The 57,671-nt window shown below is 71.9% G+C and carries 42 protein-coding genes (1 of these 42 running past the window's edge); 16 read left to right on the top strand and 26 right to left on the bottom strand.

The annotated features are described in order from the left end of the window. Positions 1 to 449, top strand: the 3' portion of a protein-coding gene (locus ACIRL2_RS48245; protein WP_402241648.1) for a hypothetical protein. Its footprint begins 466 nt before the window's first position; 449 of the gene's 915 nt are visible here — the last part of the coding sequence; its start codon lies off the left edge, out of view; it ends in the stop codon at positions 447 to 449. Positions 450 to 654: 205 nt separating this feature from the next. Here the strand turns inward: ACIRL2_RS48245 and pucL are convergent, their stop codons facing one another. Then, positions 655 to 1,545, bottom strand: coding sequence for a factor-independent urate hydroxylase (pucL, locus tag ACIRL2_RS48240; protein ID WP_395874081.1), 891 nt, complete (start codon positions 1,543 to 1,545; stop codon positions 655 to 657). 309 nt (positions 1,546 to 1,854) lie between these two features. Here pucL and ACIRL2_RS48235 point away from each other — a divergent pair, with 309 nt between their 5' ends. Beyond that, positions 1,855 to 4,275 (top strand): protein kinase, encoded by a 2,421-nt coding sequence (locus tag ACIRL2_RS48235; protein WP_402241646.1) that lies wholly within the window; start codon positions 1,855 to 1,857, stop codon positions 4,273 to 4,275. A 270-nt stretch (positions 4,276 to 4,545) separates the two neighbouring features. On the opposite strand, the gene ACIRL2_RS48230 is transcribed toward ACIRL2_RS48235, so the two are convergent. Further along, on the bottom strand, positions 4,546 to 5,028 hold the full coding sequence (locus ACIRL2_RS48230; protein WP_402241643.1) for a hypothetical protein: 483 nt from the start codon (positions 5,026 to 5,028) through the stop codon (positions 4,546 to 4,548). Between the two features lie 194 nt (positions 5,029 to 5,222). Between ACIRL2_RS48230 and ACIRL2_RS48225 the strand changes: the two genes are divergently transcribed. Then, the gene (locus tag ACIRL2_RS48225; protein ID WP_402241640.1) at positions 5,223 to 6,221 is read left to right on the top strand and encodes a glutamate ABC transporter substrate-binding protein; all 999 of its coding nucleotides are present in this window, start codon (positions 5,223 to 5,225) and stop codon (positions 6,219 to 6,221) included. On the opposite strand, the gene ACIRL2_RS48220 is transcribed toward ACIRL2_RS48225, so the two are convergent. Beyond that, the gene (locus ACIRL2_RS48220) at positions 6,209 to 8,206 is read right to left on the bottom strand and encodes a propionyl-CoA synthetase (RefSeq protein WP_402241638.1); all 1,998 of its coding nucleotides are present in this window, start codon (positions 8,204 to 8,206) and stop codon (positions 6,209 to 6,211) included. The genes ACIRL2_RS48225 and ACIRL2_RS48220 overlap by 13 nt on opposite strands. Before the next feature lie 201 nt (positions 8,207 to 8,407). Continuing rightward, positions 8,408 to 8,863, bottom strand: a complete 456-nt coding sequence (locus tag ACIRL2_RS48215; protein ID WP_395874072.1) for a carboxymuconolactone decarboxylase family protein — start codon at positions 8,861 to 8,863, stop codon at positions 8,408 to 8,410. A 164-nt stretch (positions 8,864 to 9,027) separates the two neighbouring features. On the opposite strand from ACIRL2_RS48215, the gene ACIRL2_RS48210 reads away from it, so the two are divergent. After that, positions 9,028 to 9,444 (top strand): hypothetical protein, encoded by a 417-nt coding sequence (locus ACIRL2_RS48210; RefSeq protein WP_402241636.1) that lies wholly within the window; start codon positions 9,028 to 9,030, stop codon positions 9,442 to 9,444. A gap of 22 nt (positions 9,445 to 9,466) precedes the next feature. Here ACIRL2_RS48210 and ACIRL2_RS48205 read toward each other — a convergent pair whose 3' ends face one another. From ACIRL2_RS48205 to ACIRL2_RS48195, 3 genes are all read right to left on the bottom strand, one after another. After that, positions 9,467 to 10,144, bottom strand: coding sequence for a hypothetical protein (locus ACIRL2_RS48205; RefSeq protein ID WP_395874068.1), 678 nt, complete (start codon positions 10,142 to 10,144; stop codon positions 9,467 to 9,469). Positions 10,145 to 10,310: 166 nt separating this feature from the next. Next, complete coding sequence (locus tag ACIRL2_RS48200) at positions 10,311 to 11,165, bottom strand: NAD(P)H-binding protein (RefSeq protein ID WP_402241633.1); 855 nt, start codon at positions 11,163 to 11,165, stop codon at positions 10,311 to 10,313. 212 nt (positions 11,166 to 11,377) lie between these two features. Then, complete coding sequence (locus ACIRL2_RS48195) at positions 11,378 to 12,817, bottom strand: MFS transporter (RefSeq protein ID WP_402241631.1); 1,440 nt, start codon at positions 12,815 to 12,817, stop codon at positions 11,378 to 11,380. 138 nt (positions 12,818 to 12,955) lie between these two features. On the opposite strand from ACIRL2_RS48195, the gene ACIRL2_RS48190 reads away from it, so the two are divergent. Together ACIRL2_RS48190 and ACIRL2_RS48185 are read left to right on the top strand one after the other, a co-directional pair. Next, complete coding sequence (locus tag ACIRL2_RS48190; protein WP_402241628.1) at positions 12,956 to 13,756, top strand: TetR/AcrR family transcriptional regulator; 801 nt, start codon at positions 12,956 to 12,958, stop codon at positions 13,754 to 13,756. A 361-nt stretch (positions 13,757 to 14,117) separates the two neighbouring features. After that, on the top strand, positions 14,118 to 15,431 hold the full coding sequence (locus ACIRL2_RS48185; RefSeq protein ID WP_402241625.1) for a DUF445 domain-containing protein: 1,314 nt from the start codon (positions 14,118 to 14,120) through the stop codon (positions 15,429 to 15,431). Between the two features lie 138 nt (positions 15,432 to 15,569). Here ACIRL2_RS48185 and ACIRL2_RS48180 read toward each other — a convergent pair whose 3' ends face one another. From ACIRL2_RS48180 to ACIRL2_RS48155, 6 genes are all read right to left on the bottom strand, one after another. Further along, on the bottom strand, positions 15,570 to 17,174 hold the full coding sequence (locus tag ACIRL2_RS48180; protein WP_402241622.1) for an acyl-CoA synthetase: 1,605 nt from the start codon (positions 17,172 to 17,174) through the stop codon (positions 15,570 to 15,572). Positions 17,175 to 17,621: 447 nt separating this feature from the next. Beyond that, a complete protein-coding gene (locus ACIRL2_RS48175; RefSeq protein WP_395874056.1) occupies positions 17,622 to 18,422 on the bottom strand; it encodes a crotonase/enoyl-CoA hydratase family protein in 801 nt (266 codons plus the stop codon). Between the two features lie 75 nt (positions 18,423 to 18,497). Continuing rightward, positions 18,498 to 19,625, bottom strand: a complete 1,128-nt coding sequence (locus ACIRL2_RS48170; RefSeq protein ID WP_395874054.1) for an acyl-CoA dehydrogenase family protein — start codon at positions 19,623 to 19,625, stop codon at positions 18,498 to 18,500. Between the two features lie 33 nt (positions 19,626 to 19,658). Continuing rightward, on the bottom strand, positions 19,659 to 20,849 hold the full coding sequence (locus tag ACIRL2_RS48165) for an acyl-CoA dehydrogenase family protein (RefSeq protein WP_395874052.1): 1,191 nt from the start codon (positions 20,847 to 20,849) through the stop codon (positions 19,659 to 19,661). A 112-nt stretch (positions 20,850 to 20,961) separates the two neighbouring features. Further along, positions 20,962 to 23,190, bottom strand: coding sequence for an acyl-CoA dehydrogenase (locus tag ACIRL2_RS48160; protein WP_402241620.1), 2,229 nt, complete (start codon positions 23,188 to 23,190; stop codon positions 20,962 to 20,964). Between the two features lie 241 nt (positions 23,191 to 23,431). Beyond that, entirely contained in the window at positions 23,432 to 23,926 is a 495-nt protein-coding gene (locus ACIRL2_RS48155; RefSeq protein ID WP_395874048.1) for a pyridoxamine 5'-phosphate oxidase family protein, read from the bottom strand. Positions 23,927 to 24,080: 154 nt separating this feature from the next. On the opposite strand from ACIRL2_RS48155, the gene ACIRL2_RS48150 reads away from it, so the two are divergent. The 4 genes from ACIRL2_RS48150 (at position 24,081) to ACIRL2_RS48135 (ending at position 26,327) form a co-directional block, all read left to right on the top strand. Then, positions 24,081 to 24,896: an SDR family NAD(P)-dependent oxidoreductase gene (locus ACIRL2_RS48150; protein WP_395874046.1), complete on the top strand. Its 816-nt coding sequence runs from the start codon at positions 24,081 to 24,083 to the stop codon at positions 24,894 to 24,896. A gap of 102 nt (positions 24,897 to 24,998) precedes the next feature. Continuing rightward, positions 24,999 to 25,151, top strand: coding sequence for a hypothetical protein (locus ACIRL2_RS48145; RefSeq protein WP_402241616.1), 153 nt, complete (start codon positions 24,999 to 25,001; stop codon positions 25,149 to 25,151). Continuing rightward, positions 25,135 to 25,410 carry a hypothetical protein gene (locus ACIRL2_RS48140; protein ID WP_402241615.1) on the top strand — a complete coding sequence of 92 codons (276 nt, stop codon included), beginning with the start codon at positions 25,135 to 25,137 and terminating at the stop codon, positions 25,408 to 25,410. The genes ACIRL2_RS48145 and ACIRL2_RS48140 overlap by 17 nt, the downstream gene beginning before the upstream one ends. A 59-nt stretch (positions 25,411 to 25,469) precedes the next feature. Continuing rightward, positions 25,470 to 26,327, top strand: coding sequence for a 3-hydroxybutyryl-CoA dehydrogenase (locus ACIRL2_RS48135; protein ID WP_395874040.1), 858 nt, complete (start codon positions 25,470 to 25,472; stop codon positions 26,325 to 26,327). Positions 26,328 to 26,390: 63 nt separating this feature from the next. Here the strand turns inward: ACIRL2_RS48135 and ACIRL2_RS48130 are convergent, their stop codons facing one another. After that, on the bottom strand, positions 26,391 to 28,010 hold the full coding sequence (locus ACIRL2_RS48130) for an MDR family MFS transporter (RefSeq protein ID WP_395874038.1): 1,620 nt from the start codon (positions 28,008 to 28,010) through the stop codon (positions 26,391 to 26,393). Positions 28,011 to 28,182: 172 nt separating this feature from the next. Between ACIRL2_RS48130 and ACIRL2_RS48125 the strand changes: the two genes are divergently transcribed. Next, complete coding sequence (locus tag ACIRL2_RS48125; RefSeq protein ID WP_395874036.1) at positions 28,183 to 28,419, top strand: LapA family protein; 237 nt, start codon at positions 28,183 to 28,185, stop codon at positions 28,417 to 28,419. Between the two features lie 21 nt (positions 28,420 to 28,440). Then, complete coding sequence (locus ACIRL2_RS48120) at positions 28,441 to 29,565, top strand: hypothetical protein (RefSeq protein ID WP_402241610.1); 1,125 nt, start codon at positions 28,441 to 28,443, stop codon at positions 29,563 to 29,565. Positions 29,566 to 29,859: 294 nt separating this feature from the next. Here ACIRL2_RS48120 and ACIRL2_RS48115 read toward each other — a convergent pair whose 3' ends face one another. Together ACIRL2_RS48115 and ACIRL2_RS48110 are read right to left on the bottom strand one after the other, a co-directional pair. Beyond that, positions 29,860 to 31,746: an ABC transporter permease/substrate binding protein gene (locus ACIRL2_RS48115; protein WP_402241607.1), complete on the bottom strand. Its 1,887-nt coding sequence runs from the start codon at positions 31,744 to 31,746 to the stop codon at positions 29,860 to 29,862. Further along, positions 31,739 to 33,133: a glycine betaine/L-proline ABC transporter ATP-binding protein gene (locus ACIRL2_RS48110; protein WP_402241604.1), complete on the bottom strand. Its 1,395-nt coding sequence runs from the start codon at positions 33,131 to 33,133 to the stop codon at positions 31,739 to 31,741. The genes ACIRL2_RS48115 and ACIRL2_RS48110 overlap by 8 nt, the downstream gene beginning before the upstream one ends. Before the next feature lie 611 nt (positions 33,134 to 33,744). On the opposite strand from ACIRL2_RS48110, the gene ACIRL2_RS48105 reads away from it, so the two are divergent. From ACIRL2_RS48105 to ACIRL2_RS48095, 3 genes are all read left to right on the top strand, one after another. Then, positions 33,745 to 34,524, top strand: coding sequence for a hypothetical protein (locus ACIRL2_RS48105; protein ID WP_391586929.1), 780 nt, complete (start codon positions 33,745 to 33,747; stop codon positions 34,522 to 34,524). Between the two features lie 110 nt (positions 34,525 to 34,634). Further along, complete coding sequence (bioA, locus tag ACIRL2_RS48100) at positions 34,635 to 35,936, top strand: adenosylmethionine--8-amino-7-oxononanoate transaminase (protein WP_402241601.1); 1,302 nt, start codon at positions 34,635 to 34,637, stop codon at positions 35,934 to 35,936. A gap of 452 nt (positions 35,937 to 36,388) precedes the next feature. Then, positions 36,389 to 36,736 carry a hypothetical protein gene (locus ACIRL2_RS48095; RefSeq protein WP_402241599.1) on the top strand — a complete coding sequence of 116 codons (348 nt, stop codon included), beginning with the start codon at positions 36,389 to 36,391 and terminating at the stop codon, positions 36,734 to 36,736. Between the two features lie 96 nt (positions 36,737 to 36,832). On the opposite strand, the gene der is transcribed toward ACIRL2_RS48095, so the two are convergent. The 3 genes from der to cmk are packed head-to-tail and all read right to left on the bottom strand — an operon-like array spanning position 36,833 to position 39,695. Further along, entirely contained in the window at positions 36,833 to 38,302 is a 1,470-nt protein-coding gene (gene der / locus ACIRL2_RS48090) for a ribosome biogenesis GTPase Der (protein ID WP_395873806.1), read from the bottom strand. A 44-nt stretch (positions 38,303 to 38,346) separates the two neighbouring features. Then, the gene (locus tag ACIRL2_RS48085) at positions 38,347 to 39,012 is read right to left on the bottom strand and encodes a lysophospholipid acyltransferase family protein (RefSeq protein ID WP_395873805.1); all 666 of its coding nucleotides are present in this window, start codon (positions 39,010 to 39,012) and stop codon (positions 38,347 to 38,349) included. Beyond that, on the bottom strand, positions 39,009 to 39,695 hold the full coding sequence (cmk, locus tag ACIRL2_RS48080; RefSeq protein ID WP_395873804.1) for a (d)CMP kinase: 687 nt from the start codon (positions 39,693 to 39,695) through the stop codon (positions 39,009 to 39,011). Before cmk ends, ACIRL2_RS48085 begins: the two co-directional genes overlap by 4 nt. A 169-nt stretch (positions 39,696 to 39,864) precedes the next feature. Between cmk and ACIRL2_RS48075 the strand changes: the two genes are divergently transcribed. Next, a complete protein-coding gene (locus tag ACIRL2_RS48075; RefSeq protein ID WP_395873803.1) occupies positions 39,865 to 40,950 on the top strand; it encodes a prephenate dehydrogenase in 1,086 nt (361 codons plus the stop codon). 133 nt (positions 40,951 to 41,083) lie between these two features. On the opposite strand, the gene ACIRL2_RS48070 is transcribed toward ACIRL2_RS48075, so the two are convergent. The 7 genes from ACIRL2_RS48070 to ACIRL2_RS48040 form a co-directional block, all read right to left on the bottom strand. Then, positions 41,084 to 43,183: a hypothetical protein gene (locus ACIRL2_RS48070; protein ID WP_402241593.1), complete on the bottom strand. Its 2,100-nt coding sequence runs from the start codon at positions 43,181 to 43,183 to the stop codon at positions 41,084 to 41,086. Continuing rightward, positions 43,180 to 45,246 (bottom strand): hypothetical protein, encoded by a 2,067-nt coding sequence (locus tag ACIRL2_RS48065; protein WP_402241590.1) that lies wholly within the window; start codon positions 45,244 to 45,246, stop codon positions 43,180 to 43,182. The genes ACIRL2_RS48070 and ACIRL2_RS48065 overlap by 4 nt, the downstream gene beginning before the upstream one ends. A gap of 1 nt (position 45,247) precedes the next feature. Further along, positions 45,248 to 47,404 (bottom strand): hypothetical protein, encoded by a 2,157-nt coding sequence (locus ACIRL2_RS48060; RefSeq protein WP_402241588.1) that lies wholly within the window; start codon positions 47,402 to 47,404, stop codon positions 45,248 to 45,250. A 25-nt stretch (positions 47,405 to 47,429) separates the two neighbouring features. Next, complete coding sequence (locus tag ACIRL2_RS48055; protein ID WP_395873799.1) at positions 47,430 to 48,506, bottom strand: protein kinase domain-containing protein; 1,077 nt, start codon at positions 48,504 to 48,506, stop codon at positions 47,430 to 47,432. After that, complete coding sequence (locus ACIRL2_RS48050) at positions 48,503 to 50,947, bottom strand: hypothetical protein (protein WP_395873798.1); 2,445 nt, start codon at positions 50,945 to 50,947, stop codon at positions 48,503 to 48,505. The genes ACIRL2_RS48055 and ACIRL2_RS48050 overlap by 4 nt, the downstream gene beginning before the upstream one ends. Continuing rightward, positions 50,944 to 54,843 (bottom strand): tubulin-like doman-containing protein, encoded by a 3,900-nt coding sequence (locus ACIRL2_RS48045; protein ID WP_395873797.1) that lies wholly within the window; start codon positions 54,841 to 54,843, stop codon positions 50,944 to 50,946. The genes ACIRL2_RS48050 and ACIRL2_RS48045 overlap by 4 nt, the downstream gene beginning before the upstream one ends. A gap of 105 nt (positions 54,844 to 54,948) precedes the next feature. Further along, complete coding sequence (locus ACIRL2_RS48040; RefSeq protein WP_402241585.1) at positions 54,949 to 57,264, bottom strand: vWA domain-containing protein; 2,316 nt, start codon at positions 57,262 to 57,264, stop codon at positions 54,949 to 54,951. Positions 57,265 to 57,671 lie beyond the last annotated feature (407 nt).

Genomic DNA, 57,671 nt, shown 5'->3' with positions numbered 1-57,671 from the left:
TGGACAAGGGGCGGAAGCTCGCCGTCGAGGCGATGCAGTGGACGCAGGACTCGTCGAGCCTGACGATCGGCTCCGTCTCCGTGCTCGACAAGGAGAAGGGCACCGCCGGCATCGAGAACGGCGCGGAGAAGGACACCGACAAGGCCGGTTCCGAGAAGTACGCCGCCGACCTGCTCGCCAAGCTCAAGAGCACCACCCACGGCGGCCTGGTCACCAAGGTCCGGATCTCGAAGACCTATTCCGGCTACGACGTCGTGGTGCTCACCTCGCTGCCCGCCGAGGTCTCGCTCACGGAGAACCTCGCCGCCGAGAGCGCCCGGATGGACAAGGGCGGCAAGCTCGCCACCGAGGCGAAGCAGTGGGCCGAGAACAACACCACCCGCAAGGTCTCCTCCGTCGAGGTCCTCGACGTCGAGAAGGGCACGGCGGGGATCGAGAACCTGGGCTGACCGACGCGCGGTCCGGGACGGCGTCGGGGGGCGACGGCCGGGGGCGTCCGGGTCGGCATCCGGGAAACGACGAACACACCCGCGACGGAGATACGCGGACGACGAACTTTCATCCGGGGGGATGAGGGAGGGGGTCGCGGGGGCGGGGTGCCGTACGGCGCCTCGCCCCCGCGGTGTGTCCGGGTCCGGTCGGCGGCTTCCGGCGCTATCGCCAGGGGAGTTCGGCGAGCGCGGGCGCCGCGTCGTCGCGCAGCACGGTGCCCTCGATCACGCCGTACGGCCGATCCGTCACCTGGTACACCTCACCCGTGTTGTGCAGACCGAACGCGTCGAGGTCGACCGGGAGGTGGTGCCTGTTCGGCAGCGTCAGTCGCACCTCGACCAGGTCCTCCCGCTCGGTCAGCACCGCCTCGCCCATTGCGTACAGGGTCTGTTGCAGGGACAGGCTGTGCGTTTCGGCAAAGGTACGCAGCAGCGTGTCGCGAGCCGCGCAAAAGGACGAGTCCCAGTCCGTCGACGCGACGTCGGACCGCCGATGGCGCCAGCGCGCGTGCACGCTCGTGGCCAGGATCCGGTCCCGGGTCGGGGCCAGCGTCGTGTAACGGTCCGTCATGAAGCCGTGGAACTCCGACCCGGTGGACTTGAGCGCGGTCACGTCCTCCAGACCGGCGCAGACCTCGGTACCGGCCGGCCCGTGCAGCACGCCCGCGTATCGGGCCCCGGCCGCCCGGGTCCACGCGTGTGGGTGCGGCCCGTGCGTGCCGGGGATCCGGATCCAGGGGTATTCCAGGACGCGCACGCGCGCGGTATCGATCGGGGCGTACGCGTCGACGAAGTGCCGGGCCAGGCGCAGCCCGAACGCCTCGACCGCGGGCAGCGGTCGGTCCTGCGCGAACGCGTACACCACGGCGCGCATCGTGTCGGTCGGGATGACGTGGGCGTTGTCGCCGCGCAGATGGGTGGCCGCGAGGTCGCCGGACAGTGACACGGACACGTTCAGATCGCACAGTTCGTGCTCGGTCGCGGTGGTCCGGGTGACCCGGACCAGTCGTACCTCCGCCTTGCCGTATCGATTCGGCCCCAGAACGATCGCCATCGGTTCAGCTCCCTCGCCACGCGGGCTGATGTTGCCGGGTGTTGCCGGGTGTTGTCGCGAAGCTAGCGGCGCACGCGGAGCCCGGTCAAAGGCGCGAATCGGGACATGTCCTGGCGATTCGCTGCGGTTGCCGGGTCGGTGACGAGACGTTCACGAGTCGTCGACGAGCCGGTCCGGGTCCTCGGTGGGGCCTCGGCCCGGAGGGTAGGCTGCGGCAAAGTCCGCGGGGAGGCGAGACAGACAGGGCCGGAAAAAGCCCTGGGCCCCTCCCTGCCTTGGCGCAGCACGTACATAGAGGGGGCGGCAGTCATGGATCCGCTGAAGCCGGGCGATCCCGGGGTTGTCGGGCGGTACCGACTGTCGGCCCGATGGGGACAGGGCGGCCTGGGGACGGTCTTCCTCGGTCGCGCACCCGGCGGTGACCACGTCACGGTCAAGCTGGTGCGGCCCGACCTGGCGTCCGACAAGACGTTCCTCGAACGCTTCCGCAAGGACGTCACCACTGCCAGGGAGGTCGGCGGCACACACGTCGCGCACGTCCTGGACGCGGACCCGGACGGCACGCCGCCGTGGCTGGTCGTCGAGCACGTGGCGGGCCCGTCCCTGGAGTCGGCCGTCGGGGCGCACGGGCCGCTGCCCGAGCACTCGCTGCGTGCACTGGGCGCGGGATTGGCCGAGGGGCTCGCGGCCATCCACGAGGTCGATCTGACGCACCGTGACCTCAAGCCGGCCAACGTCCTGCTCGCGGCCGACGGGCCGCGCGTGGCGGACTACTCGCTGGCCCGGGCCCTCGGTTCGGCCGGGATGACCCGGACGGGTGTCGTGGACGTCCCGGGGCTGCCCGCACCGGAGCAGGTCACCGGCGGCTCCATAGGCCCGGCGATCGACGTGTTCGCGCTGGGCGGTGTGCTGTGCCACGCGGCCGGCGTGGCGCCGTTCGGCGCGGGGTCGGCCGCCGAGATCGCACAGCGGGTCGTGCGCGAGATGCCGGACCTGACGGAACTCCCGGACTGGCTCGGTGAGATCGTCGCCGACTGCCTGAAGAAGCGGCCCACCGCACGGCCCTCGGCGGCCGACTTGGTGGCACGCTTCGCCGCGGCCGAGCCGAGTGCGGACTGGCTTCCCGAGGAACTGAGGGCACTGGTCGCCGCGGCGACCGCGGCCGTGGGCGATGCCCCGCCCCCGAAGGACGCCGAGAGCGCGGACGGGGAAGAGGAAGAGCCGGAGACCACCGAGGTCCCGGCAGCCGCCGCACTCGCGACCGCGACACCGACCGACACGGACGAGACGCCCGTGGCGACTCCGGCGGTACGCGCGGGCAAGAAGGCCGCCGGCAAGCCCGCGACCGGTGCTGCTGCCGCCGCGAAGAAGGTCGCGAAGAACGGCGCGAAGCCGGCCGCGCAACCTGCCGAGGACGAGGCCGAGACCGACGCGACTCCGGTGGCAACGCCCGCCGTGCGACCCGGCAAGAAGGGCGCTGCGAAGCCCGCCGCCGAGCCGGATGCCACCGCGACGACCGACGCGGACGACGCGACTCCGGTGGCAACGCCCGCCGTACGGCCCGGCAAGAAGGGCGCTGCGAAGACGACCCGCGCTCCCGCCGCCGGCTCCGATGCCGACGAGGCGGGCGACGAGACTCCGGTGGCGACACCGGCATCGGCCGCGCCCGGGAAGATCGCGAAGCCGACCGCGCGAGCCGCCGAGACCGAAGCCGAGGACGAGGCCGAGGACGACGCGACCCCCGTGGCCACGCCCGCCGTACGCGCGGGCAAGAAGGGCGCGGGGAAGCCCGCCGCCGGTGGTGGCGCCGCGAAGAACGGCGCGGGCCGGGACCAGGGCGACGCCGACGCCGACGCCGACGCCGACGAGGTGAGCGACGACGAGGACGACGCGACTCCGGTGGCGTCGCCGGCGGTGCGGGCCGACCAAAACGGTGCCGGGAAGCCTGCCGCGGAAAAGCCCGACCCGGACTCCGACGCCACGACCCCCGTGGTGGCACCGGCCGTTCGCGTCGGCAAGGACGACGACGTCACCACTCCGATCGCGACCCCGGCGGCCCCCGCTCCCGAGGCGGACAAGCCGGCGGCCAAGGCGCCCTACGACGGTGGCGCGCCGGTCAAGGTGCCGGCCATCCGTCGGGGCACCGACGCCGAAACGGTCAAGGTCGCCCGGGACTCCGAGTCCCCCGCGCCCGCCGACGCCGGTGCCGAGACCGTCAAGGTCGCCCGGGACTCCGAGTCCCCCGCGCCCGCCGACGCCGGTGCCGAGACCGTCAAGGTCGCCCGGGACTCCGAGTCGGCGGCGCCGCCGCGACCGGACGCGCCGACCAGGGTGGTGCCCGCCCCGCCGTTCCCGACCGACGCGCCCGCCGCCGCGACCGAGGTGCCGCCCTTCCCGACCGGTTCGCCCTTCCCGCTCACACCCGCGCCGGCACGCGCCGCGCGGCCGGCCAATCCGGTGATCTGGCACGCGGTGATCGCGCTGCTCGGAGTGACCGCCGTCGGCATAGGGCTGTTCCGCATCACCGACTCCGCGTGGCGCGACGCGCAGAACGCCGTCATGGGTGTGGTCCTGCCCGGCATCTCGGTGCTGGCGGGCCTGGCCGGCCTGGTCACGCTGGCGCTGGCCGTGCTCGATTCGCGGCGCAAGGCCGCCGCCGGCCCGGCGTACCCGCCCGGCACCGCTCCCGTCGCCGAACCGAGGCCGACCGAGGCGGACTCGGCGCGGTAGCCGTACCCGAACACCCGCGACGGGCCCGCCGGTCGTCCCTCGACCACCGGCGGGCCCGATCGTCCTCCCGCGCCCGCACCCGCGCCGACCGGTGACGGCGTGTCAGTTGCTGCCGCCGCAGGACGAAGAGCAGCCGCCGTTGCTGTAACTCCAGCCCAATCGAGGGTTGTACGCCCCGCTCGGATCCCGGTCGAGCGCCGCCCTCGGCCCGAAATCATGGGCAACTCCCGCACCCGGCAGTGTCGTTGCGCGTCGCGTGACAGGTCGTGTTCAGCCGCGGGCAGCGCCTGGCGGCCACACCACGTGCACTCGTGTGCCCGCCGCGCGGGCCTTGGCGACCACCTCGGCGGTGCCGCCGCGTGCGCCGCCGGGTCGGCCGTCCCAGACCGCGAACACCACGTCCACCGCCGCGAGCAGCGCGTCGTTGGCCGCCGCGTACGCGTCCTCGGACGCCCGGCGGAACGGCATCACCCGGACCTCGTCGGCGCGCGCGATCAAGTCCTCGAAACCGGCGCGGTAGTTCGGACCGACCTTGGTCTCGCCGTAGTCGGCCGACGGCAGCAGTGCCACGAGCCGGCCGCCCAGGTCCAGGACGGCGCGCGCGAAGATCGCGTCCGCGCCTGCCGCGAGGCAGCTGTAGCCCACGAGCTCGTCCGGCGCGACCCGGGCGAGCAGCTCCCGAACGGCCCGATCGACCAGCGGCACGGTGTCGGGCGTCAGGTTGATGTGGCCGGTGATGCCGTAGCTCGTCACGCCTACTCCAGTCCTGGTCCACTCGGTTGAGGGAACCCCCCATTGTTTGGGCAAGCGACCGGGGAATCCGCACGAGCCGGTCGATAATCGGAGCAATTCGGCCGCGCAAGCCTCGACGCGAACGGGTCCCGGCCGGTTCGCCGACTCGCAGCGGCAACGACTCGCCGGTGCGCACACCGGCACCAGGGAGCGCCATGCATCGGAGAAAGCGTCGAATCGCGAACTCGGCCCCGGCAGTCGTGCTGGCCGCGACCCTCGCCGCGTGCTCCGCCTCCTCGGCCGATGGACCCGCCGACGTGCGGGTCGTCGACCCGGTGATCTCCGGGGCCCACCCGGCGACCCCGGAGGACTACCCCAAGCCCTCCGTCGCGCCGCCCTGCGACCCGCGCCAGAGCCTCACGCCGCCCGGGTCGCTGCCCACCCCCGGAGCGATGCCCGCCGGTTCCACGATGGAGCGCGTGCACCGACGCGGGTACCTGATCGTCGGTGTCGACCAGAACACCCGATTCTTCGGCGAGTTGGACCGACGCAGCGGGCTGATCAAGGGATTCGACATCGAGATGGCCAAGGCCCTCGCCCGGGCGATCTTCGCGGGTCCCGACGACCCCGAGCGGCTGCGCTACAAGGTGATCACCCAGGCCCAGCGCACCGACGTGCTCCGCAACGGGGATGTGGACGTGGTGATCGACACGATGACCATCACATGCGACCGCAAACTCCAGGTGGCCTTCAGCAGCGACTACTACACCGACGGCCAACGCGTCCTGGTGCGCACCGACTCGGGCGTGCGCTCCCTCGCGGATCTGCGCGGCAGGCGGGTGTGCACGGTCCGCGCCACCACGTCGATCGTGTTCCTGCGGGACGACCCGGCGGGCGTGCTGCCGTACGCCGTGGAGAACTGGACGGACTGCCTGGTCGCGTTGCAGCAGGGCGAGGTGGACGCGATCTCGACGACGTCGGCGCTGCTCAAAGGACTTCAGGCACAGGACTCCGACACCGAAGTGGTCGGTCCGACCTTCAGCGACGAACCGCACGGCATGGCGTTCCCGTTGGCACACCAGGACTTCGTGCGATTCGCCAACGGGCTGCTGGAGCGGATGAAGCGGGACGGCTCATGGCAGAAGTTGTACGACGCGTGGCTGGCCGGACCGCTGGGGCCGCAGTCCCCGCCGCGCGCCTCCTACGTCGGCTGAACGGTCCCGGTCGCCGGGTCCGGCCCGCCGCCGAGGCCGTCCGGGAAGTCCCGACGACTGCGCGAAGTTCCGCCGGGCGCGCCCTGGTCGGGACGCTCGCCGGTCAGGGTGGGTCGCAGTGTCTCGATGACGGTCGGGTCCTCGATGGTGGAGGGCAGTACGGGCCGTTTGCCGTCCGCGATGTCGCGCATCGTGCGGCGCAGGATCTTGCCCGAGCGGGTCTTGGGCAGCGCCGGGACCACGTCCACCCGGCGCAGGGCCGCGACCGCGCCGATCGTGTCCCGAACCAGGAGCACCAACTCGGCGGACACCTCGGCGGGTTCCCGATCGACACCGGCCTTGAGCACGACCAGACCGCGCGGCACCTGGCCCTTGAGCTCGTCGGCCACCCCGATCACCGCGCACTCGGCGACGTCCGGGTGCGCGGCCAGCACCTCCTCCATCGAGCCGGTGGACAGCCGGTGCCCGGCGACGTTGATCACGTCGTCGGTGCGGCCCATCACGTAGACGTAGCCGTCCTCGTCCTTGCGCCCGCCGTCGCCGCTGAGGTAATAGCCGGGAAACGCGGTCAGATAGGACGCCACGTAGCGCTCGTCGTCGCCCCACAGCGTGCTCAGCGTGCCGGGCGGCATGGGCAGTTTGAGCACCACCGCGCCGTCCACGCCGGGCGGCACCTCGACGCCCTGCGGGTCCAGGATCCGTACGTCGTAGCCGGGCACCGGCAGGGTCGGCGAACCGGGCTTGGTGGGATGCGGTTCCAGGCCCATCGGGTCGGCCACGATCGGCCAACCGGTCTCGGTCTGCCACCAGTTGTCCACCACGGGGATCCCGAGCAGGTCGCCCGCCCAGCGGTAGGTCTCCGGGTCGAGCCGCTCGCCCGCCAGGAACAGCGTGCGCAGCGCGGACAGATCGTGTCCGGCGAGCAGTTTCCCGTCCGGGTCCTCCTTCTTGATCGCCCTGAACGCGGTCGGCGCGGTGAACAGCATGGTGGCCCGGTGCTCGGCGGCCACCCGCCAGAACGCGCCCGCGTCCGGTGTGCCGACCGGCTTGCCCTCGTACAGCACGGAGGTGCAGCCGGTGAGCAGCGGCGCGTAGACGATGTACGAGTGGCCGACCACCCAGCCGACGTCGGACGCGGTCCAACTCACCTCGCCGGGGCGCACGCCGTACACGTTCTCCATCGACCACCGCAGCGCGACCGCGTGTCCGCCGTTGTCGCGCACGATGCCCTTGGGCGGCCCGGTGGTGCCGGAGGTGTAGAGGATGTACAGCGGGTCGCCGGCCGCGACGGGCACACACTCGACGGGTTCGGCCGTCGCCATCGCGGTGTCCCAGTCCAGGTCGCGTTCGGTCACATCGGCGGTGAGCTGGGGACGTTGCAGCAGCACCACCTTGTCGGGCCGGTGCGTCGCCTCGGCCAGCGCCGCGTCCACGAGCGGCTTGTAGGCGATCGTGCGGGTGGGCTCGATCCCACAGGACGCGGCCACCACGACCTTGGGCCGGGCGTCGTCGATCCGCACCGCCAACTCGTGTGCGGCGAAGCCGCCGAACACGACGGAGTGCACCGCGCCGAGTCGGGCGCAGGCCAGCATCGCCACCACGGCCTCGGGCACCATCGGCAGGTACAACACCACCCGATCGCCCCGGCCCACCCCCAGTCCGCGCAGCACGCCGGCGAATCGTGCGGTCAGATCGAGGAGTTCGGCGTAGCTCAGGGTGCGCCGCGTGCCGGTGACCGGCGAGTCGTACACGATCGCGGCCTGTTCGGCGCGCCCACCCGCGACATGCCGGTCCAGTGCGTTGAAGCACGTGTTCAACACGCCGTCCGGGAACCAGCGGTACAGCGGCGCGGCGGAGTCGTCCAGGGCCCGGCTGGGCGGCGTCACCCAGTCGATCGCGGCGGCGGCCTCCAGCCAGAAACCGTCCGGATCGCTCAGGCTGCGCCGATGGGCCGACTCGTACGCCCCGCCAGTGTCGCGGCTCATCCGCGGTTCCTCCCGGTAGTCCGGTCGCGGCACCGGGTGACCGTGCCGTCTCGCCGGCAGGATCCCGACGCGAGGGCCCGAAGTCAAGACGGACGTACTCGCGTTCGAGCACGTGGGCGGCGGGAGCCGTGCCGCGCACGCGGCCCGGAGGGCCGGGAGGTGCTCCCGGCTCCGGGTCCGCGACGTCTCGGCCGCGGTGTCCTACCAGGCGCCGCCCGCGACCTGACGGGTGGCGAGGTTGATTCGGTTCCAGACGTTGACCGAGGCGATGGACAGCAGGAGGCCGCCGAGTTCCTGCTCGTCGTAGTGCTTGGCGGCCTCGTCGTAGATCGCGTCCGGGATCGGGTCGCCGGCGTCGGCGACCCGGGTGACCGCCTCGGTCAGCGCGAGGGCCGCGCGCTCGGCGTCGGTGAAGTACGGGGCGTCCCGCCAACCGGCGACGGTGTCGATGCGCTCGTCCGCCTCGCCGGCCTTGCGCAGGTCGCGGGCGTGCATGTGCACACAGACGCTGCAGCCGTTGATCTGGCTCGCCCGCAGGTTTGCCAGTTCCAGGGTGACCTTGGGAACGCCGGTCTGTGCGGCGGCGGCACCGAGGGCCATCAGCGCCTTCATCGCGCCGGGAACGACCATCGCGGGGTTGCCCATACGTGCTTCCATGGCTGTGCTCCTCGAGAGGTGGTCTCACCGGAGGTTGTCTCCTCGCCTCCGGCTGCCGGCCGTTGCTTTTCGGTCCGACACAGCACTGACGGAGCCCGCCGGCAAAGTGTGACGCCCGAGGAGAGAAAAGTTTTCGCTCCGTGCCGAAGGGGAGGTAGCCCGCGATGGCAACGACCGCCGGTCATTCGGAATGGGCGTCCGACGCCGTCCTGGAGCCGTTGCGGCGCCATCTCAGGGACCCGTCCGCCGAGTTCTGGATCGGACCGGGGTGGTATCGGCTCGCGCTGCGCTGCCACGAGGCGGTGGCGGTGGAGTTCCCCGACTACGAACTCCTCGCCGTCAAGCAGAAGTGGGCGGCGCTCGCCTTCCAGGCCAACCCACACCCGTGGACCCCGAACGGCACCGCCTGGACCCGGGCCGAATCGACCCGCCTGCACGCCGTGACGGGGGAGTTCGACCGAATCTCCCGAACCGTCTGCGAGAGCTGCGGTCGCCCGGGCACCCTCCGCGGCATGCGCCGACTGCACCTGACCCTGTGCGACGCCTGCGAGACGACGGTGCCGGCCGGCGGGCTCCGGTAGCCCACCGGAGCCGGCTGCGCCGTTACAGGCGGTCGTACCAGCCGGGATGGCTGTTGTGCAGGGCCGCCAGGGCCAGGACTATGCGGGCGTCCACGTGGCCCGGGGGGAGTTCGTACGAGTCGGTGGTGCCGACGCTGCCCAGGTATTCGAAGACGCGGGTGCCGTCGTGGCGCCAGATCGTGCGCAGCGGCAACCTCGGTGCCTTGCCGCCGAGTACGGCCACGGCCATCATCAGGCCCCACAGCGGGCACAACGCCCACCACGCGATCCAACCGAACGTGGTGCCCTTCGCCGCGTGCAGCGTGGGGCCCTCCGCCGGGCGGATCGTCCAGGACGTGCGGCGCAGCCGGCGGATGCTGCCCTGTTCGCGATGCACCGTCGCCAAGTGCTCGCCGGCCGGTCCGGTGACGCTGTACACCGCGTAGTCGGCGGCGGCCGAGTACGTACCCACCGCCGCGATCCGCTGTCGGCGGGCCCGGTCCGCCCACAGGATCAGGTGTCGGGAGGGGGAGCTGCCCATTCCGTCGGTGGGCGCCGCGTCGATGTACGCGATGTCCTCGTAGTGCCGTGCGCCCTGCGGGCGGATCCGGACGATCGGGCCCACCCACGTGTGTTCGGGAACGTCCCTGGCTTCATCAGCCTGGAGCGCGCGGCGTACCTCGATTGCGGCACCCGCGACGGTGTGAAGCGCGACGGTCATGTGCGTCCAGAGTTCGGAAAACGGCCGGTCCGAACAGCAGCGTAGACAGCGCGACAACCCCTTGGGGAGCGAGGGAGCGAGAACTCCACCAAAGCATGGACCGGCCGGCCGGATTGTGCCGGTCCGGCCGGTCCGAAGTGCGGGTATCCGAGCGGTTGTCGGCGATTCAGCCGCGCTGCGGCACGCCGGTCGCGAAGTCCTCGCGGTGGTCGTGGGCCCATTCGCGGAAGGTGCGGCCCGGTCGGCCCGTGATCGCCTCGGTGGTGCCGGACACCGGTTCGGGCTCGACCGCCGACTCCCACAGGTCCAGCAGCGCGTTCGCGTAGCCGGGCGGCATGTGCCGGGTCAGGCCGGCGAGCGCCTCGTCCCGGGTGACCTCGGTGAACGGCAGTTCGCGGCCCAGGACATCGGCCAGGATCGCGATCTGCTCGACGAAGGACAACGATTCGGGGCCGTTGAGGTCGAGTGTCTCGCCGAGGTGGTCGCCGGCCACGAGCACGGCGGTCGCGACGTCGGCGATGTCGTCCTCGTGGATCGGGGCGACCTGGGCATTCGGGTACGGGAGTTGGATCTTGCCGGTGCCGAGAAGCTGGTACTTCCAGCCGATCGCGTTGCCGGCGAAGGCACCGGGACGGAGCACCGTGTACGGGATCCCGGACTCGGCGACCGCGACCTCGACCGCGTGGTGGCTCGCCGCGAGCGGGTTGCCGCTCGGGTCGGGCGCGGCCGTCGAGGCGGAGGACAGCAGCACGATGTGCCGGACGCCGGCGGCCCGCGCGGCGTCGACGAAGGCGGCGATGCCGGCTGCCTCGGCGTACAGGAAGACGCTGGTGACGTCGTGCAACACCGCGGCGGCGTTGTCGGGTTCACGGAGCGAGAGGCGGACGGCTTCGACGCCGGCGGGCGGTTCGAGGTCGGTCGGGTCGCTGCTCGCGATCCGGACGCTGTGGCCGGCGGCGACCAGGCGGGTGAGGACGCCGCGCGCGACACTGCCGCGGGCTCCGGTGACGAGGGTGGTCATGGTGACTCGTTTCCTTGCTGTACGGGTTCTTGGTGGACCGGGCGACGGGTCCTTCGTGGACTCGGCGGCCCACGACGGTTCTTCGTGGAACCGGCGGCCCACGACGGTTCTTCGTGGAACCGGCGGCCCGGGGTTCTTCACGGACCGGCCGGCCGTCGGACCGGACGGGCCGGCCGTCGGACCGCCGGGGAAAGGCAACTCGGGTCGAGGACCTAGCTCTCGTGCGGCCTGGCGTGCCTGGGGAGCAGGAACACCAGGCCGGCGGCAAGCAGGCCGAGGCCGGCCACCGCGAGTGCGCCGACGGCCATGGCGGTGGAGGCGCTGTGGTTTTCGGCGAGTTGGAGGAACAAGGTGGTGATGCCGGCCACGCCGAGTGCGCCGGCGAGTTGTTGCATCGCGGACAACGACCCGGAGGCGCTGCCCAGTTCGTGGTCGGCGACACCGGCCAGGATCACGTCGAACAGCGGGGCGAACACGGCGCCCATGCCGAGGCCGGCGACGAACAGCGGGGCGATCAGGTTCACGCCGGTCGTGTCCGAGCCGTAGTGGGTGACCACGGCGGCGAGGGCGATCAGGCCGCTCACGTTGACGCCGGCGCCGATCAGGAGCAGGTTGCGGCCGAGCCTGGGGATCAGTCGGAAGCCCGCGATCGAGGCGACCACGATGCCGACGGCGATCGGGGCGAGGGTGAGACCGGCGGCGAGCGGGCCGAAGTCCAGGTGCAGTTGCACGAACAGCGAGGTGATCAGCATGAAGCCCGCGGTGCCGGCGAAGAAGACGAGGCCGAACAGCATGCCGGAGGTGTAGGCCCGGTTGCGCAGCAGCGTGGCCTCGATCAGCGAGTGGGCGCTGCGGCGTTCGCGCAGGATGAAGCCGGCGAAGGCGGTCAGGCCGGCGCCGAGGCAGCCGAATGTCCAGGCGGGCCAGTCGGCTTCGGGGCCCTGGATGAGCGGGAGGATGACCAGCGTCGAGGCGACGGCCAAGAGCGCGGCGGCGAGCACGTCGATCCGCACGCCGGGGTTCGGGGCGTCCTTGGGGATGTAGCGGAGTCCGCCGAGCACGGCGGCGAGGCCGAGCGGGACGTTCATCAGGAAGATCAGCCGCCAGCCGGTGCCGAACAGGTCGAGGTGGATCAGCGCGCCGGCCAGAATCGGGCCGCCGACGGCGGACAGGCCCAGGATCGGACCGAACGCGGCGAACGCCTTGCCGGTCTCGGCGGGCGGGAAGACCGACTTGAGGATGCCGAAGCCCTGCGGGATGAGCAGGGCGCCGAAGGCACCCTGGGCGATGCGGGCGGCGACCAGCAGTTCCGGCGCCGGGGCCAGGGCGCACAACAGGGACGCCACGGCGAAGCCGCCGGCGCCCAGCAGGAACAATCGGCGTCGGCCCCAGCGGTCGCCGAGTCTGCCGCCGACGACGAGCAGCACGCCGAACGCGAGCGTGTAGCCGGAGGCGAGCCATTGCAACAGCGAAGCGCCGCCGCCGAGATCGTCGCGGACGGACGGGCCGGCGACGTTCGTCACGGTGCTGTCGAGCAGGTCCATCACCTCGGCGACGAGCACGATCGCCAGGATCCGCCACCGCCAGGCGTACGCGGCGGGCAGCGGGGGCTCGGTGACGGGGGCGGACGGGTCGACGGTGGTGGTGGTCATCGGTACTCCTCGAAGGGTGGGCGGCGCGGCTCACCGCCCTGCGAAGTGCCGCGCGACGAGCCATGTTCGTGACGAACGCTGTTCGCAACGAACAATGTACGTAGCGAACAGTGTTCCGTCAACGCGTATACTCGGGGCATGGCGAAATCCCCCGGCGAGTCGCGCCCATCCACCCCTGCCGCTCCGGTCAGCCGGCGCACCCGCCCGGCGAAGGCCGCGCTCAGTGCGGACGCGCTCGTGTCCGCCGCGCTCGCGATCCTGGACGCGGACGGCCTGGAGGCGGTGACGATGCGTCGGGTCGCGCAGGCGCTGGACACCGGCGCCGCGTCGCTGTACGTGTACGTGGCGAACCGGGACGAGCTGCTCGCGTTGGTCTACGACCGAGTGCTCGGCGAGATCCCACTGCCCGCCGTCGCGCCGGTCGGCGAGCCGTTCCCGCACTGGCGCGCGGAGTTGGGCACGCTGATCAGGGAGGCGATCACCGTGCTCGGCGCCCATCGCGGCATCGCGACCGTGGCCCTGGGGGACGTACCGACCGGCTCCAACGCGCTCGCGCTCGCCGAGGCGATCCTGGGTCTGCTGGCCGGCGCGGGCATCGACGACCTCACCCGCTCACTCGCGCTCGACCTGATCAACCTGCACATCACGGCCGCGGGGGCCGAGGAGTCGGCGTACGTCGACAAGGGCGCCGAGGGGCAGACCGAGGAGAGCGCGGTCGCCGCGATGGACGAGGCGTTCGGCCGACTCTCCGCGACGGACTACCCCCACCTGGTCGCCATGCGCAAATCCCTCACCCAGGTCTCCGGCGACGACCGCGACACGTGGGCGATCGAGGTCCTGTTGAACGGCATCCTCGCCACCCCGGCCCCCGACCGACCGACCACCTCGTCCGACGGGTCGCTCGCGGCGCGCCGACCCCGCGCCGCGAGCGACCGGTGAACTGCCCGACCCCTGCGAGCGCTCCGTGGTGTCCTCATACGCGCCCGCACGGCTCGGCTCGACACCGGATTCGCCGGGAGCGGCCCGGGGCCGCTGCGTCGATCGAACGCTCAGGCCACGTGAAAGGACATGTCGCCGATGTTCACGGTCACGTCGAGGCGACCGCCAGCACGGCCGCATAGGAGCGCAGCGTCTCCAGCTGCACGAGAAGGCAGATCTCCCATGACACCCACCGAATATAATCTTTGGCCCACATTTGTGAGGCCGGTGCGCACACATGACCGTGAGTCGAGTCGCGCGGGACGGCGCGGATCGGTGTCGAAGGGCCCGGGGGCGCGGGCAGATGATCACAATGGGCGTCATGGTTGATCTCGCCGAGTCCTCGTCGCCCGCTCCACGCCGTCCGGATCCGGGCGGCGTGGTTCGTACCGCGTCGGAGCTGGAGAAGCTCCGGGGTGTGCGCCGGATGAAGGTGATCGCCACCGGGTTCCTGGTGTTCGCGACCGTGTTGTACATCCTCGCGCGGTGGGCCGAGGCGCGCGGTGCGGGCGCGTGGGCCGGATATGTGCAGGCCGCCGCGGAGGCCGGGATGGTCGGCGCGATGGCCGACTGGTTCGCGGTGACCGCGCTGTTCCGCCGCCCGCTCGGACTGCCGATCCCGCATACCGCGATCATCCCGACCCGCAAGGACGCGCTGGGGCACAATCTCGGCGAGTTCGTCGGGGAGAACTTCCTCTCCGACTCGGTGGTACGGCAACGACTGAGCCGGATGGAGGTGTCCCGGCGGGCCGGCACCTGGCTGGCCGCTCCCGGGCACGCCGAGCGGGTGACCGACCAACTGGGCGCGCTGGCCCGCGCGGCACTGACCGTGCTGCGCGACGAGGACGTGCAGAGCGTGTTCGGACAGGCGATCACCCGTCGGGTGTCCGCGCAGGCCGTCGCCCAGCCGATCGGCGAACTGCTCGACCGGCTGGTCCGCGACGGCGCGCACCGGGGCCTGGTCGACCTGGTCGCGGTGAAGGCGCACGACTGGCTGGAGCAACATCGCGAGGCCGTCCTGCGAGTGGTCAACGAGGAGTCGCCGGGCTGGTCGCCGCGCTTTCTCGACCGGCAGATCGCCAACAAGGTGCATCGCGAACTGGTCCGGTTCGCGGGCGCGGTGCGGGACGACCCGGAGCACCCGGCCCGACTCGCGGTGGACAACTTCCTCGCCGAGGTGGCCCGCGACCTCCAGCACGATCCGCGGATGATCGCCCAGATAGAGGGGTTGCGGGACCGCACCATCGCGCACCCGGCGGTCCAGGAGTTGATCGCGTCGGTGTGGGGCGCCGCGCGCGCCATGCTCGTCGAGGCCACCGAGGACCCGAACAGCGAACTGCGCAACCGGGTCACCGCGGCCGTGCGCTCGCTGGCCGGTCGGCTCGCCGAGGACGCGCGCGTGCGCGACAAGGCCGATCGGTGGATCGAGCAGGCCGCCGCGTACGTGGTGACCACCTACCGCGACGAGATCACCGCGCTGATCACCGACACCGTCGGCGCCTGGGACCCGAAGGAGACCAGCCGCAAGATCGAGATCAACGTCGGACGCGACCTGCAGTTCATCCGGATCAACGGCACCGTCGTGGGCGCACTCGTCGGCCTGCTGATCCACACCCTGACCCAGGTATTGAGCTGACCCGAGGTGCTCGACCGCGGACCCGGGTCGGCCGAGCACCCGGTTGCCCGGCCGACCCGGGCCCGGTTCCGCGTACGGCATCGCACCCGACCCGCCTGCCTGCCCCGCCTGCCTGCCGACCGCGCCCGATCCACCCGCCTACCCGGACAGTTCCTCCGCGCGTGCCTTCGCCGCCCGCAGGTCCACCTTGCCCGCCGCCGTGCGCGGGATCGATTCGACGAAATGGATGCGCTTGGGCGTCTTGTATCCGGCGATCCGGGTCCGGGCGTGCGCGGTGATCGCCTCCGGCGTCGGGTCGGTGCCCTCGCGCACCACCACGAGCGCGGTGACCGCCTGGCCGAAGCGCGGGTCCGAAACGCCCACCACGACCGCGTCGAACACGTCGGCGTGCGACTTCAACACGTTCTCCACCTCGTCCGGATAGACCTTCTCGCCACCGGTGTTGATCGTCGCGCTGCCACGCCCGAGCAGGGTGATGCCGCCGTCCTCCTCCAGCAACGCGAAGTCGCCGGGCAGCACCCAGCGGCGCCCGGCCGCGTCCCGGACGAAGGTGGCCCGGGTCTTCTCGTCGTCGCCGTGGTAGGCGAGCGGGATGTGTCCGCTGACGGCCAGTCGGCCGACGTCGCCCGAGCCCGGCTTCACCGGCACCAGTCGGTCGTCGAGCACGGTCGTGGTGTCCGAGGAGGCGAACCGCGTGGCGGCGCCGACCGCGCCGGTCTGCCGCATGGCGGCGCCGGTCTCGGACGCGCCGAAGCTGTCGATCACGAAGATGCCGGTCTGTTCCAGCGCGGTGCGCACCGAAGCGCTCATCGGCGCGCCGCCGTTGCTGATCGCCTTGAGCGCGGACAGGTCGTGGGTGTCCGGGTTGGCCGCGAGCCAGTCCGCCAGCGGCCGGCCCATGCCGTCGCCGACCACCGCCATCGACAACGCCCGCTCGCGCGACGCGAGCGCCATCACGGCGTCCGGGTCGAAGGCCCGGCCGGTCCACATCAGGTACGTGTTGCCCATGTAGAAGGTGTTCCACATCGACCACTGCCCGCCGCCGTGCATCATCGGCGCCAGGCCCAGCGTGGTCAGCCCCGCCGACTCCCGGACCGTGTCCCCCAGTTCGTCGGGCCTGGCCAACTTCGGCCGGCCGCCGCGACCGGCCTGGAGGGCCGCGAAGAAGATGTCCTCGCCGCGCCACAGCACACACTTGGGCATGCCGGTGGTGCCGCCCGTGTACAGGCCGTACAGGTCGTCCGCGGTGCGCGCGTCGAAGTCGCGGGCGGGCGAGACCGCCGCGAGCGCGTCCTCGTAGCCGACGGTGTCCTCGGTAGGTTCGGTCGAGCCGTCCTCCAGGATCAGCACGTGCCGCAGCGCCGGGAAGTCCACCCGGATCGCCGCGGTGGGACCGGCGAACGAGCGCTCGGCGACCACCGCGACCATGCCCGAGTTCTCGTACAGGTAGCGCAGTTCCGCCTCGACATAGCGGTAGTTGATGTTGATCGGCACGGCGCGCGCCTTGTGGCAGCCGATCATCGCCTCGACCCACTCCGCGCGGTTCCACGCGTGGATCCCGACGAACTCGCCCGGCCGGATCCCGACCCCGAGCAGGTGGTGCGCGAACCGGTTCGCCCGCTCGTCGAGTTGACGGTACGTCAGTCGGACCTCGCCCGCGATCAAGGCGGTGCGGTCGGGAATCGCGTCCACCACGATCTCGAAGAGATCGGCGAGGTTGAACGACGGGCTGACGGGCGTCATGGTCGGCTCCCACGGCGGATGAACGGATGCTTCCGAAGCCGGATCCGAGGCACGGATCCGATCCGGATCGAAGCAGGGATGGGCCAACTTACCCTTGACTCGATCAAAAGAATAGGTTCGCCACGGCCGCCCGACACCACCCGCGCGGGCCCCGCCCGACGGCAGCGCAGGCCCCCGTCCGGCCGGGCCGACTCCGGACACGATCCGGCGAAGACCGCCCGGAACGTCCCCTTCCGGCGGAAGCTTCTCGCGACCGCTCGGTGTGCCGGCTCGGTCGAAATCGCCCGGGACATCCGCGCCCGCCGGGCTCCGGAATCGGGCCGAGATTTCCCCGTCATCCGACGCAACCCGGGTGAGCTCGCGCGCGTGAACATGATGAGGACCCGCCGGGGGATTGCCGTCCCTGACCCGGCGGGCCCGTTCATGCCGAAGTCTTCCGATGGCACATCACGTGCCCTTGAACTCCGGAGTCTTCTTCTCCGCGAAGGCTCGCGGACCGATCTTGGCGTCGTCGCTCATGAATACCCGCATTCCGATCTGCGACTCCAGCTTGAACGCATCTTCCTCGGTCAACTGGTCGGTTTCACGCAGAACGCGCAGGACCGCCTGAACGGCGATCGGACCGTTGGCGGCGATCTGGTGGGCGATCTCCTTCGCCTTCTCCAGCGCGCCGCCGTCCGGCACGACGTGTCCGATCAGACCGAGCTCCTTGGCCTCGGGCGCCTTGATGTGGCGGCCCGTGAGCAGCAGGTCGGCGGCGACAGTGTACGGAATCTGGCGGCGCAGGCGCACCGCCGACCCACCGAGCGGGAACAGGCCCCAGCGGACCTCGGAAACGCCGAAGCGCGCCGACTCGCCGGCGACCCGGATGTCGGTGGCCTGGAGGATCTCGGTGCCGCCCGCGATGGCGGGGCCCTCGATCGCGGCGATCAGGGGCTTGGTGAGGGTGAAGCCCTTGAGGACCCACTTCATCACGGACATGTCCATGGCCGGCTTGCCTTCGCCGCCCTTGAACGCGTCGCCGGGCGCACGCCGACTCATCGCCTTGAGGTCGGCGCCCGCGCAGAACGCGCCGCCGGCACCGGTGAGGATGGCGACCCGGATCTCCGGGTTGTCGTTGACCTCGTCCCAGGCGGCCTCCAGGATCTCGATCATCTCGCCGGTGACCGCGTTGCGGGCCTCGGGCCGGTTCATCGTGATGATCAGGACGTGGCCGTCCCGCTCGACCAGGGCGTGGGGTTCGCTCATGTCTGTTCGTCTCCAGGAATCACAGGGGTGCGGCGCCGACGCGGCGGCGCCGAAGGCGTGCTCGGGAAAACCGGGTCAGGCGAACTCGCCCGCGGCGGTCGCGGCGAAGCCGGCGCCGATCCGCAGAGCCTGCTCGGTCGCGCCGCCGAGCGAGAGTTCGAGCTGCTTGGCGTGGTTGAAGTAGCGGTGTACGAAGTGCTCCTCGGCCACGCCCATGCCGCCGTGCACGTGGACCGCGGCGTGCGCGACCCGGTGTCCGCCGTCCGCGGCCCAGAACTTCGCGGTGGCGATCGCCTCGGCCGCGTCCAGCCCCTCGGCCTCCTGCCACGCGGCCTGCCACGTGGTCAGCCGAATGCCCTCGACGTCGATGTACGCGTCGGCCAGGCGGTGCCCGACCGCCTGGAACGAGCCGATCGGGCGCTTGAACTGCACCCGCTCGCTCGCGTACTTCGCGGTCTCGCGCATCGCCTTCTCGGTCACCCCGAGCTGGGTCGCGCACAGCGCCAGGGTGGCCCGGTCGCGCAGGTCGCGAGCCGCGTCGGGGCCGCCCAGCGGAGTGCCCACGGCGTGCTCCAGGGTGACCAGACCGGCGATCTCCTTGGCGGTGGTCAACTGGGGCTCGATCCGAACCCCCTCGGCCTTCGGGTCGACCAGGAACACCCCGCCGTGACCCGCCACGTCCGCGGACACCAGGATCAGGTCGGCCACGGTCGCGACCGGCACCCCGGTCTTGACCCCGTCCAGGTGCCAGACCCCGTCCGTGCGCACCGCCTTGGTGGCGGGCGCGGCGCCGTCCCGACCGAACGGCTCGGCGAGCGCGTAGGTCAGGATCCGCGAGCCGTCCACGGCGCCCGGCAGCCAGGCCGCCTTCTGCTCGTCCGTACCCATCCGGTTCAGGATCGAGGCGGCGACCGCGATCGAGGGCCCGAACGGCACCGGCGCCAGCGTGCGGCCGATCTGCTCCAGGATCAGGCACTGCTCGAAGACGCCGTAGCCCGAGCCGCCGAACTCCTCGGGCAGCCCGATCCCGAGCAGGTTGGCCTTGGCCAGCTCCGCCCACAGGTCGCGGTCCAAGCGCGGCTCGCCGCCCTCCTCGACCCGCTTGTCCAGCGCGGTGAGCGCCTCGTGGGTGACCCGCTCGCCGAGGATCCGCCCCGCCAGGCCCACCAGGTCCTGCTGTTCTTCCGTGTAACCGAAGTCCATTTCACCTGTCCTTGTCAGCGTGGTGACGGCGGGTCAGCGGGGCGGTCGCGGCAGGCCGAGGCCCAGCATCGCGATCATGTCGCGCTGTACCTCGTTGGTGCCGCCGCCGAAGGTGAGGATGAGCGCGGTGCGGTGCATCTTCTCCAGTCGGCCGCGCAGCAGAGCACCGGGTGAGTCCTGCTGGAGGTAGGCGTCCTCGCCCATGCACTCCATCAGCAGCCGGTATGCCTCGGTGGCGAACTCGGTGCCGAAGATCTTGGTCGCCGAGGCGTCGGCGGGGCCGACCTTGGTGCCGTGGTCGACCGACCAGGCGATCTTCCAGTTGACCAGCTTGAGGAACTCGACCTTGGCGTGCACCCGGCCGAGGTTGGCCTGCACGTGCTCGCGGTCGATCACCCGGGAGCCGTCCGGCAGCACCGTCTGCTCGGCCCAGCGCCGGGTCTCGTGCAGCGCGAGCTGGATGCCCGCGGCCGAACACAGCGCCACCCGCTCGCGGTTGAGCTGGCCGGTGATCAGCTTCCAGCCGCCGTTGAGCTCGCCGACCATCGCGGAAGCGGGCACCCGGACGTTCTCGTAGAACGTCTGCGACGTGGTCTGGCCGCCCATCGTCTTGATCGGGGTCCAGGAGAAGCCCTCGGCGTTCGTGGGCACCAGGAACATGGTCAGGCCCTTGTGCCGCGGCGCGTCGGGGTCGGTGCGCGCGGCCAGCCAGACGTAGTCCGCGACGTGGATCAGCGAGGTCCACATCTTCTGGCCGTTGATGATCCAGTCGTCGCCGTCCCGAACCGCCTTGGTGGTCAGGGCGGCCAGGTCGGTGCCCGCGCCCGGCTCGGAGTAGCCGATCGAGAAGTGCATGTCGCCGGTGAGGATCTTGGGCAGGAAGAAGTCGCGCTGCTCCTGCGTGCCGTACTCCATCAACGTCGGGCCGACGGTGTTGATGGTCAGCAACGGCACCGCCGCGCCGGCCAGGGTGGCCTCGTCGGTGAAGATCAGCTGTTCCAGCATCGTGCGGTCCTGGCCGCCGTATTCCTTGGGCCAGCCGATGCCCAGCCAGCCGTCCTCGCCCATCTGCTTGATGACGCGGCAGTACGCGCCGTCCTTGCCCGTCAGGCTGGTCTCGCCCGCGGCCTGCTCGGCCCGGATCTCCGGGGTCATGATCCGCGCGAAGTACTCGCGCAGTTCCCGCCGCAGGTCCTCCTGCTCGGGTGTGTAGGTGATGTGCACGTGATCTCCCTGGTAGCCGTGGAAAGCACTGACAGCCGGTGGTCGATCGCCGGTTGCCGGGACGCGAAGCCGATCGCCGGGGCCGGCCCGGCGCGGGCGGGGCGCCGTCGGATCAGCCTCTGGGCAGGCCCAGGATGCGTTCGGCGACGACGTTGAGCTGGATCTCCCGGGTGCCGCCACCGAGCAGGACCGCCGGCAGCGAGAGGTAGGCGGTGAGCAGTTCGCCCCCGAGGTCGTCGTGATGGGTGCCGCCCGCGCCGATCCGGTCCAGGCGCGCGGTGACCACGGCCCGCTGGTGTTCGGTGACCGCGAGTTTGAGCACGCTGGAGGCCGCGCCCGGGTTGAGCCCGGACAACTGCTGCAGGGTCGAGCGCAGGGTCAACGCGCGCAGCGCGAAGTGCTCCGCCGCGAAGCCGCCCAGCCGGCTCGCCACCGCGGTGTCCGCCCACGCCGCGCCGGTCTCGCCGAGGTCGGCGAGCAGCTTGCCGAACGCCTGCATGCCCGGCCCGCCGGCGATCATCACCCGCTCGTTGGCGAGCGTGGTGCGGGCGATCCGCCAACCCGCGTGCACGTCGCCGACCACCTGGTCGTCGGCCACGAACACGTCGTCGAGATAGACCTCGTTGAACTCCGATTGACCGTTGGACTGCTTGAGCGGGCGCACGTCGATCCCGGGCGTGGCCATGTCCACGATGAAGTACGTGATGCCCTTGTGCTTGGGCGCGTCCGGGTCGGTGCGGGCCAGGCAGATGCCGAAGTGCGCTTCGTGCGCCTTGGAGTTCCACACCTTCTGGCCGTTCAGCCGCCAACCGCCGTCGACCTTGGTCGCCCGGGTGCTCAGCGACGCCAGGTCGGAGCCGGCGCCCGGCTCGCTGAAGAGCTGGCACCAGACGATGTCGCCGCGCAGCGTGGCCGGCACGTAGGCGTCGCGTTGTGCGTCGGTGCCGTGCGCCATGATCGTGGGCAGCGCGAACTCGCCGATGATCGTGCTCGGCGGGATCAGCCCGATCCGGGCGAACTCCTGCTGGATGACCACCTGTTGGGCGGGGCTCGCGGCGATCCCGTAGGGTTTGGGGTAGTGCGGCGAGACGTAGCCGAGTTCGGCCAGGCGTCGCCGACGGGCGGGTTCGGCGAGGGCGTTCGCCTCGGTCAGGTGCGCGGCCACCTCGGTCCGGAAGGCGGCGATGGCGCCCTCGTCGAGTTCGAGGTCGAAGCGCCGGGTGGGGCCGCCGCCGACGCTCTCCAGCGCGGCCCGGCCGAGTTGTGCGGTCCACTCCCCCGACGGGCCCAGCCACTGGGCCAGGAAGACCGCGCGGCGCCAGTACAGGTGGATGTCGTGTTCCCAGGTGAAGCCGATGCCGCCGAGCATGGTGATGCAGTCCAGCGCGACCTCGCGGGCGAGCGGCAGACAGACCACGGCGGCCTCGGCGGCGGCCAGGCGCAGTTGCTCGTCGGCGTCCTCGGCGGTGTCGTCGGCGGCCCGGGCCGCGTCCCAGGCCGCGGCGGTGGCCAGTTCCAGCCGGGTGAACAAGGTGGCGGCCTTGTGCTTGATCGCCTGGAACGAGCCGACCGCGACGCCGAACTGCTCGCGGATCTTGACGTAGGCGAGCGCGGTCTCGAAGCACCAGCGGGCCACGCCGACCGCCTCGGCGGCGGCGAGCACGGCGGCCAGGTCGCGCACCCGGGCGGTAGTGATGCCGGTCAGCACCTGGGACGCGGTGATCTCCAGGTTGTGCGTGCGCACCCGGGCCACGCCGCGGGCGAGGTCGACCGGGTCCAACGGGGTGACCCGGATGGTCTCCTTGTTGTCGGGCTTGACCACGAACCAGATCTGCTCGTCCCGGCCGGGGTTGGTGTCGGTGCGCGCGCCGAGCAGCAGGTAGTCGGCGCCGACCGCGCCCAGGACCGGTTCGGCGATGCCGTTGATCTCCCAGCCGACCTGGGTCTGATGCGCGGTCAGGCCCGGCGCGACGGCGACCGCGCCGGTGACGCCCTCGGCGAATCGCGGCAGCAGGGCCTTGCCGACCTCGGGCGCGGCGTGCCGGGCCAGGACGGCGCCGGTCAGCACGGTGGACAGGTACGGGCCGGGCAGCAGGCCGCGGCCGGCCTCCTCGAGGGCGACGGCGAGTTCGAGGATGCCCGCGCCGGAGCCGCCGTGCTCCTCGGCGAGGTGGACGGCGGTCAGACCCTGGCCGACCAGGGCGTCCCAGCAGTCCGGGAGGGCGCCGGCGGACAGGTCGTCGGCGGCCCGGCGGGTGGCCTCGATCGAGGCGTGGCGAGCGACGAAACCGGCGACCGATTCCGCGAACGCCCGGTGCTCGGTGGCGAATCCGATCGGCACTGTGTACTCCCTCACCAATACTTGTCTCGATCAAGTAAGCGGACAGGCTACCTGACTGGATCCGGCGTCGCCAGATCCGCGTCCGGCCGGACCGGCTCACCGGCGTCCACACCCACGTGCGCATCGGCGTTCGCACCGCCTCCGCGCCCGGACGCCGCGCCACACACGCCGCACCCACCACACCCGCCGCGCCCGTCGGCCCCTCGGCCGCCGTTCCGTCGCCCGGGTACGGACGCGCCGGTCAGCTCGGGCGCGTGGACGGCAGCCCGAGCTTGCGGTGGTCCCAGGAGACGACACGGTCCGGGACGACCTTGATCACCACGCGCTTGTTCAGCATCATCTCCACGGCCGGGCGCATCTCCTCGGTGTACGGCGCCGCGTAGCGGCCGAACACGCTCACCCCGAGCTCCCAGATCCGCTCCGGCTCCTCGACCACCTCGGCCTTGCCGACGATGGACACGCCGCGCAGTTCCTCGTAGTACTCGCCGGCCTCGACCAGGCACGTGATGGTCGGGTTGCGGCGCACGTTGAGCACCTTCTGCGCACGGGCCTTGCTCTCCAGGCCGACCTCGCCCTCGATGAAGCCGTACCACATGCCGACCGAGTGGATGCTGCCGTCGGCGTTGAGCGTGGACATGGTCATCGAGTGCCGCTCGGCCAGGAAGTCGGCGATCTCCTGCTCGGTCATCCGGACCCGGTCGCGCTGCTTGACGCCGTGTCCCATGTGCTCGCCCATGCCGAACCCCTTCGCTCTCGTTCATCCGGGATTTTTATTGCCTGGGTCAAACATTGCCACGCCGAGAGGATGATTGACAGACCGTCAGTTCCGGTCCGGGCCAACTCCCGAACCATGATTGACAGTGCGTCAGGTCCTGCCTAGCGTCGGCGCCATGACCCGAACCGACGACTCCGAGGTACCCGACTACCCGGCCCGACTCCGACTCGACGGACGCGGCGTGGTCGTGCTCGGCGCGGGCCAGGGCATCGGCCGGCAGACCGCGCACGCGCTCGCCCAGGCGGGCGCGCGGGTGTTCGCGGTGGACCGCGAGCCGGACCTGGCCAAGGACATCGCCGAGGAGGTCGACGGCCTCGCGTGGTCCGGCGACGCCACCTCGCGCGCGGACGTGACCCGGCTGTGGGCCGACGTCGGGGCACGGCTGGGCCGAGCCCACGCGATCGTCGACATCATCGGCATGAGCCGGTACGCCGACCTGCTCTCCACCACCGACGAGGACTGGACCTGGCACCAGGACATCGTGCTCCGGCACGCGCTGCTCGCGCTGCAACTGGGCGGCGCGCACCTGGCCGCGCACGGCGGCGGCGCGATCACCTTCGTCGCCTCGGTCTCCGGCCAGACCGGCGCCCCGATGCACGCGGCCTACGGCGCGGCCAAGGCGGGCCTGATCTCGCTGGTCCGCTCGGCCGCGGTGGAACTGGGCCCCCGCGGCGTCCGGGTCAACGCGGTCGCCCCCGGCGTGGTCTGGACCCCCCGCGTATCGGCCTACCTCGGCGAACCCGGCCGCGCCGCCAACGCCGCCAACGCCCCCCTGCGCGACGTGGCCCTGCCCGCCGACATCGCCGGCCCCCTCCTCTTCCTCACCGGCGACCTGTCCCGCTACATCAGCGGCCAGATCCTGACCGTGGACGGCGCGGTCGGCGCCAAGTTCCCCTACCCACTCCCGGACATGGAGACGGCCCCGCACTGACGACGGCGCACCGTTCTCGCTCCTTCGGGTGAACCAAGATCACGCTCAGGGCGACTTTGTGCTCGGGTTGCCCGAGGAGTACAAGCCCCCGAAGGACCCGCGGTGGCCCAGGATCTGTATCTTGCGGACACCTCGGCGCTCGTCCGGTTCTACCGCAAGCAGACCAGCGAAGCATGGCACGAGCCATTCGCGGCCGGACGCGGCGGCTTGTGCGAACCGATCCGGCTCGAGTTTCTGCGTGGCGTGGGTGGATAACGCGGCATACGAAGCGCTCGATCGGTTCACCAGCGAGATGCTGCCCCACTTTCACGTACCGGATTCCGTATGGACGGAAGCCGCGGCGCTGCAACTCCGTCTCGGGGAGAAGTCACAACACGAATGCGCGAGTGTCGTGGATCTCGTGGTCGCGATCACGGCGGCCCGACACCACCTCGTAGTGCTGCACGCGGACCGCGACTTCGACGTCATCGCCGAGCTCACCGGGCAACCTGTCCGGCGCATCGACGCCCGTTGACGCTCACCTGAGAGGATGCCGAGGAGGCTGACGGCAGCAAGTGGAGCGAGGAGTACGCGGTGTCCGATGTACGGCGTGTAGGGGTGGTAGGGGCCGGGCTGATGGGGTCCGGGATCGTCGAGGTCTGTGCGAAGGCCGGGCTGGACGTGTTGGTGGCGGAGACCGGCAAGGCCGCGGCGGAGGCCGGGCAGGCTCGGGTGACCAAGTCGATCGATCGCGGGGTGAAGGCGGGCAAGCTCGCCGAGGCCGATCGGGACGCGGCGCTGGCCCGGATCACCTACACCACCGACCTGGGCGACTTCGCCGACCGGGACATGGTGATCGAGGCCGTGGCCGAGCTCGAAGAGGTCAAGACGCAGATCTTCGCCACGTTGGACAAGGTCGTGGTGCGCGAGGACGCGATCCTGGCGTCGAACACGTCCTCGATCCCGATCATGAAACTCGGCATGGCCACGGCCCGGCCGCAGCAGGTCGTCGGGATCCACTTCTTCAACCCGGTGCCGGTGCAGAAGCTGGTCGAGCTGGTGCCCTCGCTGCTCACCGACGAGCGCACCGCCGCCCGCGCGGAGGCGTTCGCGAGCGAGGTGCTGGGCAAGACGGTGATCCGCTCGCAGGACCGCGCCGGCTTCGTGGTCAACTCGCTGCTCGTGCCCTATCTGCTCTCCGCGATCCGGATGTTCGAGTCCGGTTTCGCGTCGGCGGAGGACATCGACAACGGCATGGTGCTCGGCTGCGCGCACCCGATGGGTCCGCTGCGGCTGACCGACCTGATCGGTCTGGACACGATCAAGGCGGTCGCGGACAGTCTCTACGACGAGTTCAAGGAGCAGCTCTACAGCTCGCCGCCGCTCCTGCTGCGCATGGTCGACGCGGGGCTGCTCGGCAAGAAGAGCGGGCGCGGCTTCTACCAGTACTGAGCCGGCACCCGGAACGCGCCTCGGGGCGGCCCCGCGTGGGCCGCCCCGAGGCGCGTCGGCAGGTTACGGCGTGCGCGCCTCGACCTTGTCGATCCGTACCGGAGCGGAGACCGAACCCGGCTCCGCACCCGCCGCGGGCGTCTGCGGGTCGGCCTTGGCCACCACCACCGCCTGCGAGGTCTGCAGCGGGACCTCCTTGATCAGCAGTACCGCGATCAGCGCGAGCAGGCCGAACGGGGCCGCGAACAGGAAGATGTCGCCCACCGCGTGGCCGTACGAGGTCTCCACGATGCCGCGCGCCGGCTCCGGCAGGTGGTGCACGTTCGGGATGCCGGACCCGCCACCCGCACCGGACCGGAGCCCGGCGTCGGACAGGTAGCCGGTGACCTTGGTCGCCATCACCGCGCCCAGCGCCGAGACGCCGACCGCGCCGCCCAGGCTGCGGAAGAACGCGACGACCGAACTGGCCGCGCCCAACTGGTGGACCGGCACCGCGTTCTGCACCGCGAGCACCAGGTTCTGCTGGAGCGCGCCGACGCCCATACCCAGCAGGAACATGTACACGCCGAGCACCCACAGGTTGGTGTCCGCGCGGGCCGTGCTCATCAGGGCCAGGCCGATGGTCAGCGAGACGCCGCCCGCGACCAGGTAGCGCTTCCAGAAGCCGGTCGCGGTGATCAGCTTGCCGACCACGGTCGAGGCGATCACCAGGCCGCCGATCATCGGCAGCGTCATCAGGCCCGAGACGGTCGGCGACTTGCCGCGCGCGATCTGGAAGTACTGGCTGAGGAAGACCGACGAGCCCATCATCGCCAGGCCCACCGCGAGGCTGCCGAGCACCGCGAGCACGATGGTCCGCTCCTTGAACAACCACAGCGGGATGATCGGCTCGGCCGCCCGGCCCTCGACCCGAATCGCCAGGGCGATCAGCAGCAACGATCCGAGCACCATCGCCGCACTCTGCCAGGAGATCCAGTCGTAGTTCTTGCCCGCCAGCGAGACCCACACCAGGAGCACCGAGACGCCCGCGCTGATCAGTGTCGCGCCCAGGTAGTCGATGGTGACCTCACGCTTGACCACCGGGAGCTTGAGCGTCTTCTGCAGGATCACGATCGCGACCACCGCGAACGGCACGCCGACGTAGAAGCACCAGCGCCAGCCCAGCCACGGGGTGTCCACGATCACGCCGCCGATCAGCGGGCCGCCGACGGTGGCCAGCGCGAAGGTGGCGCCGAGGTAGCCGCTGTACCGGCCGCGCTCCCGCGGCGAGATCATCGCGGCCATGATCACCTGCGCGAGCGCGGTCAGGCCACCCACGCCGATGCCCTGGATCACCCGGCAGCCGATCAGCATGCTCGTGTTCTGCGAGAGGCCGGCCAGCGCCGAACCCGCGACGTAGATCACCAGCGCGAGCTGTACCAGCAGCTTCTTGCTGGTCAGGTCCGCGAGCTTGCCCCAGATCGGGGTGGTCGCGGTCATCGCGAGCAGCGTCGCGGTGACCACCCACGTGTAGGAGGTCTGGCTGCCGTGCAGATCGGAGATGATCCGCGGCAGCGCGTTGGACACGATCGTGGACGACAGGATCGCCACGAACATGCCCAGCAGCAGCCCGGACAGCGCCTCCATGATCTGCCGGTGCGACATCGGTTCCGCCGACACCTCCGCGGCCGGTGCGTTGCTCATGCCTTCCCCTTTTACCTCTCGGATCCTCTGCGCCCGGACGCGGCTTCCCCACCCCCGACACTCGTTGCTTGTTACAACCATAGCGTGCTTTGTTGCTGCAAGCAACTTTCAAGAGATGGTCAAGTCGGCGCGCCTGTCCGTGATCACTCCGTCACGCAAATAGCATCGAGGTATGGCGAAAACCCCTCGGCCCGGCGGCGCGGGCGGCAACATCGGCGGCGTGTCCTACCGCACGATCGGCATCGCCGCGGTCGTCGTCCTGGCCGTCTGGTTCGTGCTGGCCAACACCGCCTCGGCGACGATCCGGTTCTGGATCCCCACGCTGGCCGCACCGATGTGGATCGTCCTGGGCGGCACGTTCGGGGCGGGCGTGCTGACCGGGTGGTGGGTGAGGGGAAACCGCGGCTGAACGGCCGGATATCCTGGCCGCATGCTTCGCTCCAGGCCGCGCCCCGCCGTGTCCGTGGCGAGCCTGGTGACCGCCGGTCTGCTCCTGGCCGGCTGCGCGAGTCCCGGTTCGCCGACCGCCGAGCCCTCCGCGGGCACTCCCACCGGATCGGAGACCCAGCCCGTCGGCGACACCGTGTGCGCCGGCCTCCTGCCGACCTCGTCGGTGACCACGCTGCTGCCCGCGGAACCCGCCTTCACGAGCGAGGACCAGCCGCCGCTGGAGCACTATCCGGTACTGCGCTGCCGAGTCTCGGCCGGCGACCGGGCCTTCGTCGGCTCGGCGTACCTGTTCAACATGGCGGGCGCCGAACGTGTGCAGTTGCCGGGGCTGACCACGACCGGGTCGGCGCCGCTGGGCGACAAGGACCACGATCTGTACGGCATGGCCGGTGCGGACGACGCGTGGCTGGTACAGAACTGCAAGGTGCAGAACGTCGAGGGCCCGGTACCGATGCTGGTGCGCGCCCGCACCATCGGACCCGCCGGCGCGCCGAACACGCCCGACCAGCGGCAGCAGTTGGCCGACCTGGCCGTCGAACTCGCCAACGGCGTGGCCAAGGTGGCCGGGTGCGGCTCCGAGCCGACCCCGCGACCCGGCGAGATCAAGCCTGCGAACGATCCGAAGCCGATCACCGACGCGCGCGTGTGCGGCATGCTCGACCCCGCCGCACTCGGCCCGCAGGCGGCCGGTGAGCAGCGTGCGCGCTGGACCGCGGCCGCGACCCCCGAAGGCCCCGGCGCGATCCAGGGCTGCGACCTGTTCCTGGAAGGCACGCGCGTGTTGTCCTTCGCCATCGTGCACGGCTACCTCGCCCCCGGCGCCGAGGTCCCGGGCGAACGCGCCATCCTGTCCGAGCGGTTGCCCACCGGTGGCGTCCCCAACGACGCCCAGCTCGCGGGCACCGTCGAGGGCAAGGTGCTCGGCAGGTGCGACGGCCACACCGTCGCCTACCAACTCAGTCGGCACAACGGCGAGGACCCTCCCGGCCTGACCCTGGGTCAGCCCACCGAGACCTTCTTCAAGTCCTTCGCCAACGGGGCCTCCCAGTGGGGCTTCAAGTGCGAACCGATCGCCCCCGACGCCGATTGGCAGATCCGCCGCTGACCCCTGGCACTCCACTGTGCCCGGGAGCCCGGCGAGACGCCCACGACATGCCCCGACCCGATCCGGGCGGATCCCACCACCGGCCCACCACCGGCCCACCGCCGGTTCTCCCGCCGCGCCCATCCGGGCACGCCGCGCGGCCGACACGACGCGAAAGACGAAGAGGGTGCCGCACGATATTCGCGCGGCACCCTCTTCGCGGGTCACCCGATCGCGTCGGCCGATCACCTCGACCGATCACTCGGCTGATCGATCGCCTCTGCTGATCGCGTCACCCACGTGAGCGACGAACCGTCAGCTCACACCCCCCGGTTCCCGAGTGGCGGCCGGCAGCGACTGGGGCTGCGCGCCCTTGTCCTGCCCACCGTCCTTGTCCTGCTTCGGCTGCTCCCCGCCCGCGGCCGGAAGCCCGCCGAGGAACTTCTGCTCGACGTCCGGGTTCTCCTTCAGGTAGGCCTTGACCCCCTCGGCGGCGGCGTTCGGCTTGCCCTCGAAGTCGACGAAGACCTTCTTCTCCAGCGGCCCGAGTACCGAGTCGTCCAGTTTGAGGTTCTTCACCCAGGTGTTCAGCTCCGGGAAGTCCTTCGCGAAGCCCTTGCGACCGATCGAGCTGATCCAACCCGGCGCGCCGTAGGACTGCTTCGGGTCGGCCAGCGGCTTGATGTCGTACTTCGTGTACGCCCAGTGCGGACGCCACATCGTCACCACGATCGGCTTGCCCGCCGCCATCTCCCGGTCCAGTTCGGCGATCATCGCGGGCGTGCTGCTCTTGACCAGGTCGAAGTCGAGCCCGTACTCCGGGATCAGCTTCTTCTCGGTCAGGTCCATGATGTTCGCGCCCGGCTCGATGCCGACGATCCGACCGCCGAACTCCTTCTCGTGTCCCTTGAGTTCCTCGACCGAGTTGTACGGAAGGTTCTTCGGGATCGCGAGCTGCACATCGACGTTGTTGTACCACTGCCCGATCTCCTCGAGCTTGGACCCGTATTCGTCCATGTACTTCTTGTGCAGCGTGGGCAGCCACGCGTCCAGGAACAGGTCGATGTCGCCGCGCGCGATGCCCTGGAACATCGGGCCGACGTCGAGCTGCTTGAGCGTGACGTCGTAGCCGCGCTTCTCCAACAACTGCTTGTACATGTTGGTGACCACGACGTCCTCCTCCCACGGGATCCAGCCGATCGTGATCTTCTTCCGACCGCTGTCCGAGGTGCCCAGCCCGAAGCCGCCCAGCAGCCCCGCCACCAGCGCGACCGCGACCACGCCGCCGACCGCGGCAACCGGGCGCGGACGCCAGTCCAGCAGCCACTTGGGCGTGAAGCCCCCGGTGCTGCGCACGGTCGCGGCGCGCTTGGCCCGGGCCTCGACCCGCTGCCCTGCGGCGTTGACCGTACGGTCGAGGTAGATCGCGAGCACGACCACCGCGACGCCGGCCTCGACCCCCAGGCCCACGTTGTTGTTCGACAGCGCGCCGAACACCTCGCTGCCCAGGCCGCCGGCGCCGACGATGCCGGCGGTGACCACCATCGACAGCGACAACATGATGACCTGGTTGACGCCGGCCATGATGGTCGGCAGCGCGAGCGGGAACTGGATGTCCTTGAGGATCTTCCACTCGCTGGTGCCGAACGCCTCACCGGCCTCGACCATCTCCGCGTCCACGCTGCGGATGCCGAGCTCGGTCATCCGTACACCCGGCGGCAGCGCGAAGACCACGGTGGCCACGGCGCCCGGTACCTCACCGATACCGAAGAACGTGATCGCCGGGATCAGGTACACGAAGGCCGGCATCGTCTGCATGAAGTCCAGCACCGGCTTGACCACGGTGCCCACGGCCCGGCTGCGCGCGGTCAGGATGCCCAGCGGGATCGCGATCAGCAGCGCGACCGCCGCCGAGACCAGCACCAGGGCGAGCGTGGACATCGCCGGCTGCCACATGTCCAGGCTGTCGATCAGCAGGAATCCGACCGCCGCCGGCAGCCCCAACACCGGACCGCGCACGGCCCAGCCGATCGCCGCGAACAACACGACCACGGCCGGCAGCGGCGAGTCCGTCAGCCAGTCGGCGAGATGGGTGATCGCGCCGCCCACCACGCTCTGGATGAAGTCGAACAACCACGAGAAGTGGTCGCGCATGAAGTCGACCAGGCTCTCCGCCCAGTCGCCCACGTGAATCCTAGGCATTGTCACGCACCTCGCCCTCGCCCACGACCGGCTCGCCGGCCGGCGCCGGAACGAGCGAAGCGGTCGGGGCGGACCGCTCCGGCACACCCGCCGTGCCCGTCGGCAGCAACTTCTCCGCCGGGCCCGCGGGCACCAGCATCTTGACGCTGCCGGTGTCGGTCACACCGAGCGTGCCCCCCTCGGCACCGCCCGATCCGCTCGGCGCGGCGTTGCCGAGCGCGGCCAACAGGCTCACCCGGGGGATCACCCCGACCAGCCGCATCGCCTCGTCCACCACCGCGAGCGGCAACCTGCTCTCCGCACACGGCGTGAACAGCTCGGCGACCGGCGTCTGCGGGGTCACCGTCACCACGTCCAGCGAGGGATCGGGCTGGATGCTGCGATCGCCGGTACGCGCGGCCTCGGTAACCGCCGCGTCGGTGACCGCACCGAGCAGCCAGCGGCCGTTCTCCCGGGTGTCCACCACGAACGCGGCCGTGGTCTGCGCCTCGCGCATCGTGCGCATCGCGACCCGGGGCCCCTCGCCACAGGTCACCGTGGCGCGCGAGTCCTCCATGATCGAGCCGGCGGTCAGCACTCGGGTGCGGTCCACGTCGGCGACGAAGGACGCCACGTAGTCGTTGGCCGGGTCGGTCAGGATGTCCTCGGCGGTGCCGATCTGGACCACCCGGCCGTCGCGCATCACCGCGATCCGGTCGCCCAGGCGCATCGCCTCGTTGAGGTCGTGCGTGATGAACACGATGGTCTTGTGCAGCTTCTCCTGGAGTTCCAGGAGCTGGTCCTGCATCTCCCGGCGGATCAGCGGGTCGAGCGCGCTGAACGACTCGTCCATCAGCAGGATGTCGGCGTCCGTGGCAAGTGCCCGGGCCAAACCGACCCGCTGCTGCATGCCGCCGGACAACTCGCCCGGCGCGGACTCCTCCCAACCGGCGAGGCCGACCAGGGCCAATGCCTCACGGGCACGCCGATCCCGCTCGGCCGCCGGCACACCCTGCACGGACAAGCCGTAGCCGGCGTTCTCCAGCACCGTGCGGTGCGGGAACAGCGCGAAGTGCTGGAAGACCATGCTGACGCGCCGGGCGCGCACGTCGCGCAACTCCTTGGCGGGTAGCGAGGTCAAATCCCGGTCGTCGATGTAGACGGCGCCGGCGGTGGCGTCCAGGAGACCGTTGAGCATCCGCAGCAGGGTCGACTTGCCCGAACCGGACAGGCCCATCACCACGAATATCTCGCCCTCGGCGACCTCGAACGAAACGTCGATCACGGCCGGGGTGGCATTGCTCTTGCGTACATCGTCACGGCTTTCGCCGGCACGGAGCCGTTTGACCGCGTCGTCGGCACGTCGGCCGAAAATCTTGTACAGGCCTTCGGCCTTGAGTCTGGACACGCATACCTCGTCATTAGGGCCGCGGAAAACGGAACCGTTGACTTCGGTTCCGGGCCGGAGCACCGCCGTGATGAGGGCGCCGGCGCCGCGGGCTGTGGATGCGGGAGTACGGCCGCCGCAAAAACGTCACGGCAGCGGCGCACGTCCGGGGTCGAACGCCTTTTTCGAGGGCAGGCCCGAAAAAGTTGCATCCCGCATTTGTTACCGGGCGTGACTTGCCCGACTGATTCGGATGAGAAACATATGGAGATTCTCATCTCATGAAAGCGTTCGCATATGTCCGAATTGATTCACTGATCACCCGATCCGAACACGGCCTTTCGACCGCGATCGCCCGGTGATCATGACGTGATCACATCGACATACTCGTACCTCTCGGTCATCGAACGCGTACCCGACGCCGAAACGTCGACGTCCACCGTCGCACACGGGCGTGCACTCCGGCGCCGTCCCCCGAATGGCCGTGGCGTGGCCGGGGCGCACATGCCCCATAGGGGTGACGTTACCGCGTTCTCCAGGTGACACAACGTCACCAGGCGGTAACGTCCCGGCGCGAGAACGCAGACGGCGATCCCCCACTGTCGCACGCACCCCTACCGATGGAGCCTTCCGTGTCACGCTTGCTCGACGTCAGCCCCGAGGTCCGCGCCGAGATCGGCGACGACGAGGCCGCCCGCTTGGTGGCCGGGGAGACCGGTCCCCAGACCTACGCCTGTGCCTCCTGCCGCGGCGAGGGCGACACCACTTCCGTGGAGACCAGCGCGCTGTTGTACCTGGCCGAGGAGACGGCCGTGCTCGCGTTCGCGCACACGCGCTGCATCCCCTCGCAGGTGATCCCGGTCTCCGAGGCGGCGGTCGAGCCACTGCTCGCGGCGCAGGCCAACCCCGGCCTTGCCGTACAGACGGTGGTGCCGGGTGGTCCGGTGCCGATCTCGATCACCGGCAGCATGGTGGTGTGCGCGGGCGTGACGTACGCGGCGTTGGTGGTCGAGCCGGGTGCGGCCGTGGCCCGTCCCGGCACTCCCGGTGCGCAGGACGAGTTCCTGTCGCTGCTCGGCGAACGCGGGTTCGCGCCGATCGCCACCCCGGACGAGACGCTGCCGCCGCTGCTCGGCGGGTGGTCCGTGCAGATGACCGATGGCTACCTGACCGCGGTGCTGTTCCCGGGCGCGGGCGGACGGACCGAGGCGTGGTGGCAGGCGCAGACCCCGGCGGAGGTGCCCGAGGCGTGGCTGAACGCGGCCAAGACGCACGGCGTGGTACTGCTGTTCGCCGCCCCGGTCGGCACGATCGGCATCCACACCGGCAACGACGAACTGGCCGCCGCACTCAGCGAAGCGGGCCGGCGCAACCTGCTGGCCGCCGGATCGGTACCGGTCAGCGGCATCTGAACGAGCGTCGCCGCCTCGACCCGGCGGCGCGGTCGGGCGGGCATCACGGGTACGCGCGGGAGGCGGCCGATTCCGGGTCGCCTCCCATGCTCCGATAGCGTGCTGCGCCTATGGAGCACTACGACGCGGCCTACGGCGACGAACTGGTTTCCCACGACCGGCGGCACATCTGGCACCCGTACGCGAGCACCGACGGCAGCGCGCCGCTGTTCCCCGTGGTCGGCGCCGAGGGGGTCCGGCTCCGGCTCGCCGACGGGCGCGAGCTGATCGACGGGATGTCCTCGTGGTGGGCCGCGATCCACGGCTACAACCACCCGGTGCTCAACGCCGCCGCGCACGCGCAGGTGGACACGATGGCGCACGTCATGTTCGGCGGACTGACCCATCCCCCGGCGGTGCGACTCGCCCGCCGGCTGGTGGAGATCACTCCCGAACCGCTGAGCAGGGTCTTCTTCGCCGACTCCGGCTCGGTCGCGGTCGAGGTGGCGCTCAAGATGGCGCTGCAGTACCAGCGCGGACGCGGACGCCCCGAGCGCACCCGACTGCTCACCGTGCGCGGCGGCTACCACGGCGACACGTTCGGCGCGATGTCGGTGTGCGACCCGGTCGGCGGAATGCATCACCTGTTCTCCGAGGTGTTGCCGGCCCATCTGTTCGCACCGATCCCTCCCCCGGGCTTCGACACCGAGCCTTCCGCCGCGGACACCGCGGCGATCGAGGACCTGCTGGAGCAACACGGCTCGACGATCGCCGCGGTGATCCTGGAGCCGATCGTGCAGGGAGCGGGCGGGATGCGCTTCCACTCTCCCGCGTACCTGCGCCGGATCCGCGAACTGTGCAGCCGGCACGGGGTGTTGCTGATCGCGGACGAGATCGCCACCGGATTCGGTCGGACCGGTGAGCTGTTCGCCTGCGAACACGCGGGAATCGCACCGGACATCATGTGCCTGGGCAAGGCTCTCACCGGCGGCTATCTGACCATGGCCGCGACCCTGTGCACCGACGAGGTGGCCGACACCATCTCCCGCGGCGAGGGCGGCGCCTTCATGCACGGCCCCACCTTCATGGCCAACCCGCTCGCCGCGGCGATCGCGGGCGCGAGCGTGGACCTGCTCCTCTCCGGCCCCTGGCGCGAACGTGTCACCACCCTGTCCGAGGGCCTGCGCACCGGCCTGGCCCCGGCCCGCGACATCCCCGGCGTAGTCGACGTCCGCGTCCTGGGCGCCATCGGCGTCATCGAACTCGCCACCCCCGTGGACATGTCCACCATCCAGCCGGCCTTCGTCGAACAAGGCGTCTGGATCCGCCCCTTCGGCAAACTCGTCTACACGATGCCCCCCTACGTGATGTCCCCCGAAGACCTCACCACAGTCACCACCACCATGGTCGAGGTAGTCCGCACCCACACATAACCCCGCCCCATCCCCAGCACACCGGCACCCCCGCCCCTGTCCGCGTCGATCACCCGTCGCCCAAGTGCGATTCCCCCGGCGCGTCAACGCCCCCGACCCACCCCCACCCCACCCGCGCCGATCACCCGCCCCGACCGCGCGCCCCGGCGCGTCAGCGCCCCCGACCCACCCCCACCCCAGTGATCGACGCGCGAAGCGCGGAGAGCGGCGGAGCCGCAGAATTCGGGCTTCGTGACCCGGAGCGAAGCGGAGGGACACGAAGCCCCGAGCGAGGCGCCGCCTTTTTTCTCGGAGGAGCGAAGCGGGGGAGAGAAAAAAGGCGGTGCCTCGCGAGCCGGCGACGAAGTCGCCCAAATAAACAGCAACCCCCAGCCCCTCGTCTCGTTGGACCCGGTGTGTTCAGCTTCGACGACTCCATCAGCAGCCGGTCCCTCGGCCACCCCGTAGTCGCCGTGGGCGCCCCCACGGCCCCCAGCCACGACGTCCTGACGCCGATCTACAACGCGCTGGAGACCGAGTGGCGGCGCATGTTCCGCGCCGTCCCGCACGAGCGCTCGAACGAGGACTACGCGGCGAGCCGCCCGTCCTACGGCGCGCCCGCCGCGCCCGCCGCGCCCGCCGCGATCAGCCACTCGTACGCGCAGGACCCGCCGTTCCCGAACTTCTCGCTGCCCGCCGAGGGCAACTTCGCCCTGCCCACCCAGGGCGGCTACACCACGTACGGCCGACACCGCGGCGCTTCCCTGGTACCCGCCCAACCTCCGCGCGTCCCCGCCCCGCACGGCCATCTGCCGCTCTGATGTGCCCGACCGGGCAGAGCCGGTGGGAAACGACGACGAGGGCCCGGACGCGATATCGCGTCCGGGCCCTCGTGATGTCCGCCGTGCCGTCCGAGATCAGCGGCCGGTCTTGTTCCGACCGCGCTTCTCCCTGACCTTCATCCGAATCTCGATCGGCGTGCCCGGGAAGCCGAACTCCTCGCGCAGCCGGCGTTCGATGAACCTGCGGTAGCCCGCCTCCAGGAAGCCGCTGGTGAACAGCACGAAGCGCGGCGGCTTGGTGCCCGCCTGGGTGCCGAACAGGATGCGCGGCTGCTTGCCGCCCCGGATCGGGTGCGGGTGGGAGGCCACCAGGGTGCCCAGGAACGCGTTGAGCTGGCCCGTGGGAATGCGCTTCTCCCAGCTCGCCAACGCGGTCTCGATGGCCGGGACCAGCTTCTCCATGTGCCGGCCGGTCAGCGCCGACACGTTCACCCGAGGCGCCCAGGTGACCTGGACCAGGTCCTGCTCGATCTCGCGTTCGAGGTAGTAGCGGCGCTCCTCGTCCATGAGGTCCCACTTGTTGTACGCGATCACGATCGCCCGACCGGCCTCGACCGCGAGCGAGATGATCCGGGTGTCCTGCTCGGTCAGCCGCTCGCTGGCGTCGATCAGGATCACCCCGACCTCGGCCTTCTCCAGCGCGGCCGTGGTGCGCAGCGACGCGTAGAAGTCGGCGCCCTGGGTCAGGTGCACACGGCGACGGATGCCCGCGGTGTCGATGAACTTCCAGGTCTTGCCGCCGAGCTGGATCAGTTCGTCGACCGGGTCGCGGGTGGTGCCCGCGACCTTGTCCACGACCACCCGGTTCTCGCCGGCGACCTTGTTCAGCATGCTCGACTTGCCCACGTTCGGGCGGCCGAGCAGCGCGACCCGGCGCGGGCCGCCCTCCATCACGCCGAAGCGCTGCGCGGGGGCCTCCGGCAGGATCGCCAGCGCGGCGTCGAGCAGGTCGCCGCTGCCTCGGCCGTGCACGGCCGAGACCGGCCAGGGCTGGCCCAGGCCGAGCGACCACAGCGCGGCGGCGTCCGCCTCCTGCGCCATGTTGTCGACCTTGTTGGCGGCCAGTACGACCGGCTTGCCGGACTTGCGCAGCACCCTGACGACGGCCTCGTCGCTGTCGGTGGGGCCGACGATCGCGTCGACCACGAACATCACCGCGTCCGCCGAGTCGATCGCGTACTCGGCCTGGACCGCGACCGACAGGTCGATCCCGACCACGTCGCGCTCCCAGCCTCCGGTGTCGACCACGGTGAAGCGTCGGCCGTTCCAGGTGGCCTCGTAGTACACGCGGTCGCGGGTCACCCCGGGGGTGTCCTCCACGACCGCCTCGCGGCGCCCGATGATCCGGTTGACCAGCGTGGACTTGCCCACGTTGGGTCGGCCGACGACCGCGAGCACCGGCAGGGGGCCGCCGGAGTCCTCGGCGTGCTCGCCTCGGTCGGGGCCGTCCCCTTCCAGGTCGACCCACTCGTCGGGGTCGTAGCCCGCCTCCCACGCCTCCGGGTCGAAGGCGCCCTCGGTCGTGGCGTCGGCGTGCTGCTCCATGGGGGTGTTCCTCGTTCGGGTAGCGGTACGGGTGAAGATCGTGGTCAGCCGGCGCGGCCGGTCATCCGCTCGGCCTCGCGCAGGTGCGCGGTGAGCCGTTCGACGATGCGGTCGGACGCGGCCTGGACGGCCTTGCGGGTGGCCCGGCGGTCGGCGTTCTCGACCGCCTCGAAGGGCTTGCCGTAGACCACGTCGATCCGGGAGCGCAGACCCGGCAATGCACCGATCGAGGATCCCCGCGCACCGGTGCCGAGGCAGGCCACCGGGACGATGGGTGCCCCGGAGCGCAATGCCAGATATGCAAGTCCATTGTGCACTGCCGAGAAGTCGGCCTGTCCCCGCGTGCCCTCCGGGAACACGCCGAGCGCGCCGCCACCGGCCAGTACGTCGAGCGAATCGGTGATCATCCGGCGGTCCGCGACGCCGCGCTGGACCGGGATGTGGCCGATCCCGCGCAGTATCGGGCCGAGCGCGCCGGTGAACATCTCGCGCTTGACCAGCACCTGGGTGGGCCGGGGCGCGAACGCGAAGAGCATCGGGCCGTCGACGAAGTTGGCGTGGTTGCCCGCCAGGATCACCGGTCCGGCCATCGGCACGTGCCACGCGCCGAGCGCGCGCACCCGCCAGAAACTGCGCAGCAGCGGCTCACCGATGAAGTGCGCGGCTCCGGCGAGCGGGGGTTTCGAGGTGGTCCCGAGAGCCGCGGTCACCGCACGTGTTCCGCGACCAGGGCGAGCAGGTGGTCGACCACCTCTTCGCGGCCGAGTTCGGTGGTGTCCACCAGGATCGCGCCCTCGGCCATCCCCGCGGGGGCGACCGCGCGACCCGAGTCCAGCGCGTCGCGACGGGCCAGATCGGCCCGGGTCGCCTCGACGCTGGTGGCCTGTGTGCCGGTCAGTTCGGCGTTGCGGCGAGCGGCGCGGGCCGCCTCGGACGCGGTCAGGTAGACCTTGACCGCCGCGTCGGGCGCCACCACGCTCGCGATGTCGCGGCCCTCGACCACGATGCCGCCCGCGCCGATCGTGGCCCGCTGGAGCTCGACCAGGCGGGTACGCACCTGCGGCACGGCGCTGACCGCGCTGACCGCCTTGGTCACCTCGTCGGTGCGGATCGGGCCGGCCGCGTCCTTGCCGTCCACCGTGATGGTCGGCGCGTCGGGGGCGGTCCCGGAGACGATCTGCGGCTTGTCCGCGGCGGCGGCCACCGCGTCGGGGTCGTGCACGTCGACGCCGTTGAGGAGCATCCACCACGTCATCGCCCGGTACATCGCACCCGTGTCCAGGTAGCGCAGGCCCAGCCGGGCGGCGACCGCGCGCGAGACGCTGGACTTGCCGGACCCTGACGGACCGTCGATGGCGACCACCGCGGTCGCGAGCGGTGTACGGGCTTCCACGGTCGCCGACCTTTCACTTGTTGCCGGCACGGGGGCCGTCACGGGTATTGCCGAACCGGGCGGCGCAGTCGATGCCGCGGGGCGATAGGACACCGCCCGAGGGTACCGTCACGGATAGCCTTGATCGGTTGCCCCATTATTCCGTCACCCGCCCCTTGGAGTTCCCGTCGTGCGTACCGCCGCCGTGGTCGGCACCGGACTGATCGGCACATCCGTCGCACTCGCGCTGGCCTCGCGGGGGGTCACCGTGTATCTCCGGGATCGGGACAGCACCGCGGTGCGCACGGCGGCGGCGATGGGCGCGGGCCAGGAGGCGACACCGCCGGAGCCGGTGGACCTGGCCGTGCTCGCGGTGCCGCCGGCGCGGATCGCCGAGACGCTGCGCCAGGTGCAGTCGGAAGGGCTCGCGCTCGGGTACACCGACGTGGCCAGCGTCAAGGAGCAGCCGCTGCGCGAAATAGCGGATCTGAGCTGCGACCTCACCCGGTACATCGGCGGGCATCCGCTGGCCGGGCGCGAGCGCTCGGGGCCGCTGGCCGCGCGGGCCGACCTGTTCGAGGGCCGGCCGTGGGTGCTCACCCCCTCGCGCGAGACCGACACCGAGACGCTGAATCGGGCGCTGGAACTGGTGTCGCTGTGCCGGGCGGTGCCGGTGGTGATGGCGCCGCGCGATCACGACCACGCGGTCGCGCTGGTCTCGCACGCGCCGCACCTGGTGTCCGCGCTGATGGCCGCGCGCCTGGAGGACGCCCGGGACACCGACACCCGGCTCGCGGGCCAGGGCGTCCGGGACGTGACCCGGATCGCGGGTTCGGACCCGAGCCTGTGGGTCGACATCCTGGGCGCCAACGCGAACGCGGTCGCGGATGTGCTCGCCGGGTTGGCGAGCGACCTGGACACCGTGGTCGGCTCGCTGCGCGCGCTCGCCGCGGACGACGAGGCCAAGCGCGAGCTGGGTTCGCGCGGCGTCGCGGCGCTGCTGCGGCGCGGCAACGCCGGGCACGCGCGAATCCCGGGCAAGCACGGTGAGCCGGCAGCGCGGTATGAGGCCGTCCCGGTGGTCGTCCCGGACCGGCCGGGCGAGCTGGCCCGGCTGTTCGCCGACGTGGGCCGGGCCGAGGTCAACATCGAGGACATCCGGATCGACCACGCGCAGGGCCGCCCGACCGGTCTGGTCGAGCTCCAGGTGGATCCGCAGCGGGTCGAGGCGCTCACGACGGCGCTGCGCGGCGGCGGCTGGACCGTACAGCGCTGAGCCGGTGGCACGCGCGACCGGGCCGCAGATCGGCCCGGTCGCGCGCACCCGTGCCGGTTCGCCCGACCGGTCGGCGCGACGACGAAACCGCGCGGTCACCGGCCGCGCGGTCACCCCATCGCGCGGCCGGCGGTCAGCGCGGCGGGTTCTGCTCCGCCCAGCGCCGGCCCAGTTCGGTGCGGAACTCCTCGCCCCACTGGGAGTTGAGCAGGATTTCCTCGATCAGCGGGTTCGGTGAGCGGTCCCGGCGGTCGGAGAGCACGCAGATCGCGATCTGGCGCAGCACGCCCTTGGTGTCGGTCTTGGGCGCGAGCACCACCACGAGCAGTTGCTCGAACAGCTTGCGGGTGCGTTTTTCGCCCGCGCCGGACGCGTCGAGGCGGTCGCCGAACTGCTCGGCGTCCAGCAGCGTCTCGCGCATCGCCAGCAGGTCGTCCGGGTTCCAGGCCTCCGGCGCGAGCTGCCGTCGGCGCTGTTCCAGCCGAGTGGTCAGCCGGTCCGCGAGCACCGGCAACACCCGTAGATCGGCGAGGCGCAGCGCGACCGCGAGCGTGACGATGTTGTCGATGCCGGCGACCTCGGTCTTGGCCGCGCCGCCGCCGAGCGCGCGCTCGCGCAGCGTGGGCTTGTCCGGAAGGCGCTTGACCGCGCGTCGTATCTTGTCCACCTCGGTGTCCGGGATGCCGTACCCGGCCCACATGCTCCACGGCGCGTTGCCGGCGCTCGCGGGCAGCGCGCCCGGTGCGGGCGGACTGCCCGCGCCGCCGGACTCGGGATCGGCCCCGGCCCCGGCATCCGCGTCGGTGTCCGGGTCGTCCTCGGCGAACGGCAGGGCGGGTATCGGCAGCTCGCCGCGCTCCTCCTCGAAACCCGGCCAGGGCCCGGTGAAGGCGTCCTCGATCTCCTCGAACACCGCGCCGTCGTCGGCGTACCAGGTCACGTCCGCGGCCTCGGCGGCCTCCGCCGGTTCCCCCGCACGCGCCGTCGCCGAAGACGGCGAGGACGGGGACGAGGCCGCGGACGAGGGAGCCGGCGCCTCGGCTCGCGCCGACACCGACGTCCGGACCGGCTCCGCCGCGTACGGGAAGGCCGGCTCCTCCTCGGCCGCCGACACGGTGACCACCCGCGGCTCGCGCTCGACCCGCTCGGCCGACGCGACCCGTTCGACCCGCTCGACCCGTGCCGGGACCACCGCGGCCACCAGGGCGGGCTCGGGAACCGGCTCCGACGCGGCCTCGGCGACCTCCTCGGCCTGCGCCACGACCTCCGCGACCGGCGTTCGAGGGGCCGCACTCCACCGGCCCAGCCGGGTGCAGATCTCCCGGGAGCGCTCCTCGGCCCGCTCGTGCGGGAACCGGCGCAGGTCGCGCATGCCCTCCAGGAGCCGGTGGATGCCCGGCCAGTCGGTGTCGGTGTACCGGCTCACCAGCAGCGCCGCCGCGTGCGCGTGCACATCCGAACCCGCCTTGGGCTCTTCCCGGACCACCAGTCGATAGCGACCCGCCCACGGCTGCGCGTCCCGGGGCCGGCGCGGCAACACCACGAACCTCGGCTTGGCCGAGTGGTCCAGCGTCTCGAACGTGGAGAACGTGAAGGACACCGGCACCAGCCACAGCAGCAGGTCGGAGAGCCCCCACAACATCGGCACCGGGTCGATCCCGACGTCCCGCTGTTGAAACGAGAAGAACCGGCCCGGGTGGCGCAGCACGGCGGCGACCGCGACCTCCAGCAGATAGGCCTGCTCGCGAGCCCGCCCGCGCAGCCGTTCGGCGTGCGCGTCCAGCGCGCGTGCCACGAAGTCCGGTGCGAGCGGGGCCAGTCCGTAACCGCGCGGGATATCCTCCAGGGCGGGTTCGCCCGCCCACACCGCGTCCTGGGTGAGCACCAGCGCGGCGTGCGGGCCCAGGTCGCGGCCCGGGTCGAGCAGAACCCGCGCGTTGTTCCCGTCGACCACGTACTCGCGCCGGATCACCGCGGCGCCCCGACCGGTGTGCACCAGCGCGACGCTGGTCACCGGCGCGCCGCGATCGTCCGCGTCGACCGCGACGTGCTCGCGCACCTCGTCGTGCCAGCCCGGGAGTTCGTCCCGGGACACGGAGGCCGCGATCGGCCCCAGGCCGCGCCCGCCGAGCAGGCTGTCCTCTTGGCGTCGGTAGACGATCTGCCGAAACCCGCCCGCGTCGGCGGCGGTCGGTGTGTCCTTCCCGCGCGGCTGCGCCGTCCGTACCGTCATGGCTGCGCTTCCGTCCTGTCCGGCGTGCTGTCGAGGTCCTCCAGGGCGAGCCGACCGTATTCGAGCAGGAACGACTCGCGATAGCGGGTGGATCGCAGCGCGCTCCACAGGGCCCGCCGATAGTCCTCCCACACCCGAAACGACGTACGAAGCCGCCAGACCGTGCCCGCGACGTCGGTACCGAAAGTGCCGAGTCTGCCGTGTGCGACGACGCGCTCGGTCATCTCCCACAACAACAGGCTCAGCGACTCGCGCGGCACGCCGCAGCCGTCGAGGGTCTTGATGTCCTCGTGCAGCCGAGCGAGCACCGTCGCGAAGGCGGCCTGGGTGTGCTTGTCCAGCCGGCGCCGCTCCTCGTGCGTGCGGTGCACGAGTTGGGCCAGGCGGTAGACCACCGGGGTCAGCAGCGGCGGCCCGGCGAGCAGCAGCGCGACCGCGAGCGTGTCCGGGTCGACCCGCTCCAGCGCCTCGCGGAACTCCCGCGTCTCGTGGCCGTTGGACCGAAAGATCTCGCCGGCGGCCAGTCCCAGCGCCTCGAAGCCGGACCGGGTCGCGTGCAACGCCTCCCAGGTCGGCCAGTCCATCGTGCCGCGCCCGGTCCGCCCGGAGTCGGCCGTCGGCAGCGCCGGGCGACTCTCGGATCCGCCCGACTCGGGCCGGGCGGGCACGAGTCGGTCCGGGCGGGGCGGTACGGGTACGGGCGGGCCGCCCGGCGGCGGGATCGACCGATCCGACTCGCGCCCGTCCCGCCGGTCCCGCTCACCGACCCTGGGTATGTGCCCCCCGTCGCCCCGGAACGTGTCCCACCCATTACGCCGAGCGCCCCACGCGTCGGGTTCGTCGAGCGGGACGTACCCGCTGTCCGGGTGCCGCCCGTTGCGCGCGTCCCGCTCGTCCCGCCCGTCCGGTTCATCGCTCTCGTACGACCGGTCCGACTCGTCCGACTCGTACGCGTCGTCGAACCCGTCCGACTCGTCGTCGGTGGCCCAGGTGTCCGTGTAGCCGGTCACCCCCGGATCGTCGGAGTACCCGGCCGCCGACCACCCCCGGCCCGGGTCGTCGGACCCGCTCGTCCCGGCCGCCGGATCCTCGCGGGGCGCCGGGTCGACCGCGCGCACCAGGCGCGTCGCGTCCGGTTCGAGGTCGCGCACCAGGTTGGCGCGGTCCAGGAACGACGCGCCGGGCCGGGCCGCCGCGTCGATCTTGACCAGCGTGCGCTGCACCTCCTCCCACGGACGGGTGCAGTACTGCTGGACCAGGATCCCGGCGGCGTCGCGGAACACGTCCCGCCCCGGCTGCGGTTCGGCGCGCGGGTCGATCCGCAGCCGGTTGGCCGGCTCGGGGGTGTTGGGCCAGCGCGGGACCAGCACGAAGCGCGGCTTGACCATCGCGTCGCTGGTCTCGTAGGTGGAGAAGGTCCATCGCCCGGGCGCCACCCACTGCGCCAGGTCGAACACGCCCCACAGCAGCGGCACGATGTCCGGGCCGACGTCGTCCAGGTGCAGGGTGAAGTGCCGCCGGTGGTCGCGCAGTACCGCCGCGAGCACGATCTCGACCAGTTCCGCGTGGTCGCGCGCGTGCCGGCGGATGTCCTCGTGCACGTCGGGGTCGAACGCGTCCGGGCGGATCGAGGCGCCGCGCATCGGCACGGTGTCCGGCACGTCGGCGAGCCGGACGTGCGATCCGGTCAGTCCACCGCCGTGCCGGCCGTGCAGCCACGCGATCGCCAGCATCGTGTGCGCCTGCACCCGCAGACCGGGGTCGAGCAGCACGTGGGCGTTGTTGCCGGGCCGGTTGGTGCCGTGGATCGCGGCCTCGCGCAGGATCAGCGCGTGCCGCTCCTCCAGCCGCACCCGGCACACGCTCCACTCGGGCGTCTCCGGCAGCGAACGGTCCATCGAGACATGGCTGTCCAGACCCCCGTGCCAGTCCCGCAGGCGGTCGAAGGTCAGCGAGGTGGCGACCGGACCCATGCCCTTGTGGCCGAGCAGGTTCCCGTAGCTCCAGCGATAGACGATCTGATCCAGCCGATCCGCCTCGTCCGCTCCGGTGTCCGATGCCATCTCACACCCCCACCCGCTCGCTGCCGGCCTGATCGAGCATGTCGCACATCGCGAGGATCGACACGACGGGTTCGAGAACCCGGCGCGGCCGGATGCCGCCGGGGAACCGGCCGTCCCGGTCGCGCGCGCCGGTGGCCGACACGAAGTGCATCGTGCAGCGCCGGAATTCCTCGAACGGGCTGAGCCAGGCCGCCGCGTCGTGGGCGTACAGGAACGAGTACACGTCCCGGCTCTCGGCGGCCACCCTGGCCGGGTCCACCACACCTGCGCGCGGCGCGTGCGAGCCCAGCCACGCGTCCACGGGCGGCTCGAAGCGGATCAGGTCGGACTTGGTCACCGCGACCGTGACCGGCTGGTCGAGCAGTTCCGCCCGACGCGGCAACCGGTCCATCACCGCCGCGAAGGTCCGGTCGCCGCGCCGGGTCCCCGGCATGTCCTCGGTCTCGCCGGTCAGTCGGCGCAGCTCCGGCAGGTCGACCGCGACCACCGGGTCCACCACGAACACGAACGCGTCGGCGGCGGCCAGGAATTGCATCTCCCGGCCGCCCCTGGCCAGGTCCTCGCCGCTGACGTCGAAGAACGCGATCGGTCGGCTCCGACCGCCCGAGCGCAGCAGCAGCGCGTCGGCGAACTGGACCAGGTTGCCCTGGTGGTTGACCGTGGTCGCGAGCATGTGGCCGCGCTGGAGCGGGTCGACCCGGTTGTGCAGGTAGTCCTGATGCTGGGCGGGGTCCACCGGCTGATGGGTGACCCCGTACGGGCGCAGCCCGCCCGCGTCGATCTCGGCGATCATCGCGGCGAGCAGGTGGGTCTTGCCGGAGAGGCCGTCCCCGATCAGGCCGACCACCAACGGCGGCTCGTGGATCAGGTAGTTGGTCGGCAGGAAGTGTTCACGCTCCTCGTCCCCGGTGGGGTTGGGGCAGCGCATGAAGGTCGCGCGCATCCGGTCGTGCCGCTTGACCGGGTCGGTGACCGTGCTCAGGTCCACCCGTTCGTAGCGCAGTCGGTCGTCGCGTTCGTAGAGGTCGTTCTCGTCCCAGCGGACCAGGTCCAGGCAGTAGGGGCAGCGCACCACGGCTCGATTCGAGTCGACGGGGCCGGCGGTCGGAGCGGCCGTGGAGGAGGTCGCGGACGCGGTCGGCGTGGGCGGTGTACGGGGCATCTCGCGGGTGCCCTCGTGCGGCGGCTCGACCGGTTCCCCGGGTGAGCCGGGCGAATTCGGCGAGGTTCGGCGCGGTCGGGCGCGCGGTTCCGGGCGGGGGGCGAGCCCGTCGAGGCGGCTGCGGATCGCCTCCACGCGGGTCGCCTCGGGCAGCGTGTGCACCTCGGTGGGCGTGTTCAGGAGTCGGTGGAAGCCCGCCCACCCCTCTCCCACGTAGTGCTTCACCATCCGCCGGGCGAGTTCGCGGTGCGCGTCGAACGGCTCGCCGTTCCCGGTCAGGTCGACCCGTACCCGGGTCCCCGGCGCGGTCCCGGGCACGCGGGGCAGCGTGACGAAGCGCGGCGCGCCCTTGGGATCGGGGGCGGTGTCGTCGACCTCGAACGTGGAGAACGTCCACGGCCCCGGGAGCAGCGCGGTGAGCAGGTGTTGCAGTCCCCACAGCAGCACGGTGGCGTCTTCGGCGGTGGCCGGCAGCAGGGCCATCCGGGCCCGGGGCCGGCGCAGCACCGCCGCGGTGAGCACCTCCAGTGGGTCGCCTAGCCGGCGGGCCCGCTCGTGCAGGTCCCCGGCGGCGATCTCGAAGGCCTCGGCCAGCCGCTCGTCGGCGAGCGGCTTGAGGCCGTAGCCGGGCGGGATCCGGTCCAGGTCGAGCGCGCCGGGTGCGCGGGTCGCCAGCGAGCCCCACGCGATGGCGTCGAACGGCGCGATGCTGTCCCGGGGGCCGACCAGGACGTGTGCGGAGTTGTTCAGCCGCTGGTGCGCGTCCGGGGCGAACTCGCGCCGGATCAGCGCTACGCCCAGCGGGGTGTCGAGCAGACACACGCTGGAGGCCGGGCAGGCGGGATCGCCGTAGTCCACCGTGACCGCCTCGGCCAGCCGGGTCCGGGTATGCCAGCCGAAGACCTCGTCGCGCCCCAGCGACGTGGCGACCGGGACCACGCCGCGACGCCCGAGCAGTCCGTCGGGGTCCCAGCGGTACACGATCTGATGCAACATCAGCCGACCTCACCTGCCGTCGCGTTCAACCGGGTTGGTTCTTTCCGAAGAGCCGGAACCGGCTCGGCCTGGGCTCGGCGGCCGGCGGGTTCGCGGGCTTGGGCGGGACCGACGGCGACCTGGGTCCGCCGGCGTCGGGCGGGTCGTGTCGCGGCGGCGGTTGGCCGGCCAACGGCATCCGTGTGCGCTTGCGTTCCAGGGCCGCCTCGTAGCCGCGTCGGCCCTCGGCGAGCGGGTCGTACTGGGCGTAGCCGCGCACGTAAGGGTCCGGCTCGGCCAGCCGGCGCAGCAGTTCCGCCGCGCCCGGCCGGCGCAGCGGGTCCTGCTCGAACACGCCTTGGAGCAGGTCGTACAACACGCCTTGGCTCTCCACGCCGACCGGGATCAGACCTTGGCGGACCGGGCGGCCGGTGGTGACGTGGTAGGCGACCTGGGCGGCCGACCACAGGTCGTCGCGCGGGTCGGCGGGTCCGGGACCGCGCAGCGGGCCCGGCGCGGCCCACAGAGCGGTGCCCAGGCTGCTGCGCGGTTCCCCGGCGAGCGCGGCGTGGCCGAAGTCGGCGACGTACAAACGGCGTTGCTCGCGCTGCCAGCGCACACTGGCGGGGGTCAGATCGCCGTGCACGACGCCGGCCGTCTCCAGGTGGCGCACGGTGCGAAAGAGCGCGCGGCGAAACGCCTCCTGTTCCTCGGTCAGCAGTTTGCCGACCACGTCCTCGGCGGGTGGGCAGGGCGCCGCCTCCAGCAGCACGAACGGCTCGACGCCGTCGAAGTCGTGCCCGGCCACCAGGGCGAGTTCGCGCGGGTAGCCGGCCGGTCCGAAGGTGCGCACGAGCCGGAGCAGCACCCGGATCTCGGTCTCCAGGGCGGCCTCGGCGCCGACCCGGCGGCGCGCGTCCAGCGGGCCCAGGCGCTTTTGTACGAACGTGCTGCCGTCCTCCACGTCGCGCACGTCGCGGACCCGGAAGGGCTCGCCGGGCCGGGTCGGCCGGTCCGGGCCGAACTCGACGCGGCGTTCCACCGAGCGGCCCTCCGGGTCGGTGTACCCGAGCTTCTCCTCCCGGGCCTCGCCCGCGCGCCCGGGCGCGCCCGGCCCGCTCACGACGCCCACCCGTCGTCGCGGCGTGCGCCCGGCTCGCCGAGGTCTTGGGTCGGCGCGCCGTCCGCGCTCTCCTCCCACATCCGCGCGTCGTCCACCGAGCCCGGCAGCAGCGGCATCAGGCGCAGGACACCGGCCATCCGGCCACCGCCGGTCCACACCAGTTCGTGCTCGATCAGGTGCCCGGAGCCGCGGTCGCGCAGTGCCTCGCGGACGGCCGGACGCACCCCGCGCGGTGCGAAACGCACGCTGCGGGTGTGCGATGGGGCGTGGTCGAGCAGCACCAGCTGGTCGGCCGCGCACAGTTGCAGCATGGATCGGTCCGCGGGTTGGCCGAGCAGTTCGGCGATGCGTTCGGCGTCGCCGCCGGCCGTGTCGCCCACGTGCGGGCGGTCCTGGGCCCGGCGCGCGAACGGCGGCGCGGCTTGGACGCCGTTGTGCGCGAGGTGGTCGGCGTAGGCACGCAGCACCGGTCGCAGTTCGGGTCGCGCGCCGCGCCGCGAGGCCTCCGCCGGGTCGCGTTCGAGCAGCGGCCACAGCGGTTCGAACGCGGCGTGCAGCCCGTCCACCAGGTCGGCGAGCACGGTGTCGTACAGGCTCGCGCCCGCGCTCGGCGGCGGGGCCGAGGGCGGCGCGGGGCGGCCGGGGGTCGGGTAGCCGGCGGTGCCGAACGCGGGCGCGCCCGGGTCGGGCCCCACCGGTTCGCCCGTCAGTTGCCGCTCGATCACCGCCGCGTCCTCGGCGAGCGTCTTGGCGCTCTCCTCCAGCAGCGCGGCCAGCACGGTCGCCCGGTCCACCGCCTCGCGCCGGGGACCGGCCAGCGCCCAGTCGTTCCACACCGTGCGCACCAGCAGCGCGTGCAGCGCGTGCAACGCCCGGGTGGCCGCGCCGAGCGCCAACGCGCGCTCCCAGCGCCGGACCCGCACCGTCCAGTCCACGCCGGGCAGCACCACGAGTACGGCCAGGCCGAGCACCAGCGCGAGCGGACCCACGCCGGTCGGTGGATCCCACGCCCGTCCGGCGAGCAGTCCGCAGACCGCGCCGACCAGGGCGACCAGGCCGGCCACGACGATCATCGGCAGCGCCTCGCCGGGCAGCGTCGGGCGGCCCGCGCGGTCGGGGCGGCGCACGGTGATCAGGGTCGACCCGAGCACCGCGAGCAGCACCGCCAGGCCCGCGCCGACCACCCCGAAGGCGGGCCACAGCGCGGTCAGGAACGAGCCGACCAGCGCGGCGCCGACCACCCCGACGTGCCCGGGGCCGAGCGGGAACGCGGCCGGGCGCAGGTAGTGCCCGAGGAAGGCGTCCGAGCAGGTCCGGTCCACCTCGTGGGCTCGCGAGGCACCCGCGCCCGGGGCGATCCGGTCGGCCAGCTCGCGCAGCCGCTCGGCCAGTCCGCGCAGGCCCTCGGGCCGGTCGAAGGCGGCGGCGGTGCGCTCGTACAGCGCGCCGGCCACCGAGGTCGCGCCCACGCCGGGCGGCTCCGGGATCAGCACGCCGACCTGGTCCAACCAGGCCCGCCCGTCCGCGTCCAGGCCGGCCGCGCCGCGGCCCACGGTCTGCCGGACCAGGTCGCGGTACTCGAGCAGCGCGGTCGCGGCGTCGGCGACCTGTTCGTGGATCGGGCGCCCGTCGTGACCCGCCGAGCCGTACAGCGCGAGCGGGCCGGCAAGCAGCGACAGGCGTCGTTGCGCGTGCCCCAAGCCCTGGTCGGCGTGTGCCCACCGGCCGCCGAGCGGGCTGTCCGCACGCACACATTCGCGGATGCCGCCGGCGGCGACCGGGCCCGGGCCCTGGTCGTCGGCGAGCGCGGCGAGCGGTTCGGGCCACGGCTCGTCCACGCCGCCCTCGGCGCCGGACAGTCGCTGTACCGCGCGGATCCGGGCCCGCTGTACCGCGTCGTCGCGGATGCGCTGGACGAACGCGGTCATCCCGGGCGCGGCGATCGAGCGGGGCATCTCGGTCACGCCGGCGAGCACGTGGTCGAACACCTCGGGCTGGGTGAGCACGTCCACCAGCGGCGCGAGGGCGTCCGCGTCGTCGGGGCTGAGCGTCACACCGGGCGCGCGGCCCGGTGCCCAGTCCGTGCCCCGGACGTCGCCGACCCACAGCGTGGCCGCGTCGCTGCCCGCGAGTTGGCCGGGGCGGCGCAGCACGATCGAGCCGTCCACGGGCGCGCCGACCGCGACGCACACGACCTTGCTGTACATGCCGGCGAAGATCCGCTCGTACGCCTGCCGGTGGGCGACCAGTTCCTCGACCGAGTCGAGCACGAGCACGCGGTCCGCGTCCACGTTGCGGGTGCCCGCGGGCACCCGGGTGCGGGCGTACGCGGTCTGCACGTCGGCGAACCGCCTGGCCGCCAGCACCGTGTCGTACTCGGTGCGCAGGTCGACGACGATCACCAACGGGCGCGGCACGCCCGGGTCGACGGAGTCGGTCACCAGCCACCCCCGGGCAGCTCGCGGTCGTCGTGCTCGTCGGGCAACCGCAGGGTCCCGTCCAGGCCGTCCAGGCGCACCGTGCGATCGTCGGGATCCGCGTCGTCGCGCCCGGTTCGCTCGCGCGGGTCGAACGGATCGCGCGGGTCACGGTCGCGATACGGGTCGTGCGCGTCGCCGGCGTGCCGGGGGTCCAGCGGCCCGCGGGCCTCGCGCGGCTCGCCCGGGTCGTACGGATCGTAGGGGTCGTACGGCTCGTGCCGGCCGCGCCGTTGCGGACCCGGCGGCCGCTCCGGGGCCTCGTGCCGGTCCCGGTCGCCCCGGTCCTGTCGACCCCGGTCGCGCGGCTCCGGCTTGTCCAGGCTCGGCCGCCCCAGGTCGCGGGTGTCGGGCAACTCGGGCGACTCGCTCGCGTCGTGCCACCGCTCGGGGCCCCTGGGCGCGCGCCCGTCGCGCCGATCCGGTTCGCCCCGGTCGAACGCCGGTTCGCCCGGGTCGCGCCCGTCCCGCCGTTCCCACTCCCGGCCGTCCCGACTCTGCGGCCGCTGCCCCTCACGCCACTCGCGCTCGGCGCGCTCGGCGCGCTCGTCCCGTTCGTCCCGCTCGTCGCGCTCGTCGCGCCTGCGGTCGCCCGCCCGCCGATCCCGCTCGAAGCCGCGCTCGTCCCGCGCGCGGCCCCACTCGTCCGGTGCCCGGTCGCGCTCGGCGCGGCCCCCGTCGTACCCGTACTCGTCGACCGGCCCCGAGTCGTCGTACTCCAACTCGCGCAGCGAGTTGCGGGTGGTGGCCTGGTGCGGGAAGGGCAGGTCGAGCGCGGCGGGCAGGGTGATCTCCCACAACCGCAGCAGCTCCTCCGCCCAGCCCCGGCTGCGCTCCGGCAGCCGATCGCGCAGCTCCTTGAGCACCTTGACCTGCCGCGGCGCCACCTCGTGCACGAAGTGCCGATACAGCGCCGAGGGTTCGCCCACGCGCGCGCCCAGCCCCTCCGGGTAGGTGAGCATCAACTGTTTGGCGAACTCCCGGCGTACCGAGGCGTCGTCGGTCAGCGTCCACTCCTCGTAGGCGCGCAGCAGGCTGCCCCACGAGGAGGCCCGATCGAACGGGCGCAGCGGCAGCCGCATCACGGTCGGCCCGTGCGGCAGCCGAATGTCGATCACCTCGGGCGAGGACCGGTCCCCGCGCCCCACCTCGACCTGCCCATTCCACATCGCGCACAGCAGCCGGTGCAGGATGTACACCCGGTGTCCCTCGGTGGTGGCCAGCCAGTCGTAGGTGAAGCCCAGCCGCTGGCGCCACTTGAGGAAGTCGACCGGGTCCTGCCGGTCCAGCGAGCGCGACCACTGGGCGAGCACCTGGCGCACCTCGGGCACCTCGGTCAGGCTCATCGCGCTGCGGAAGAGCACCACCACGATCGATTCCTGCTCGACCGCGCGGAACTCGATCTTGCGGGACGGCTCGTTGGGGATGTTCAACATGCGTTCCAGGTACTGCCGCACGTCCGAGTCGTGCGAGGTGCCCGGATGGGCGATCAGCACCTTGAGTTCGCCGCTGCCCTCGGGCGAGAAGCCGTTGGGCAACATGCCCGCGAGCTTTTGCACGAACTGTTCGAGGTCCTCCTCGCCCACCGCGACCCCGCGCCGGGTCGCCGCGCGCGTGAGCAGGTCGCGCACCGGCGGCAGCAGCGGCTGCGCGTTGAGCTCGCCCGCCTGCACGAACAGGGTCTTGACGTGCTGCTTGATCTGGTCGCGCACATAGGTGACGGCGGCCGGGCCGCCCTCGCGCTCCTCGCCCATCTCGTAGGCGCGCTGCCAGATGCTCGTGCCGAGCAGCTTGCCGACGATCTGCGCGGCGCCGGCCGTCTCGGGCAGCCGCTCGCGGTCCACGAAGCGGCGCAGCACCTGGCGGTAGAACGACTCCAGATTGCCCTGCGGCGGCAACAGGTAGGAGACCCCGGAGCGCTGGCGGTACAACTCCCGGGTGGCCCGGCCGAAGTTCGCCTCCTCCTGGTCGCGGTGGTCGTTGAAGGACTGCGCCAGGCCGTCCACGACGTGCCGCAGATAGACCATCTTGCGATCCCACACCTCGGCCTGACCGCCCCACTGGGCGTGCCAGTTGCGGCGTGAGCGCCATTCGAACCACTGCTGCTGCGCGTTCAGCGCGCGCTGCACCTCGGGGTCGCCCCACTTGGCCTTGACCACCCCGCCCGCGCGGTCCTTGATCGCCGGGATGTGCGGCGCGTTCACGGTGATCCCGGGCGGCGGCGTGGGTTCGGTGCTGCAGTGCGCGAGCAGGCCGGCCACTCCCGGCCGGTCCGCGTCGCTGTACAGCCTGCGGTCGCCGAAGAGCACCCGACGGGCCCGGAACAGGTCTCCGTCGGCGAGCAGTTGGCGGATGCCGCGGGCGTGGTTGAAGTCCTCGGCCAATTGCGCGGTGTGCGCCCGCAACTGGGCCTCCTGCTGGCGCAGCGCCTGTTCCATCGCCCGGGTACGCGCGTTGAGCGCCTGCATGATGCCCGCCGCGCCCTTGGCCGGCGACGGGTCGGCCACGTGCGGCGGCGCGCACAACCACAGTTCGCTCAGACCGGCCACCGACATGAACGACTTGATCTGCTCCAGGTTGGCCTCGGAGGACACCCGCACGTCCGAGGTCAGATCGCGCACCGCCTGGGCCAGCAGCCGGCCGGCGACGATGTCGGCGAGTTCGTCCACCGGCACGGTCATCGACGCGACCAGGCTCGTGGACACCCCGCAGGCGCCGATCCCGCTGGGCGCGGGCACCTCGCGGCGCACGCCCTCGTTGATGAAGCTGTCCGCGAAGGACTGGTACAGGTCGCCCTGGATGACCGCGTTCTCCAACTCGGCCCCGCCCGGGTTGAGGCCGGTGCCGATCAGCGACATCACCAGGGAGACCACCGAGCGGTGCAGGTCCTCGCGCTCGATCCCGCTGGTGCGGCTGAACAGGAAGCCGGTCTGGACGGTGCCCGCCTTGAGCCGGGTGGACTCCAGACCGGGGTAGCGCACGGCCAGATTGCCCGCCGGCGCGCCGAGTCCGGTGTCGAGTTCCTCCTGCGCGTACTGCCCGTTCTGGTCGTCGACCAATTGGAACAGGTCCAGCAGCGCCCGACCGGCGTTGAGCACCGCGGGCCGGCCGCCGCCGCGTTCCTCGTCGAACGCGGACGGCATCAGCACCAGAGGATAGATCTTGATCCCGTCGTAACCCTGCGAGAACGCCTCGCCGATCAGGTGCAGGTAATCGTAGAAGATCCCGCAACCGGTGCCGCCGGCGATCGAGAACGCGACGAACACGTCGCACGTGTTGCGGTTGTTCTGGCTGCCGCTGAGCGCCATCAGGTGGTCGTTGCCGTTGCTGATCAGGCCGACCGCGCGACGCAACGGGTCCATCGCGGGCGCGAGTCCGTGCCGGAAGGTCTCGAACAGCGCGGCGCGCCCGACGGTGGGCAACTGCCCCGCACCGCGCCGCAGCGGCGTCACGCGTGGCTCGCCCTCGCGGGCGGGCAGCCACGGGATGGTCTCCTCCGCCGCGTTGATCCGCAGCGAACGGGCCACCTCCGGATAGGTGTTCAGCGGCGGCACGAGTTGGGTGGTCAGATGCGCGTTGCGATCCGCGGCGGCCCGATGCGCGGGCGGTGCGGCCCGCAAGCGCTGGCGCTGCAACTCGTTCTCGTTGAGGTCGGCATAGACGAACTGGATGCAGTTGGGCAGTTGGTAGGGGGCCAGTTGGCCCCCGAGCCGCTGCATCAGGCCGGTGCCGTCGGCGCCGCACAGTTCCTCGCGCAGCCGTCGCTCGAGTTCGGCTCCGATCAGACATCCGGTGCCGCCCAGGCCCACGAACAGCATGGACTGGTGGATGGACATGCCCCTGCGGCCTTGCGCTGCCACGGGCCCTCCTCGAAAAGTGCGTGACGTGCGAGCTCGGGTGACTCGGATCCCGCGTCGGGGACCGGTGCCGCGGCCGGGAAGCGGTGAGCGTTCCCGGCCCGGGCACTAGCGCGGTGGTCCGTAGCCGAACGTGGTGTCGTCGGGGCCCGCACCGGGCCCGGGATCCGAGGCGGGTCCCGAACCGTACGGGCCGTACGGGTTGTACGGCTGGTCGGATCCGTAGGCGCCCTCGCCGTAGGGGCGCGGGGGCGCGGCCGTGGGCGCGGCGGAGCCGTAGGGGTTGTAGGGATCACCGGAGGCGGAGCCCTCGGTCGGCGACCCGCCCTGGACGCGGTCGTCCGTGCAGCCCAGCGCCAGCCCGGGTTCGATCTCGGTGGACCGGCCCATGTCCAGGTGCAGATGCGCGCCCAACGGGGTCTCCACGTCCAGGGTGCCCGTCGCCGCGGTCCGCCGCACGATCCACGAGGTTCCGGGTTCGTGCTGATACAGCGGGATCAGTTGGGGCGGGAAGCCGGTGGTGTCCAGCCGGAACCACATCGCCTCGGCCCGCTCGTCCAGCGGCCGGGTCTCCACGCCGATCGGCTGCCCGTCGCGGTACAGGCGCAGCGCGATCGGTCCGATCCGCCGCGCGCGTCCACGTCGCCTGGCGAGGTAGCCGAGCAGGCCGAGCAGCAGTGCGATCAGCACGACGGCCCCGATCACCATCCACAGGTATCGATCCCAGAAGCCGGGCGGCGGTTCGACGGTGACGGTGCGGGTGGTCTCGAAGAGCACCTTGTCGCCGTCGGTGGTGTCCAGCACCCGGACCCGGCCGGTGTGGTCGCCCTTGGCGATGTTCTTGCCGAAGGCGAGCTTGAAGCCGAACTCGTCGGAGCCGGCCGTCACCTTCTGCTCGGCCCCGGTGATCCGCACTCCGGTGTCGGCCGGGAAGTCGGCGACCACGCGCAGCGTGTGCGGCCTGGTGTCGTTCACCTTCCAGGACACCGTGCCCGCGACGCTGCCGCCGGGTTCGATCGTGGTGTCGCCCCAGCGGATCTCGGCCAGGGCCGAGGCCGGCCCGCCGCCGAGGGTGACCGCCTTGACCTCGCGGGTGCCGGAGACGCCCGGCGCGGTGATGGTGCCGGTGAAGCTGACCTGACCGGTGGTCCCGGCCGGAATCCGGTAGTCGCTGAAGAACTCGCCCTTGTCGCCGGCCCGGAGCGGGATGTCGGCCTTGAGCCCGGGACCCTCGATGTGCCCGGACACCACGACGCCCTTGAGCGCGGCCGGATCGGTCAGGTTCTTCTCCCGGGTCTGCAGGAAGACGCTGAACTTCACCGGCTCGCCCGCGGTCGGCTGGGGCGGGTTGAGTTGCACGTAGGACTTGACCACGCCCTGCCACAGCGCGGCCGCGCTGACCGGCCCGGACGCCCCGGCGGGCGCCTTGAGGTGGATCCGCCACTTGCCCGCGACGGGGTCGGTGACCCGCAGCGTCTCGGTCCGCGAGCCCTGCCCGCGGTGTTCGGTGCCGGGCGCGTTGTCGACCTGCTTGCCGTCCGGGTCGAAGAACGTGGTCTCGATGTGCTCGTTGGCCTTCTGCACCTGGATGACCACGTCGGTGGCGATAGCCGGGATCGTCACGTTCAGGTCGGCCTCGCCGTTGACGTCGGTCGAGTCGGTCTGGGTGACCCCGGCGCAGCGCGCGGTCCCGAAGGCCTTGCGCAGGGTTTGCACGACCTCGCCGGAGTCCTTGACCGTGATCGCCTTGGGCTTGTCCTCGGGGCGATTCGAGCAGATCGAGGGTGCGCCGCCGTCCGCGATCCGGTTCAGTTGGGCGGCGTCGATCCCGCTGCCGAAGCCCAGTGGCCAGATCTGTATGCCCGCGGCCTTCGCCTCGGTCAGCGCGGTGGTCAGGGCCTTGTCGAGTTCGCCCGGGATCCGCGCGGCGTCGGTGCCGTAGCCCTCGCCGGGCGCGACCGCCATCGCGCCGTCGGTCAGCACGAACAGGACCTTGGGTTGGCCGGCGGGGGCCGAGCGCAGCATGCTCACGCCCTGCCTGATCGCGGCCGGGATGTCGGTGTTGTTGCCCTCCTGATCGGTGCGCGCGTGCAGCTTGTCCGCGCACGTGGCCACCGCCGGATCGGAAACCGCGGTCATCGGACAGACCACGTCCACCGGCGGCTTGACGCCGCTGCCGCTGCCGAAGCCGACCACCCCCACGCGCGATTCGGGCGAGAGCTCGCCGAGCGCGGCGAGCGCGGCGGCGTCCTTCTCCCGGTCCAGGTCGGGGCCCTTGAGGCTGCCGGACTCGTCGGCCAGGACCACGTACGAGATGGGCGCGACCTTGAGGCCGGGGTCACCCACCGCGGGGTCGGCCGCCCGGGCGGCCGGGCCGGGTATCAGGGCCAGGGCGAGCGCGCCGAGCAGAACCGCGCAGGCCAACCGTCGTGGACGCCGTGTGGAGGGCGCCGGCCGTGGCGCTCCCCGGCGGACAGGCAGCACCAATGTGGCGTCCCCCCTGCTGTCGGCCCCGCGGGCGCGAGGCACACCTCGGGTGTTCGGCAACGTTCTAGCAGCAACGCGAGGGGTAACGGGCACCGATCGCGATCACTGGGACACGCTCGGTTCCGAACCGTTATTCGGCCAACACCCGTACACCCCCGTGCGGGCTTCCACGATGCACCATCGAGCAGGCCGGCGGAACCGAATCGAGCAGATACGAACAACGGCCGCGGGGGGTTGCCACCCAAAAGTTAAAAACCCCCCCCGCAAAGCCCGTGTGCCCCCCCAAACGGAAACCGCGGGGCCCCCCCAACAACAGGAACACGCGGGAAAGAACGCCCAAAGAG

The sequence above is a fragment of the Embleya sp. NPDC127516 genome (genome assembly GCF_044765325.1).
In the GTDB taxonomy this organism is placed as follows: domain Bacteria; phylum Actinomycetota; class Actinomycetes; order Streptomycetales; family Streptomycetaceae; genus Embleya.
The sequence above is the reverse complement of the archived record's forward strand: the minus strand, read 5'-3'. Positions and strand labels throughout refer to the sequence as shown.

What these genes read in the sequence shown, in the direction of transcription:
- ACIRL2_RS48060 (WP_402241588.1), bottom strand. Translation starts at nt 47,404, where the DNA reads ATGTTGCATCAGATCGTGTACCGCTGGGACCCCGACGGACTGCTCGGG.
- ACIRL2_RS48225 (WP_402241640.1), top strand. Translation starts at nt 5,223, where the DNA reads ATGCATCGGAGAAAGCGTCGAATCGCGAACTCGGCCCCGGCAGTCGTG.
- ACIRL2_RS48170 (WP_395874054.1), bottom strand. Translation starts at nt 19,625, where the DNA reads ATGGACTTCGGTTACACGGAAGAACAGCAGGACCTGGTGGGCCTGGCG.
- ACIRL2_RS48190 (WP_402241628.1), top strand. Translation starts at nt 12,956, where the DNA reads ATGGCGAAATCCCCCGGCGAGTCGCGCCCATCCACCCCTGCCGCTCCG.
- ACIRL2_RS48205 (WP_395874068.1), bottom strand. Translation starts at nt 10,144, where the DNA reads ATGACCGTCGCGCTTCACACCGTCGCGGGTGCCGCAATCGAGGTACGC.
- ACIRL2_RS48195 (WP_402241631.1), bottom strand. Translation starts at nt 12,817, where the DNA reads ATGACCACCACCACCGTCGACCCGTCCGCCCCCGTCACCGAGCCCCCG.
- ACIRL2_RS48155 (WP_395874048.1), bottom strand. Translation starts at nt 23,926, where the DNA reads ATGGGCGAGCACATGGGACACGGCGTCAAGCAGCGCGACCGGGTCCGG.
- bioA (WP_402241601.1), top strand. Translation starts at nt 34,635, where the DNA reads ATGGAGCACTACGACGCGGCCTACGGCGACGAACTGGTTTCCCACGAC.
- pucL (WP_395874081.1), bottom strand. Translation starts at nt 1,545, where the DNA reads ATGGCGATCGTTCTGGGGCCGAATCGATACGGCAAGGCGGAGGTACGA.
- ACIRL2_RS48210 (WP_402241636.1), top strand. Translation starts at nt 9,028, where the DNA reads ATGGCAACGACCGCCGGTCATTCGGAATGGGCGTCCGACGCCGTCCTG.
- ACIRL2_RS48180 (WP_402241622.1), bottom strand. Translation starts at nt 17,174, where the DNA reads ATGACGCCCGTCAGCCCGTCGTTCAACCTCGCCGATCTCTTCGAGATC.
- ACIRL2_RS48215 (WP_395874072.1), bottom strand. Translation starts at nt 8,863, where the DNA reads ATGGAAGCACGTATGGGCAACCCCGCGATGGTCGTTCCCGGCGCGATG.
- ACIRL2_RS48220 (WP_402241638.1), bottom strand. Translation starts at nt 8,206, where the DNA reads ATGAGCCGCGACACTGGCGGGGCGTACGAGTCGGCCCATCGGCGCAGC.
- ACIRL2_RS48070 (WP_402241593.1), bottom strand. Translation starts at nt 43,183, where the DNA reads ATGACGGTACGGACGGCGCAGCCGCGCGGGAAGGACACACCGACCGCC.
- ACIRL2_RS48120 (WP_402241610.1), top strand. Translation starts at nt 28,441, where the DNA reads ATGCTTCGCTCCAGGCCGCGCCCCGCCGTGTCCGTGGCGAGCCTGGTG.
- ACIRL2_RS48185 (WP_402241625.1), top strand. Translation starts at nt 14,118, where the DNA reads ATGGTTGATCTCGCCGAGTCCTCGTCGCCCGCTCCACGCCGTCCGGAT.
- der (WP_395873806.1), bottom strand. Translation starts at nt 38,302, where the DNA reads ATGGAGCAGCACGCCGACGCCACGACCGAGGGCGCCTTCGACCCGGAG.
- ACIRL2_RS48065 (WP_402241590.1), bottom strand. Translation starts at nt 45,246, where the DNA reads ATGGCATCGGACACCGGAGCGGACGAGGCGGATCGGCTGGATCAGATC.
- ACIRL2_RS48150 (WP_395874046.1), top strand. Translation starts at nt 24,081, where the DNA reads ATGACCCGAACCGACGACTCCGAGGTACCCGACTACCCGGCCCGACTC.
- ACIRL2_RS48130 (WP_395874038.1), bottom strand. Translation starts at nt 28,010, where the DNA reads ATGAGCAACGCACCGGCCGCGGAGGTGTCGGCGGAACCGATGTCGCAC.
- ACIRL2_RS48175 (WP_395874056.1), bottom strand. Translation starts at nt 18,422, where the DNA reads ATGAGCGAACCCCACGCCCTGGTCGAGCGGGACGGCCACGTCCTGATC.
- ACIRL2_RS48235 (WP_402241646.1), top strand. Translation starts at nt 1,855, where the DNA reads ATGGATCCGCTGAAGCCGGGCGATCCCGGGGTTGTCGGGCGGTACCGA.
- ACIRL2_RS48125 (WP_395874036.1), top strand. Translation starts at nt 28,183, where the DNA reads ATGGCGAAAACCCCTCGGCCCGGCGGCGCGGGCGGCAACATCGGCGGC.
- ACIRL2_RS48200 (WP_402241633.1), bottom strand. Translation starts at nt 11,165, where the DNA reads ATGACCACCCTCGTCACCGGAGCCCGCGGCAGTGTCGCGCGCGGCGTC.
- ACIRL2_RS48115 (WP_402241607.1), bottom strand. Translation starts at nt 31,746, where the DNA reads ATGCCTAGGATTCACGTGGGCGACTGGGCGGAGAGCCTGGTCGACTTC.